54 protein-coding genes and 1 tRNA gene (1 of these 55 only partly in view) are annotated in these 55,845 nt (G+C 64.1%); 28 read left to right on the plus strand and 27 right to left on the minus strand.

Annotated features, from left to right (window positions below):
- Window positions 1–509: 509 nt before the first annotated feature.
- Entirely contained in the window at window positions 510–689 is a 180-nt protein-coding gene (locus HYH07_RS36840; RefSeq protein ID WP_409363911.1) for a hypothetical protein, read from the minus strand.
- A gap of 301 nt (window positions 690–990) precedes the next feature.
- Between HYH07_RS36840 and HYH07_RS24610 the strand changes: the two genes are divergently transcribed.
- The 4 genes from HYH07_RS24610 to HYH07_RS24625 all read left to right on the plus strand — a co-directional run bounded on the left by HYH07_RS24610 (window position 991) and on the right by HYH07_RS24625 (window position 3,465).
- The gene (locus HYH07_RS24610) at window positions 991–1,701 is read left to right on the plus strand and encodes a Crp/Fnr family transcriptional regulator (protein ID WP_220004931.1); all 711 of its coding nucleotides are present in this window, start codon (window positions 991–993) and stop codon (window positions 1,699–1,701) included.
- Between the two features lie 194 nt (window positions 1,702–1,895).
- A complete protein-coding gene (locus HYH07_RS24615; protein ID WP_220005037.1) occupies window positions 1,896–2,591 on the plus strand; it encodes a Crp/Fnr family transcriptional regulator in 696 nt (231 codons plus the stop codon).
- Window positions 2,592–2,724: 133 nt separating this feature from the next.
- Window positions 2,725–3,120 (plus strand): Hpt domain-containing protein, encoded by a 396-nt coding sequence (locus HYH07_RS24620; protein WP_220004932.1) that lies wholly within the window; start codon window positions 2,725–2,727, stop codon window positions 3,118–3,120.
- A 96-nt stretch (window positions 3,121–3,216) separates the two neighbouring features.
- Window positions 3,217–3,465: a hypothetical protein gene (locus HYH07_RS24625; RefSeq protein WP_057740838.1), complete on the plus strand. Its 249-nt coding sequence runs from the start codon at window positions 3,217–3,219 to the stop codon at window positions 3,463–3,465.
- Window positions 3,466–3,506: 41 nt separating this feature from the next.
- Here HYH07_RS24625 and HYH07_RS24630 read toward each other — a convergent pair whose 3' ends face one another.
- Window positions 3,507–4,115: a helix-turn-helix transcriptional regulator gene (locus HYH07_RS24630; RefSeq protein WP_220004933.1), complete on the minus strand. Its 609-nt coding sequence runs from the start codon at window positions 4,113–4,115 to the stop codon at window positions 3,507–3,509.
- A 336-nt stretch (window positions 4,116–4,451) separates the two neighbouring features.
- Here HYH07_RS24630 and HYH07_RS24635 point away from each other — a divergent pair, with 336 nt between their 5' ends.
- Window positions 4,452–5,615 carry a hypothetical protein gene (locus tag HYH07_RS24635; RefSeq protein WP_220004934.1) on the plus strand — a complete coding sequence of 388 codons (1,164 nt, stop codon included), beginning with the start codon at window positions 4,452–4,454 and terminating at the stop codon, window positions 5,613–5,615.
- 12 nt (window positions 5,616–5,627) lie between these two features.
- Here the strand turns inward: HYH07_RS24635 and HYH07_RS24640 are convergent, their stop codons facing one another.
- A complete protein-coding gene (locus HYH07_RS24640) occupies window positions 5,628–5,873 on the minus strand; it encodes a hypothetical protein (protein WP_220004935.1) in 246 nt (81 codons plus the stop codon).
- Window positions 5,874–5,953: 80 nt separating this feature from the next.
- On the opposite strand from HYH07_RS24640, the gene HYH07_RS24645 reads away from it, so the two are divergent.
- Window positions 5,954–6,373 carry a hypothetical protein gene (locus HYH07_RS24645; RefSeq protein WP_220004936.1) on the plus strand — a complete coding sequence of 140 codons (420 nt, stop codon included), beginning with the start codon at window positions 5,954–5,956 and terminating at the stop codon, window positions 6,371–6,373.
- A 287-nt stretch (window positions 6,374–6,660) separates the two neighbouring features.
- Window positions 6,661–7,875 carry an EAL domain-containing protein gene (locus HYH07_RS24650; protein WP_220004937.1) on the plus strand — a complete coding sequence of 405 codons (1,215 nt, stop codon included), beginning with the start codon at window positions 6,661–6,663 and terminating at the stop codon, window positions 7,873–7,875.
- Between the two features lie 11 nt (window positions 7,876–7,886).
- On the opposite strand, the gene HYH07_RS24655 is transcribed toward HYH07_RS24650, so the two are convergent.
- Window positions 7,887–8,747, minus strand: a complete 861-nt coding sequence (locus HYH07_RS24655) for a DMT family transporter (RefSeq protein WP_220005038.1) — start codon at window positions 8,745–8,747, stop codon at window positions 7,887–7,889.
- A 162-nt stretch (window positions 8,748–8,909) separates the two neighbouring features.
- Here HYH07_RS24655 and HYH07_RS24660 point away from each other — a divergent pair, with 162 nt between their 5' ends.
- The gene (locus HYH07_RS24660; RefSeq protein ID WP_409363912.1) at window positions 8,910–10,274 is read left to right on the plus strand and encodes a PLP-dependent aminotransferase family protein; all 1,365 of its coding nucleotides are present in this window, start codon (window positions 8,910–8,912) and stop codon (window positions 10,272–10,274) included.
- Here HYH07_RS24660 and HYH07_RS24665 read toward each other — a convergent pair.
- From HYH07_RS24665 to HYH07_RS24690, 6 genes are all read right to left on the minus strand, one after another.
- Window positions 10,271–10,864 carry a GDYXXLXY domain-containing protein gene (locus HYH07_RS24665; RefSeq protein ID WP_220004939.1) on the minus strand — a complete coding sequence of 198 codons (594 nt, stop codon included), beginning with the start codon at window positions 10,862–10,864 and terminating at the stop codon, window positions 10,271–10,273. The two genes, HYH07_RS24660 and HYH07_RS24665, sit on opposite strands and share 4 nt — an antisense overlap.
- Complete coding sequence (locus HYH07_RS24670) at window positions 10,861–12,132, minus strand: DUF2157 domain-containing protein (protein WP_220004940.1); 1,272 nt, start codon at window positions 12,130–12,132, stop codon at window positions 10,861–10,863. The genes HYH07_RS24665 and HYH07_RS24670 overlap by 4 nt, the downstream gene beginning before the upstream one ends.
- A gap of 599 nt (window positions 12,133–12,731) precedes the next feature.
- On the minus strand, window positions 12,732–13,871 hold the full coding sequence (locus HYH07_RS24675) for an FAD-dependent oxidoreductase (RefSeq protein ID WP_220004941.1): 1,140 nt from the start codon (window positions 13,869–13,871) through the stop codon (window positions 12,732–12,734).
- Window positions 13,872–14,230: 359 nt separating this feature from the next.
- Window positions 14,231–14,890: a hypothetical protein gene (locus HYH07_RS24680; protein WP_220004942.1), complete on the minus strand. Its 660-nt coding sequence runs from the start codon at window positions 14,888–14,890 to the stop codon at window positions 14,231–14,233.
- Between the two features lie 92 nt (window positions 14,891–14,982).
- Entirely contained in the window at window positions 14,983–15,432 is a 450-nt protein-coding gene (locus HYH07_RS24685) for a hypothetical protein (RefSeq protein WP_220004943.1), read from the minus strand.
- Window positions 15,433–15,520: 88 nt separating this feature from the next.
- Window positions 15,521–15,610, minus strand: a tRNA-Ser gene (locus HYH07_RS24690).
- Between the two features lie 276 nt (window positions 15,611–15,886).
- Here HYH07_RS24690 and HYH07_RS24695 point away from each other — a divergent pair.
- Window positions 15,887–16,750 carry an alpha/beta fold hydrolase gene (locus tag HYH07_RS24695; protein WP_220004944.1) on the plus strand — a complete coding sequence of 288 codons (864 nt, stop codon included), beginning with the start codon at window positions 15,887–15,889 and terminating at the stop codon, window positions 16,748–16,750.
- 473 nt (window positions 16,751–17,223) lie between these two features.
- Here the strand turns inward: HYH07_RS24695 and HYH07_RS24700 are convergent, their stop codons facing one another.
- Complete coding sequence (locus tag HYH07_RS24700; RefSeq protein ID WP_220004945.1) at window positions 17,224–18,387, minus strand: ROK family protein; 1,164 nt, start codon at window positions 18,385–18,387, stop codon at window positions 17,224–17,226.
- Window positions 18,388–18,739: 352 nt separating this feature from the next.
- Here HYH07_RS24700 and rplU point away from each other — a divergent pair, with 352 nt between their 5' ends.
- From rplU to HYH07_RS24715, 3 genes are all read left to right on the plus strand, one after another.
- Complete coding sequence (rplU, locus tag HYH07_RS24705; protein ID WP_057740817.1) at window positions 18,740–19,126, plus strand: 50S ribosomal protein L21; 387 nt, start codon at window positions 18,740–18,742, stop codon at window positions 19,124–19,126.
- Window positions 19,127–19,229: 103 nt separating this feature from the next.
- Window positions 19,230–19,499, plus strand: a complete 270-nt coding sequence (gene rpmA, locus HYH07_RS24710) for a 50S ribosomal protein L27 (protein WP_057740814.1) — start codon at window positions 19,230–19,232, stop codon at window positions 19,497–19,499.
- A gap of 154 nt (window positions 19,500–19,653) precedes the next feature.
- The gene (locus HYH07_RS24715) at window positions 19,654–20,247 is read left to right on the plus strand and encodes a GNAT family N-acetyltransferase (RefSeq protein WP_220004946.1); all 594 of its coding nucleotides are present in this window, start codon (window positions 19,654–19,656) and stop codon (window positions 20,245–20,247) included.
- 71 nt (window positions 20,248–20,318) lie between these two features.
- Here the strand turns inward: HYH07_RS24715 and HYH07_RS24720 are convergent, their stop codons facing one another.
- A complete protein-coding gene (locus HYH07_RS24720) occupies window positions 20,319–21,233 on the minus strand; it encodes a DMT family transporter (RefSeq protein WP_220004947.1) in 915 nt (304 codons plus the stop codon).
- Window positions 21,234–21,494: 261 nt separating this feature from the next.
- Here HYH07_RS24720 and HYH07_RS24725 point away from each other — a divergent pair, with 261 nt between their 5' ends.
- The 3 genes from HYH07_RS24725 (at window position 21,495) to HYH07_RS24735 (ending at window position 24,877) form a co-directional block, all read left to right on the plus strand.
- On the plus strand, window positions 21,495–21,977 hold the full coding sequence (locus HYH07_RS24725) for a MaoC family dehydratase (RefSeq protein WP_220004948.1): 483 nt from the start codon (window positions 21,495–21,497) through the stop codon (window positions 21,975–21,977).
- A gap of 85 nt (window positions 21,978–22,062) precedes the next feature.
- Window positions 22,063–23,103: a GTPase ObgE gene (gene obgE / locus HYH07_RS24730; RefSeq protein WP_220004949.1), complete on the plus strand. Its 1,041-nt coding sequence runs from the start codon at window positions 22,063–22,065 to the stop codon at window positions 23,101–23,103.
- A gap of 136 nt (window positions 23,104–23,239) precedes the next feature.
- Entirely contained in the window at window positions 23,240–24,877 is a 1,638-nt protein-coding gene (locus HYH07_RS24735; RefSeq protein ID WP_220004950.1) for an alkaline phosphatase family protein, read from the plus strand.
- Between the two features lie 292 nt (window positions 24,878–25,169).
- Here HYH07_RS24735 and HYH07_RS24740 read toward each other — a convergent pair whose 3' ends face one another.
- Window positions 25,170–26,138: a Bug family tripartite tricarboxylate transporter substrate binding protein gene (locus HYH07_RS24740; RefSeq protein WP_220004951.1), complete on the minus strand. Its 969-nt coding sequence runs from the start codon at window positions 26,136–26,138 to the stop codon at window positions 25,170–25,172.
- A 168-nt stretch (window positions 26,139–26,306) separates the two neighbouring features.
- Here HYH07_RS24740 and proB point away from each other — a divergent pair, with 168 nt between their 5' ends.
- On the plus strand, window positions 26,307–27,428 hold the full coding sequence (gene proB, locus HYH07_RS24745; protein ID WP_220004952.1) for a glutamate 5-kinase: 1,122 nt from the start codon (window positions 26,307–26,309) through the stop codon (window positions 27,426–27,428).
- An 18-nt stretch (window positions 27,429–27,446) separates the two neighbouring features.
- On the opposite strand, the gene HYH07_RS24750 is transcribed toward proB, so the two are convergent.
- Both HYH07_RS24750 and HYH07_RS24755 read right to left on the minus strand, forming a co-directional pair.
- Window positions 27,447–27,743, minus strand: a complete 297-nt coding sequence (locus HYH07_RS24750; RefSeq protein ID WP_220004953.1) for a type II toxin-antitoxin system RelE/ParE family toxin — start codon at window positions 27,741–27,743, stop codon at window positions 27,447–27,449.
- Window positions 27,724–28,002, minus strand: coding sequence for a type II toxin-antitoxin system ParD family antitoxin (locus HYH07_RS24755; RefSeq protein WP_057740794.1), 279 nt, complete (start codon window positions 28,000–28,002; stop codon window positions 27,724–27,726). Before HYH07_RS24755 ends, HYH07_RS24750 begins: the two co-directional genes overlap by 20 nt.
- Before the next feature lie 193 nt (window positions 28,003–28,195).
- Between HYH07_RS24755 and HYH07_RS24760 the strand changes: the two genes are divergently transcribed.
- The 9 genes from HYH07_RS24760 (at window position 28,196) to HYH07_RS24800 (ending at window position 36,696) form a co-directional block, all read left to right on the plus strand.
- Window positions 28,196–29,491 carry a glutamate-5-semialdehyde dehydrogenase gene (locus HYH07_RS24760; protein ID WP_220004954.1) on the plus strand — a complete coding sequence of 432 codons (1,296 nt, stop codon included), beginning with the start codon at window positions 28,196–28,198 and terminating at the stop codon, window positions 29,489–29,491.
- A gap of 23 nt (window positions 29,492–29,514) precedes the next feature.
- Window positions 29,515–30,159: a nicotinate-nucleotide adenylyltransferase gene (locus tag HYH07_RS24765; RefSeq protein WP_220004955.1), complete on the plus strand. Its 645-nt coding sequence runs from the start codon at window positions 29,515–29,517 to the stop codon at window positions 30,157–30,159.
- Window positions 30,160–30,358: 199 nt separating this feature from the next.
- Window positions 30,359–30,715 carry a ribosome silencing factor gene (gene rsfS, locus HYH07_RS24770; protein ID WP_057740788.1) on the plus strand — a complete coding sequence of 119 codons (357 nt, stop codon included), beginning with the start codon at window positions 30,359–30,361 and terminating at the stop codon, window positions 30,713–30,715.
- 104 nt (window positions 30,716–30,819) lie between these two features.
- A complete protein-coding gene (rlmH, locus tag HYH07_RS24775; RefSeq protein WP_220004956.1) occupies window positions 30,820–31,302 on the plus strand; it encodes a 23S rRNA (pseudouridine(1915)-N(3))-methyltransferase RlmH in 483 nt (160 codons plus the stop codon).
- Window positions 31,303–31,333: 31 nt separating this feature from the next.
- Window positions 31,334–32,722, plus strand: a complete 1,389-nt coding sequence (locus tag HYH07_RS24780) for a murein hydrolase activator EnvC (protein WP_220004957.1) — start codon at window positions 31,334–31,336, stop codon at window positions 32,720–32,722.
- A complete protein-coding gene (locus HYH07_RS24785) occupies window positions 32,719–34,080 on the plus strand; it encodes a S41 family peptidase (protein ID WP_057740782.1) in 1,362 nt (453 codons plus the stop codon). The genes HYH07_RS24780 and HYH07_RS24785 overlap by 4 nt, the downstream gene beginning before the upstream one ends.
- Window positions 34,081–34,235: 155 nt before the next feature.
- Complete coding sequence (locus HYH07_RS24790; RefSeq protein ID WP_220004958.1) at window positions 34,236–35,453, plus strand: divergent polysaccharide deacetylase family protein; 1,218 nt, start codon at window positions 34,236–34,238, stop codon at window positions 35,451–35,453.
- 66 nt (window positions 35,454–35,519) lie between these two features.
- Entirely contained in the window at window positions 35,520–36,026 is a 507-nt protein-coding gene (locus tag HYH07_RS24795; RefSeq protein WP_220004959.1) for an RNA pyrophosphohydrolase, read from the plus strand.
- Between the two features lie 169 nt (window positions 36,027–36,195).
- A complete protein-coding gene (locus tag HYH07_RS24800; RefSeq protein ID WP_220004960.1) occupies window positions 36,196–36,696 on the plus strand; it encodes an RNA pyrophosphohydrolase in 501 nt (166 codons plus the stop codon).
- Window positions 36,697–36,706: 10 nt separating this feature from the next.
- Here HYH07_RS24800 and HYH07_RS24805 read toward each other — a convergent pair whose 3' ends face one another.
- The 6 genes from HYH07_RS24805 to HYH07_RS24830 form a co-directional block, all read right to left on the minus strand.
- On the minus strand, window positions 36,707–38,377 hold the full coding sequence (locus tag HYH07_RS24805) for an adenylate/guanylate cyclase domain-containing protein (protein WP_220004961.1): 1,671 nt from the start codon (window positions 38,375–38,377) through the stop codon (window positions 36,707–36,709).
- Between the two features lie 206 nt (window positions 38,378–38,583).
- Window positions 38,584–38,991 carry a F0F1 ATP synthase subunit epsilon gene (locus HYH07_RS24810; protein ID WP_220004962.1) on the minus strand — a complete coding sequence of 136 codons (408 nt, stop codon included), beginning with the start codon at window positions 38,989–38,991 and terminating at the stop codon, window positions 38,584–38,586.
- 140 nt (window positions 38,992–39,131) lie between these two features.
- Complete coding sequence (gene atpD / locus HYH07_RS24815) at window positions 39,132–40,574, minus strand: F0F1 ATP synthase subunit beta (RefSeq protein ID WP_220004963.1); 1,443 nt, start codon at window positions 40,572–40,574, stop codon at window positions 39,132–39,134.
- Between the two features lie 33 nt (window positions 40,575–40,607).
- Complete coding sequence (locus tag HYH07_RS24820; RefSeq protein WP_220004964.1) at window positions 40,608–41,480, minus strand: F0F1 ATP synthase subunit gamma; 873 nt, start codon at window positions 41,478–41,480, stop codon at window positions 40,608–40,610.
- Between the two features lie 174 nt (window positions 41,481–41,654).
- On the minus strand, window positions 41,655–43,184 hold the full coding sequence (gene atpA / locus HYH07_RS24825) for a F0F1 ATP synthase subunit alpha (RefSeq protein WP_220004965.1): 1,530 nt from the start codon (window positions 43,182–43,184) through the stop codon (window positions 41,655–41,657).
- On the minus strand, window positions 43,184–43,744 hold the full coding sequence (locus HYH07_RS24830) for a F0F1 ATP synthase subunit delta (protein WP_220004966.1): 561 nt from the start codon (window positions 43,742–43,744) through the stop codon (window positions 43,184–43,186). Before HYH07_RS24830 ends, atpA begins: the two co-directional genes overlap by 1 nt.
- Window positions 43,745–44,391: 647 nt before the next feature.
- On the opposite strand from HYH07_RS24830, the gene HYH07_RS24835 reads away from it, so the two are divergent.
- Window positions 44,392–44,898 (plus strand): septal ring lytic transglycosylase RlpA family protein, encoded by a 507-nt coding sequence (locus HYH07_RS24835; RefSeq protein WP_220004967.1) that lies wholly within the window; start codon window positions 44,392–44,394, stop codon window positions 44,896–44,898.
- Between the two features lie 232 nt (window positions 44,899–45,130).
- Here the strand turns inward: HYH07_RS24835 and HYH07_RS24840 are convergent, their stop codons facing one another.
- Window positions 45,131–47,341, minus strand: a complete 2,211-nt coding sequence (locus HYH07_RS24840; RefSeq protein WP_220004968.1) for a primosomal protein N' — start codon at window positions 47,339–47,341, stop codon at window positions 45,131–45,133.
- Window positions 47,342–47,464: 123 nt separating this feature from the next.
- On the opposite strand from HYH07_RS24840, the gene HYH07_RS24845 reads away from it, so the two are divergent.
- Both HYH07_RS24845 and HYH07_RS24850 read left to right on the plus strand, forming a co-directional pair.
- Entirely contained in the window at window positions 47,465–48,430 is a 966-nt protein-coding gene (locus HYH07_RS24845; RefSeq protein WP_220004969.1) for a tyrosine recombinase XerC, read from the plus strand.
- Window positions 48,431–48,522: 92 nt separating this feature from the next.
- Window positions 48,523–49,116, plus strand: coding sequence for a DUF4337 domain-containing protein (locus HYH07_RS24850; RefSeq protein ID WP_057740758.1), 594 nt, complete (start codon window positions 48,523–48,525; stop codon window positions 49,114–49,116).
- Between the two features lie 143 nt (window positions 49,117–49,259).
- On the opposite strand, the gene HYH07_RS24855 is transcribed toward HYH07_RS24850, so the two are convergent.
- The 5 genes from HYH07_RS24855 to HYH07_RS24875 form a co-directional block, all read right to left on the minus strand.
- Window positions 49,260–49,790 carry a hypothetical protein gene (locus HYH07_RS24855; protein ID WP_220004970.1) on the minus strand — a complete coding sequence of 177 codons (531 nt, stop codon included), beginning with the start codon at window positions 49,788–49,790 and terminating at the stop codon, window positions 49,260–49,262.
- A gap of 34 nt (window positions 49,791–49,824) precedes the next feature.
- Window positions 49,825–51,225, minus strand: coding sequence for a dihydrolipoyl dehydrogenase (gene lpdA, locus HYH07_RS24860; protein ID WP_220004971.1), 1,401 nt, complete (start codon window positions 51,223–51,225; stop codon window positions 49,825–49,827).
- Window positions 51,226–51,282: 57 nt separating this feature from the next.
- Complete coding sequence (locus tag HYH07_RS24865; protein ID WP_220005039.1) at window positions 51,283–52,044, minus strand: SDR family oxidoreductase; 762 nt, start codon at window positions 52,042–52,044, stop codon at window positions 51,283–51,285.
- Between the two features lie 55 nt (window positions 52,045–52,099).
- On the minus strand, window positions 52,100–53,347 hold the full coding sequence (gene odhB / locus HYH07_RS24870) for a 2-oxoglutarate dehydrogenase complex dihydrolipoyllysine-residue succinyltransferase (protein WP_220004972.1): 1,248 nt from the start codon (window positions 53,345–53,347) through the stop codon (window positions 52,100–52,102).
- A 179-nt stretch (window positions 53,348–53,526) separates the two neighbouring features.
- Window positions 53,527–55,845 carry the 3' portion of a 2-oxoglutarate dehydrogenase E1 component gene (locus HYH07_RS24875; RefSeq protein WP_057740750.1) on the minus strand. The gene runs 639 nt beyond the window's last position, so only the last 2,319 of its 2,958 coding nucleotides appear in the window; its start codon lies beyond the right edge, outside the window — the gene reads right to left on this strand; its stop codon occupies window positions 53,527–53,529.

Raw genomic sequence — 55,845 nt, forward strand, 5'->3', positions numbered from 1 at the left:
GTGTCCAGGCTCTCGCTGGTCTCCGTCAGAAACTCCCGCAACAGATCATCCATGAGCTACGCCTTACTGAGCTGGACCCCAACGTCCGCGCCGCCTGCAATTGGCAGAAATCCGCTCCTAGATCGTTAGACAACCCATTTCACGGTCCCGTTAATTTAATCCTCCGTGCTAATACGGATATTGAAGAGAAGTTTTCGATTCGACGGACGCGCGACCGCGGCCTTCGGCAAGTTCGGGACGGAGCTTCGGCCCCGGAACGCGATAGGTAAATGCGAGGATAACAGCGTCACGACGGGCGCGAATAAATTCCGCCAATGTCGGCGGATAGATAAGGGCCGCACAAATTGAATCAAATCACCGGCGATTGGCATTGCATCCGCGGCGTTTGGTCGATGTGCCGATGACATCAGCAAGACGCGCACTCGCGGTAAACGGATTCTGATCCGCCCGGCGTCGCGAACAATAACGCGTTAACCGGGCCGCGCAGCGGCGGCATGATGCTCCGCGAACTAGTCCCTGATCGCGGCCAGCAGCGCATCCGGCGTGAACGGCTGGCGCAGGCAGCGCGCCGCGCCGCGTGCGAGCGCCGTCCTCAGAAAGTCCGGCGCCGCCGCATTCAGTCTGCGAAGGCTTCCTATCAACGTTTGAATTTCCCGCTTCGGCGATTCAACAACTGCACCGTGGCGCACGCCGTTCTCCTCTCGGTTGCATTGAAATCGTGATGACCGCGCGTGCGGCCGGCCTGGCGCAACATGCGAACGGGATGAAGACCATATGTTCGGCCAGGCCGCGCAATGGCGCGAAGCAATGTCTTACGGCCCCCTCCACACTTTCCCCGGTCGCGACGCAGGACAGGCTCACCGCCGCAAATGCGGCAGGCCGTCTGCCCTCCAACAGGTATATGGACAGCAACACAACCGTCGCCATATGATTTCGCCGCCGCGCAACTGGGTGCGACACGTCTCATGGCATGCGTGGGATTGCGCCTATATGACCGCAAGCGGCCGACCGCCCAACCAGCTGCTGCAAATGCTCGACGCAGCAGATTTTGAGCTGTTGCGCCCTCACCTCGTCACGATTGAATTGGTCAAAGCAACTGTCTTGAGTGAAGCTGATGTGGCGCTGCGACATGTCTACTTTCCACATGACGGGGCCGTATCGATCACCGTAGACCCTTCCGAAGGGCAGACCATCGGGGTGGCGATGATCGGACGCGATAGCATCGTCGCCGGCGGCGCAGCCCTCGCCGACGGAATCGCGCTGTCAGATGCCGTCGCGCTCTTTCCCGGGACCGCATCCGCCGTTGAAATCTCGGCGTTTCGCAACGCTGCTGCGGCGAGTGCCCGGTTCCGCAGCCTGGTTGTCAGGCATGAGCAAGCCCTGTTCGCGCGCGCACAGCAATCCCTGCTCTGCAATACGCTTCATCCTGTCGAGGCGCGGCTGGCATGCTGGCTGCTGCGCGCCCATGATCTGTCCAACAAGACAGCCTTCCCGCTGACCCAGGAAACCCTGGCCCAGATGATGGGCGTGCGACGTAACGCCGTCTCACTGGTCGCGCATGAACTGCAACGCGCCGGAATCATCCGGTACAGCCGGGGCCGGATCGAAATCACCGATCTGTGCGCCCTGGAGGCGACATCCTGCGACTGTTGTTCCGCCGCAAGGGCTCATCACGCGCGGCTGCTGCGACTCCCGCCTTGACGCCGTTGACAGCTCAACCCGTTGTATTCCGGAGTGCACACAAGCCGCCAAAGAAACAAAACATCGCGCGGTCCGTAAGGTCTGTGATTGCCAACTTATCCTGCGGGGAACAAGATGGAACTTGTTATTGAGCGAGGAATCGATTTCGAACCAAGATTGTTTGATTGACGAGACGGGAGGCAGCTTTGGAAACGATGGTGCGCCCCTCCAACGGGCTCCTGTCGGCGCTGTCGACAGACGATTATGAACTGATCCGCCCATATCTGCGCACGGTCGATCTGCCGCATGACGCCGTGCTGGTCGAGACCGGAGAAACGCTCAAGCGCGCCTACTTCCCGCACCGCGGCGTGATCTCGCTGGTCGTGAAGCTCGCCAAGGGCGAGCATGTGCAAGTCGCCATGATCGGCCGCGACAGCCTGCTTGGCGCGCTCTCGACCATGGGCGATGCATGCGCGCTGAACACCGCCATCGTGCTCATTCCCGGCGTCGCATCGGTGATCGAGCTCGACCGACTGCGCATGGCGGCTGAGCAAAGCTCCAGCCTGCGAACGCTACTGCTTCGTCACGGCCTCGCAGTCTACGCCCAGGTCCAGCAAACCGCCGGCTGCAACGCGGCGCATCCGGTGGAGTCGCGGCTCTCCCGCTGTCTGCTGCACACCCATGATCTGTCGGGCGACTATCGGCTGCTGCTGACGCAGGAGGCCATGGCGCAAATGATCGGAGCGCGGCGCAACAGCGTGTCGCTGGTCGCCAATACTTTGCAGCAGGCCAATTTCATCCATTACAGCCGCGGACACATCCAGATCCTCAATCTCGACGGGCTGCGCCAGACGGCCTGCGAATGCTATGCCACGGTCAAAGCCCAGTACGATCGACTGCTCGGGCCCTGACGGCGCGCACGGAGCGGCAGATGGTAAAGCAAGTGCTTAACTCAGCCGTCAAACACCGCGCTTCTCGTGACCAGAACTGCAATCGGAATGACTTAAATCTCCCGGACGCCGCCAAACGGGGACCGGGACAACCATGTTCGACACCACATTCGCGCCTGCGCCTGGCGCGCACCATACCGCGTCCCAGCGCGAGCTCGAACCGCTGCGCGAGGCCGGCGCGTTCGACGCGCTGGTGCGCGAAATCGGCGAGGACGGCGCCAGCGAGGTGCGGACGGTGTTCTGGAGCGAGACTATCGCGCGGCTCAAACTGTTTCGCACGCTGGCGCTCGACCAGCACCGGGCCAGGATCGGGCGCGAGGCACATTCACTGAAAAGCACCGCCCGGACGTTTGGCTATGTCAGGCTCGCGTCGCTGGCCTCGCTGCTGGAAAGCACGGCCGATGCACTCGGCGCCGCTGAATTTGATGATCTTCTGCAGCAATTGGATGCGGCCTTTGCCGGCGCAAAGGCGCAGGAATCGCGGGATTGACGGCCCCGGATATCCCCGCCGTACTTATACGGTTTGCAATTTTCACAGATGGCTAATCATAGGTGGCGATAGTCCCCGGAAACCAGGAGGGTTTCCATGTTCACCTATGAGACTGCGGATCAGAAAGAAGTCCGTCGCTTCCGCATCGCCCAGTTCAACGGGCGGATGGCTACGGTGAAGGCGGGCGAGTCCACGGTGACGGGGTTTGTCCGCTCCGTGCTGGAGCAGGAATCGACCATCCCGCCACGCTGGACCATCACCATCATCCCGAATACGCCGAAGGAAGAACCGAAGATGCTGCGGCCGACTTCGCGTGTGCGCCCCTTCGCCGAAGATTATTTCTAGGCGCAATGGCACCGCCGCAGAGGCGGCGCCAGACGACAAGCTCAATCGATCGAATGCAGTAGCGCAGCGCGGACGAGGTCTGCGGTGTTTCGTGCGCCGAGCTTGCGCATCGCTTCGGCCCGATGGCTCTCGAAAGTGCGTGGGCTGATCTGCATCCGCAGCGCACCCTGCTTGTTCGAAAAACCCTCGCTGATCAGCCTCAGCACTTCGCGCTCGCGCTTGGTCAGCCGCTTGCCCGAGAGGCTCGAGAGCTCGGAGCCTGCTTCGCGCGGTACCTGCAACGCGTGGCCGGCCTGCAGCTCGGGAACCTCGGTGATGGAGCCGGCCTTGTGCGAGCCGGCGAGCTGCTTGACCAGGCCGCAGACGCGCTCGGTCTGGGTCAGCGCATTCGCGACCACCTGCTGCAAATAGGCGCGTTCGTTCGAAGCGGGCGCAAGCTGGTCGCTGTGATGCTTGATTTCGCCCATATAGAGCAGCAGCGCGGTCAGGGGGCCGTTGAGCTCGCGCGCAATGGCCGCGGCCCTCTCGTCGGCTGCCTTGGCACGGGCGGCATTGAGACGGACGAAATCGAGCTCTTCAGGTGCAGAAGCGCTGCTTTCGAACCTTTCCGACGGCCGCGAATCAGCAACCGTATCGTTCTGTGACCCCATGTGATTCGTTTAGCGGAACCCGAGGCCTTGTGTGGTTAACTTTTTGCTCCGTAAGACTACGGTGATTTTGTCGGTTTTGTGCCGAAATGCTGGCACAGGCACAATTTATGCTTGTGTCCGGACGTTCAAGCCCTCGCGAAAGTTGCTGAGCCTGCCCGATTCGTAGGCAACCTCCAAAGACATCCCTAACGAGATCAGTACCGGCCGGCCCGGCGTCCCCCATTTTACGGATAAATTAACGGCGGCTTGCTTCTCTTGTCACAATTGAGAGCGCGCGAATGCCTCCATGCATCGGGCCGACAGGCCTGCTGGAAACGTTGCAAGAGACTGCGTGCAATGGACGAGATCGACCAGCTTTCGGAGTTCCTGCAGAAGCTGACGCCGTTGTCGCGCAGCTGTCTGCTGAGCGAACTCGAGCGGCTTGAAGCCTGCGGCATCGACATGCCGGGCTCGGCGGAGATCCAGGCCAAGCTGCGCGCCGAATTCCGCAAGGATGGATCGAACCAGGCGCGCGCCACCAATCCGTCGCGCTACTTCTTCGCACCGCTCGAGCTGCTGCTGATTGACGGTGCGCCCGAGCATGCCAATGCGGGACGGATCTCACGCAACACGCTCACCCCGATCTGGGAATGGATCTGCCGCGACCTGCTGCCGACCATGGCGCGCGACTACGTCAGGGCGATCAACGACCAGGTCACCGCCAACAATCCCAAGGAAGTGCTGAAGATCGCAACGAACTTCCAGGGCAAGGTCGTCAAGGTGCTCGAGAACACGCTCGCCTCGCCGGAGAGCACAGAGTTCGCGCGCGCCAAGCTCGCGCAATACACGGCCTCGCGCACCGCCTTCGACGACGTGAAGAAGATGCTGCAGGTGCTGCGCGCCGGCGACGCGCTGCCGAAATTCAACGCGAAGCTGCCCGACACCATCACGAAATTCGACGACGGCCAGGTCGCGCAGATCACCGCGCAACTCGACGCCTTCAAGAAAGCCTATCCCGATGCGCTGCCGTTTGCGCTCGCATTGGTAGCGAGGCGCCTGAAGACGTTCTGGCGGCTCATATATCTCGCAACCAAAGGGGCCGCGACCAAGAGCGCGGACGAGGTTGCAGCGGCGCCCTATGCCTGCGTCGTTCCCATGGTGCTCGACCGGCTCGACGACAAGCGTTTGGCCTTAAGGATCGCGCTCCGCCATAATCGGTTCCTGGTCGCGCGCGACCTGCTCACCGAAATCTACGACGCCGAACATTCGCTCAAGGTCCGCATCGACGGCATCGAGCGATGCGAATGGGGCGTCCGGCTTCAGCAATTGATGGACGCGATCGCGGCGCTGGTGGCGGCCGAGGTCAGCCGCTTCCCCACCAATGTCGGTCACATTCTCGGCTCGCGGCGGCTGCGCAGCCAGGACACGCTGGGCGGCAAGCTGAGTTATCTGGCCTGGAAGGGCCGCGACGCCGTGCAGGATGGCGCAGCGGCGTTTCGCAAATTGATCGGGGTGACCTGACTCCTCGAGATTTTACTCGGGCGTGTGCGGCAGCGTCAGGAAGCGATCGAGAAATCGCCCCGACATCACGAATCTGAACCACCAGTAGATCATCCGCCGCATCGACATAGCTGCAATCCCTGATAGCCCACCACCGGCCGCGCGCAGCAATAGCGCATGGGCGGCATCAGGCGTGTGAGGTGCTTCACACGCGTCTGCCGTCGGACCGGGCGGATTTGCCGCATAACCGTCACGCGCGGCGACGGAACTTGCGCGCATCGCGCGAAAATGAGTTCGTGGACTGGGCGTATCGCTTCTATCCTCCTGTCCATCGCATGCCTCATGGAAGGACATTGGCAATGAAATCGCTCCGCCTGACATTGACCGTGATGACGTGGCTCCTGGGCGCGTTCGCGTCAGCGGCGATGGCGCAGACGGCGCCGCCTCCGGGCACTTCCGCGCCGACCACCGACAATGCCGTCCTGCTCACAATCTTCTTCAGGCACGACCAGTCGCGTCCACTCAGTGAGCTCAACGCTCAGCTGGACAAGCAGGGCTTTCGCAAAGCCTTTCCGCCCGCGGGTGTGGAGGTCGCGAGCTGGTACGTGATGATGGGCATCGGCCAGGTGGTCACGCTGCGCCTGCCGGCCTCGCGCCTACGCGAAGTCAACCGCATCATCGAGGATACAGCGTGGGGTCCGTACCGCACGGAATTCTATCCGACCTATGACTACAAGGCGGTCGGCATGGCCGAACACGACAAAGCCACAGCCAATTGAGGCCGGCGTTATTCAATTGGGCGAAGTGCGCGCCGGCTTCGTCCAACTGCGGGACACCGGCTGCGCGCATCGGCGATGCGCTCCTCGCAAACTCTCACCGGATTTAGCGCATAGCTGCACGCAGCGCGCAGGCGGATCTGAAAACTTCTCGAAGAGAATTCGAACAATTTTACAAATGTTGCGAGCTTTAACGTTATCAGGATAATTCAAGATTCGTGTGAAGCTCTCCATACTATAACGCCCCACATTCCGTTAACTCGACTGTAACGGAATGGGAGCGGTCTGCGATGAACGATGGGATTGGTGAGCTCGCCGGGGGGCGGCTGAGGACCTTCGGACGACGGAAAATAATGCCGCGCGCATGCGTAGCCGACAGCAAGCGCCATCTGCGTGCCTTCATGAGCGAGGTGCTCGAGGATATTGGCTTCGTCACCAGCGAATGCAGCGGTGCGAGCGAGCTGCAGGCGACGCTGGCCACCGATCTGCCGGACCTGATCCTGCTCGGCATCGCCGCCGACGGCATCGAGCCCGGCCAATTCCTGGAGGTTCTGGTGCGCGAACGCTTCGACGGCAAGGTGCTCGCTGTCGGCGCGCGCGACTCGATCATCGTGAAAGCCGTGCAGCAGGTCGGCGAGGAGTACGGGCTCACGATGCTGCCGCCGCTCACCACGCCCTTTGCCGCCGACACGCTGCGTGACCGTGTTGCGATGCTGCTGCCGGAGGAGCCGGCCCCGAGCCCGGCCGTGCATGTCGGCGAGGCCCTGCATGCGGGCTGGCTCGAGCTTTGGTACCAGCCGAAAATCGACGCGCGCTCGCTGGTTCGCCGCGGCGCCGAGGCGCTGGTGCGAATGCGCCACCCAACCTGGGGTGTGGTGCCACCGGCCTATTTCATCCCGGAGGAGCACGATCCGCATTTCCGCGACTTGTCTGAATTCGTGATCGAGCGCGCCGTGCAGGACTGGCACTATCTCCTGGAACAGCAGAGCGCGGTCGATCTATCGATCAACTTGCCCGCGCCTTATCTCAAGGAGCCGCAGGCCGTGCGCGATCTCTGCCGCCGCATGCCGATGCATCCCGCCTTTGGCGGGCTGACGATCGAGATCGCCAGCAATGAAGCGATCCACGACCTCGCTTTCCTGACCGATATCGCGCGCGAGATGAGCTTCCATAATATCGGCCTGTCGGTCGACAATCTCGGCGCCAATTGGCCGGAGCTGATGGGACGGGACAAAATTCCCTTCATCAAGCTGAAGGCGGACCGGCAATTCGTCACGGGCTGCGGCAATGACCGCCTGAAGCGCACGGTGTGCCGTCACATCGTCGAGCTCGCACGCGGCTACGGCGCCCGCGCCGTCGCGGAAGGTGTCGAGAGCCGGGCCGACCTGATGGCCGTGAACGAGCTCGGCTTCGACCTCGTGCAAGGCTATCTGTTCGGCAAGCCGATGCCGCTGAAGAAGTTTGCCAGAAGCGCGCAGACTCGGCCGGTGATGGCCCAGGGGTGAGACGAGAGCCCTCAGGCGTATCTTCGCGCGAAGAAGACGCAGACGACCACGAGCGCGGTCGCGGCGATCATGCTCCATGCGACCGGCTCGTGCAGCAGGAAGCCAGCCAGCGCGAGCCCGAAGAACGGCTGGAGCTGTTGCAACTGGCCGACGCGCGCGATGCCGCCGATCGCAAGGCCGCGATACCAGAAGATGAAGCCGACGAACATGCTGAAGATCGAGACATAGCCGAGACCGATCCAGGCAGGCAGACCGACGCCGTTCCATGCCTGAGGCCAGGCCCAGATCATGACGGGCAGCATCAGCGGCAACGCCAGCAGCAGCGCCCAGGAGATCACCTGCCAGCCGCCAATCCGGCGCGACAGCGCGGCACCTTCGGCGTAGCCGAGCCCGCACAGCACGATCGCCGCGACCATCAGCAAATCGCCGGTGAGCGAGGCCGAGCCGTCATTCGACAGCGCAAAGCCCGCGACCGTGGCGCTGCCGAGGGTGGCGAACAGCCAGAACAGCGGCCGCGGCCGCTCGCCGCCGCGCAGCACGGCGAAGATCGCGGTCGACAGCGGCAAAAGGCCGATGAAGACGATCGAATGCGCCGAGGTGATGTGCTGAAGCGCCAGTGCGGTCAGCAGGGGGAAGCCGAGCACGACGCCCACGGAGACGATGGCGAGCGAGGCGAGATCCTTCCGCTCGGGCCAAGCCTGGCGCAGCAGGCCGAGCACGGCCGCACCGATCAGCGCGGCGATGATCGCGCGCGACGAGGTCAGGAACAGCGCGGAGAAGCCGCCGACTGCCACACGCGTCGCCGGCAGTGAGCCGCTGAAGACGATGACGCCGAGAAGCCCGTTGCCCCAGCCGCTGCCCGCAGATCGCATGTCCATCTTACCTTTTTGGGCGACGATCCTCGGTCCGGGCCGATGGCAAAGCCAGTCACAATCCCATACAATCCGGCCAAGCTGTATGGGCATGGAAGGTCATACACCTTGGATGGCGAGGCGCAGACAAAGGGGCGTGGCGGCACGCGGACCGTCGACGTGATGAGCGCGATCCGCGCCAAGGTGGCCGGCCGCGCGCTCAGTGCCGGCGACCGGTTGCCATCGATCCGGAGCCTCGCCGCGGCGATGGGTGTTTCGCCATCCACGGTGGTCGAAGCCTATGATCGCCTCGCCGCCGAAGGGCTGATCCGCGCCCGCCGCGGCTCTGGCTTCTATGTCTCGCCGACTGTCACGCCGCCGCTCGCCTTGACCGAAGCCGGGCCGCGCCGCGACCGGGCCGTCGATCCGTTCTGGGTCTCCCGGCAATCGCTCGATGCGGATGCGGGCGTGCCGAAGCCGGGCTGCGGCTGGCTGCCGCCGGAGTGGATGCCGGACGCGGCGCTGCGGCGTGCCACCCGCGCGCTTGCCCGCAGCGACGCCAGCGTGCTGACGAACTACGGCTCGACCTCCGGCTCGCTCGCGCTGCGCCGGCTGCTGCTCACGCGCCTCGCGGAAGACGAGATCGAGGCCCCGATCAACCAGCTGATGCTGACGGGCTCCGGCACGCAGGCCGCCGATTTGATTTGCCGCTTCCTGCTGCGTCCCGGCGACGCCGTGCTGGTCGACGACCCCTGCTATTTCAATTTCCGTGCGTTGCTGCGCGCGCATCAGGCGAAGATCGTGAGCGTGCCCTATACACCGTCGGGCCCCGATGTCATCAGCTTCGAGAAGATCCTCGCCGCCGAACGGCCGCGGCTCTACATCACCAATTCAGCACTGCACAATCCGACCGGCGCGACGCTCTCGCTTCAGACCGCGCACCGGCTTCTGACCCTGGCTGCCGCACACGATCTCACCATCATCGAGGACGACATCTTTGGCGATTTCGAGCCGGAGCGATCGCCGCGCCTGGCTGCGCTCGATGGATTGAACCGTGTGATCCGCATCGGCAGCTTCTCCAAGACACTCTCCGCCTCGGTCCGCTGCGGCTACATCGCCGCACGGGCCGATTGGGTCGAGCATCTCGTCGATCTCCAGGTCGCAACCAGCTTTGGCGGCCCGAGCCCGGTCGCGACCGAGATGATCGTAAAAGTCCTGGTCGGCGGCAGCTATCGCAAGCACATGGACGAGCTCCGGCAAAAGCTCACGCGGGCTCGTCGCGATGTGGCGCGAAAACTCGGGGCGCTCGGCATCGAGCCCTGGCTGATGCCGCGCGGCGGCTTCTTCCTGTGGTGCCGCCTCGCCGACGGACAGGATGCCACGGCGGTTGCGCGCGCTGCGCTTGAAGAGGATGTGGTGCTGGCACCGGGCAATGTGTTCAGCGTGTCGCAGACCGCGCAAAACTTCCTGCGCTTCAACGTCGCGCATATGAATGATCTGCGGATGTGGGATGTGCTGCGGCGAGCGTTGAAGGCGCAAGCCAGCTAATACCACGGCTCCTCATAAACAGGCTCGCCGTCGAGCAGCAGCCGCTTGATCGCGGCACGGCCCGAGGGGAGCACGGCGGCGACGATTCGCAGCTTCTGCTGGTTGCGGGCTTGCTCGAGCTTCCTGCCCTCGCCTTCCGGCACGAAATAGCTTTCCAGGCCGTATCTGATCGTCAGCCTGTCGCAGAAGATGCGGCCTGACGAGCCGCAGGAATAGCTGACGCGGCCGCGGATCAGCACCTCGGGCGCCGTGACCGCGACAGGGACTGATTGCACCGAGACGGCCCGATAGAGGCCATCGGCATCAGGCGCCAACTTGACGAACACGACCGGATTGCGCTCGGCGGACGGCTGTCCGGCGAGCGCGCCTGCCGGCAGTTGCGTGATGTCATAGCCGAGCGTGACGTAGTCGCCGCGCAGGAGGTCGCGGGGATCGACCGGCCGGGTCTGCAAGGTCACTTCGCGCCCCTCGCGCAGGATCTGCGTGCGATCGGTGACCATCAGGATCAACAGCGCGCATTGCAGCAGGATCGCGACGCCGAACAGCACGGCTTTCGGAATGCGCTGCCAGAGTGCGGAGAGCTTCATCATCGCCCGGCCCTCTTCAGCATGCGATTGAGCGCTGACGCGAACACGACGGCGATGACACCGGCCGCGGCCAGGAAGGCCGAGCGGCGCAGCAGCGAGCCCTTCACGGCCCAGGTGATGCCCGCGATGACGCCGGCGATGCCGAGCCAGCCGGCGACGATGCGCGGGCGCACGTCATCGAGCACGCCTGACACGACGAGGCACAGCATGGCAGCGAGCAGTACGGCATAGGCGAACCAGGGCTCGCCGGCCGCGGAGGCCGGCCAGATCGGCGCGGCGACCAGCACCAGGCCGATCGCACAGGCCGCGAGGATCTCACCGGCGCGCCTTGTCACGCCGGCGGAGGCGAGCGCAAGAACCACGCCGGCAATTCCGCACAGGATCGCCCATGGCGGCTGCGATGGCGCCGCACCGGTTCGGAAGCGGAAGATGTCGTCGATCGTCATCACCTCCAGGGAGGCAACGAGTCCAAGCGCAAACGCGCCGTAGATCGACAGCACGCTGCCGAGCCGCTGCGCCCTCGGCGAGGGATGAGCTGCGATCGCGAGGCCGGCGCCGAACAGCAGCGCCGCACCATCAGCCAGCACGAATGCCGGCTGCATCCCATCGAGATCGAAGCGCAACGCTGTCGCGATCCACCACGGCAGCAGCGCGATCGCAACGAGATGGGCCGCGACCCGGGAATTCCAGGCGAACGCAAGCGCGGCGGCGCTCAGCCAGAGCAGCAGGAACGGAAGATGCAGGACATCAGGCGCGTCATAGACGCGCATGCAGGTCCAGATGGAGGCGGCGACGAGGGCGACCGCAAGCGCGCCGCGCGAGCCGGTCAAAACGGCGGCAGCGAATGCGCCGATCGCCCACAGCAGCATGCCGCCGGCAAAATCGTCGCCGAGATGATACATCTGGCCGACCAGCGCGATGCCCGCACCGAAGATGATGGCACCGATGCTGGCGCAGAGATCGGCGAGAATAGTGCGGCCAGTCGCGGCGAACCACGCGCCGAGACCGCCTGCGACGATCATGCCGGCGAGCAGGATCGCAAACCGCAACAGGCGCGCGATCTCGGTCCAGTGCGCCGCGACGAAGGCGAGGAACGCGGCCGAGATCAAGAGGCCGCCGACGATGGCGACGACGACGGCGATGTTGATGCCTGATGAGAGCGGCGGCAACGCATTGCGAATGGCGCCAGCCGCCGCCGGCGCAATCACGCCATCGGCCTCCCATTGCGCAAGGTCAGCCTCGAGGCGCTGCCGGTAAGCTTTGTCGAACATCGTCGTGGGATCACATGGTCGTGGATCAGCCGGCCGACTGCCGGCCGTGGGCTATTGGTCGGAACGCGGCGGCGGCGGGTTCAAACCATCACCGCGCTTGCGGGCTTCGGTCGCCGGGCAGCGCTGAATGCGAAAACAACCCCATGCACAGTAGCCAAGCTGCGTCAGAACAAGGTCTTTTGCACGACAATTGCGGAATTTCAGAAATTGCGCTTGTTTCGTCGGGCAAAACAGGTGCATGATGGCATCATGGCGGGAGGTTCGACAGGCAGGATTCTGGCCTGGGTCTCTAGAGCGTAATGGGTTTAGGTCGAATCGAGTTCGGCCGATGCCGTGCTCTCTCCGTTCCCTCCCCCTTGTGGGGGAGGGGCAGGGAGGGGGGTGCCACACGGGGACTCCTTCCATCGCGCCCTCTACGTCATTCATCAACAACCGATACCTTTTCCTTGGCTACCCCCCTCCCTAGCCCTCCCACACAAGGGGGAGGGAACGCACCTCCCTCGGCGGACTAGACGAGCCTCATCCCATCACGCTCCCGAAAGCGTTTGCCGCCGGACGGTGCGCGTTTGTGCACTGTCACCGCAACATCCAGCATCCGCTCAGGCGAACTGAGAATATCGGGACAGCTGAAAGAAGGGTTCTGCCCGGTAGGACGGATCGGTGGCGAGGCGAGCGAGCCTTTGCCCGATGGCGGGCGCGAACTTCGCACCGTGGCCTGAACACGCGGAGCAGATGATCAGGCGCGACTCCGGCCAGCGATCGATGATGAATTCCTCGCCCGCGTCCAGCCTGATGTCGGCGGGCGCGGTGTTGGTGTAGAGGCAGACGTCGCGATCGATGATGGGCCCGGCCGCATCAGGGACGAGGGCGGCCAACGCTTCGCCGATGGGGTGGAGTTCGGCATCGCTGGCCTGCGGACCCCAATCGTCGGGGCCGACCACGGGCCCGTGGTTGTGAGGCGCAGCTTTAACGCCGCGCTGTTCGAAGTCCGGAAAGCCGTAGACCATGTCATCAGGACCTCGATCCAGAATGAAGATCGGGAAACGACCTGAAACCACAGTGTCGGGGCGGACAGGCTTGAACCAGCCGACCGCCTGTCGGGTCACATTGAGCAGCGCGGCGAGTTGCGGGAGTGCACGACCCATCCATGGGCCCAGCGCCAGGATCACGCGCTCGGCGAAGAACTCTTCGCTATCAGTGCGGATCGACACGCCGTCGTGCTGCGGCGTGAAGCTCGCGCGTTCGCCAATCACGCGATTCCCGGCGCGTGAGCGCATCAGTTTCATGACTGTAGCGGTGTGCAGGATCGCGCCACCGTCCTGGACGACGACATCCCAGTCATCAGGCAGGTTGAAAGCCGGAAATTCCTTGTTCGCGACAGACGCGGTCATCTTCGGATCCGGACGCCCTTTCGCGATCGCGGCCGCGCGCGAGGACGCCACCATGGCGGAGCCGGGGCGGCCGGCCTCCAAGATAGGTGTGTCCGTCAGAACCGTTTGACCGCTTTCGGCCTGCAGCCGGATCCAGCCGGCATGAGCCTCGTCGCTCAGGCCAGTGTAGTTGGGGTTTTCGAAATTGAAGCGACGGAAAATGCGACATGACCCATGCGACGAGCCGCGATCCGAACCTGCTGCGACCGGATCGAAGCCGAGCGCATCGACGCCGGCATCCAGCAACGCGCCCAGCGCCGCTCCGCCCATGAGCCCCAGACCCAGCACGGCAACTTCGCATTTTCGCATGAAGACCTCGCAAGCGATGCTACGACGCGCCGATCATCCTGATGATTACGCGGGTTGACAAGGTCTAGGGGGCGATTGCGGCAGGCATCGACAACGCCGTATCAGATCAATGGGGCGGCATCAGTGCCATCGGGTCCGTCCCTGTCATCGACGGCCTGCTCGCGGCAACGACGCTGACGCACGATGGTCGGAGAGCATAACGCCGTAGCCAAATAGAGAGGGCGCGCCGATAACCCAAGTCATCTCGAATTCCGCGAAGGCCGCCCGATCAGTTCCCTTGAAATCGTGCAGGGGCGGACGGCGCTTTAGGAAGTTGTTGCGCGAGCATGGTATCAAAGTTTGCGCATGCAAACGCGATATCATCGAAATCCCTCGCAGAAATTTTCAGCGAATCGCCCAGACGAAAAATCAAATCGCGCGGCTCCATCCGCATTTGGATTATTGTGTCGCTTCTCCGCGAAGAAGTTCTTATAGACCTCAACCTCAACTCCGCCTTGCTCGACGAACACTTTTGCTCTCGGCATGCTTATCTTAAGAACACCCGCTGCATCGACGTCGCGCCACCCGACGATCCCATCGCGATGCTCCAAACAATTTCTCGCGGACTGCAATGAGCCATAGGCCTCCGCAAACGGCACTGGATTTTCGAGGCCACGATTCACATGCTCCATAAGATTTTGGTTAGCCGCAGCCGTCGATTCTTTAACTAGTGCCGGCACGTCTATGTGCTGCTTAGCTTTGATGAGGTCTGCAAGGTATTCGAGGAGAAAGCGATTTGTTAGCGTGTCGTGCCAAACGCAATTGTAAACGCTAAGGGTGTACAAGGCGACGACCTCTGACAAATGCCAGCTCACCACATCGAGCAAAAAGACTGAAACCGTCAGCATCGTCCGCGTGTGCTCATCGCGCTCAGCGAATGCTGCGATGGCGAAAATGAAAAAAACTGATTGTCGAAAAATGCCGAGGGCCAATGACCTATGGGTTGGCAATGGTGTCATGGTGTCCAGCTGCCGCAACAATCCTGGTACGCCAACTCAATTTCTATATTCGCAAAAATCTGAAAATCTTCGCTCGTTTTGTGTACAGAATAGAGCTCCGTAAGTTGGTGCGGTTAGCCCTGTTTTTTGACGCAAGCTTCAACTGCGAACGCACACTGCTCACCGCCAGTTAGAAGCCCACCAGTCGGACCGGAATAGTTGACCTGACTAACAACTCCGTCTTGAATGACTATGTTGACTGTGCAGAACCGGGCGGTGCTAACGCCGGTTGCGGAGCCAAATGTGCTGACCGTACCGGAAACGTTGTTGCCAGAACGAGTTGCGTTGAAATTGCCATCGGTGCCCGCGACCACCGTCGTAGATCGGTAACCGTTGCCCGATGGATAGGACCAAATCTCCGTTGCTCCTTCCGTAGCTTTTGATGCGGCCGGCCCCATGCAAGTAAACACTTGCTCCTTGGTCATGCCGACGATCGAGGCTTTTGCTTCCTGAGCGACTTGCGAACGCTGAATTGCACAGCCAGCCAATGCGACGCCAAGCGCGCAGATTCCAAGAACACGCATAAAAATTAGTCCTCAGCCCTAAAGGGACTCTGCCTGAATTCATGCAATTGGCAATTGCAATCCCCCAGAATACCAATTTTTTGTCAAATGGCGGAGAGGGAGGGATTCGAACCCCCGATAGGCTTGCACCTATGCCGCATTTCGAGTGCGGTGCATTCAACCACTCTGCCACCTCTCCTGAAGGCGCCATATAGAGGCAGGGCCCCTGTGGTTGGGGGCGTTCATAAGCGAGGATGGCGGGCCAGACAAGGCGCGAAAGGGGAAAATCCGGTGGTTGTTTTGCCGGGTTTGGGCTGTTCTCGCAGCGTCGGAGACAATCGGCACCTTTTTCTGGGCTACCCCCCTCCCTAACCCTCCCCCACAAGGGGGGAGGGAACGCACCTCCCTTGTCGCGGCGAATGAAATCCCAATCTCATCATGCTCCACGAGAGCATTGCCAGCCAGAGGAACTGCCATGGAGCACCTCACCATCTCCGCCAATGGCGCCAAATTCCATGTCGTCCGCGCCGGCACGAGGAAACCGCTGCTTTTGCTGCATGGTTGGCCGGAGTTTTGGCTGACCTGGGAGCCGGTGATCTCAAGGCTTTCGGACTGTTTCAGCCTGATCGCGCCCGATTTGCGCGGCTTTGGCGACAGCGACAAGCCTGATGGCGCTTACGGGCCTGACGGCCACGCGGCCGACATGCTGGCGCTGATGGATGGGCTCGGCATCGAGCGATTCGCGGTGGTTGGCCATGACGTCGGCGGCGCGGTGATGCAGCCGCTGGCGCGCAAGGCGCCGGAGCGGCTGGCGGGGCTGTTCTTGTTCGATTTCGTCTATCCCGGGATTGGGCCGCGGATGGCGGCGCCTGATCGGCTCAACCACATCTGGTACCAGTCGTTCCAGCAGATGGAGATGGCCCCTCGGCTCGTTGGCGCGAGCCGCGAGAGCTGCCGGCTTTATATCGCGCACTTCCTTAAAGGCTGGGCGCATCGCAAGGACGCCTTCGACGACGTGCTCGATCTGTTCGGCGACACCTATTTCAGGGACGGCAATCTCGCCGGCGGCTTTGCGCATTATCGCGCCTCGCATGCCGGGCGGATCGCGATGATGAAGGGCGAAGCGCCTGATCTGCCGCCGATCAGGGTGCCGACCTGCGTGCGCTGGGCCGAGCACGATCCGCTGTTTCCCTATGAATGGACTGATCGGCTGGGGGAGACGTTCAGCGATCTTGATCTCGCGATGTTTCCCGGCGTTGGGCACTTCCCGCATCGGGAGGATCCGGATCGGGCGGCCGCGGAGATTGCGGGGTTCTTTCGGCGGATCGGGTGGTGTTGAGGGGCGAGGCAACTGGCGAGACGAGTCGAATCGCGTTCGTCTCACACGAGCGCTGTCTCCGTTCCCTCCCCCCTTGTGGGGGAGGGTCAGGGAGGGGGGTGCCACACGGGGATTCTCTCCGTGGCCCACCCTCGCATCGTCAACAACCGGCACCGTTTCCTGGGCCACCCCCTTCCCTAGCCCTCCCCCACAAGGGGGGAGGGAACGCACCTGTTTCCGGGCGCGAGCCGGCCTCATTTGATCATGCGTTGGAAAACGGGGTGGGACCGCCAGACGCGGTAAACACTGGCGGTCCCGTGCCGCTTCAATCGAGTTGCTGGCCAGGAAGGGCGGCTTCGCAGGCCTGCGTGAGGCGACGGTTCCACCCTAGCGTGCGTTTCGGGAACTGCAACGCAAAGTTGTCCTTAACCTAACCAGTCAAGGTTACCCTGGTTGACGCGTTTTCTTGACGCGAACCGGTGTCCAAACGCGAGTTAATCCGCCTTGGCAGAGTCCTTATTGTTTTCCTTGTTGTTTTCCTTGGCCTTTTTCTTACCCTCCGCAGCATCCCGGTCCTTGCCGTTGCCATTGCCGCTGTCGCGGTGGCGGTTGGTGAAACGCGCATTGCCAAGGCCGGTGCCGATGGTGAGCACGCCCCAGCGATCGACGTCCTGCATGAACGGCACCTCGGAAAGGCCCTGAACCACGCCGTCATTGTGCATCACGATCGCAGTGTCGTGCTCGCCGATGGCAGGGATGCCCTCGATCAAACTCGCCGGCAGGTTGAACTTGCTGCTCTCCCAATTGCCCGGCAGGTTCTGCGCGCCTTTTTCGATGGACCCATCCGCGTTGATCACGCCGGGACAGGCGATGCCGATGAAGGGCGCGAGCTTGAAGCCATCGGTGTCGGCTGCGACGATCAGCCCCTTCAGCATCTTGGTGAGCCGCTTCACCGCGCCCTCGCGCGTCGGCTCGTCGTCGGCATGCCGCCACAGCTCCGATTTCACCACCTTGGCTTTCGAGAGGTCCTTGGCCTTCTTCCAGCCCGTCTCCACCAGACCGCAGCGAATGTTGGTGCCGCCGATATCCACCGCGAGGATGCTGTCATAGGCCTCGAAAATCCACGAGGGCGCCAGATGCAGCGCGCCGATCAGGCCGGCCTCGTCGGGGTGATGCCGGATCGGCACCATGTCGATCTTGAAGTCCTCGGATTTCAGGATGATCTCGGCGCGCGCGATCGCGAGCTCCCCGAGGCGCGAATCGCGAAAGCCGCCGCCGACCACGATGCGCTCGGTCTTGGCCCAGGCTTTCGTCTTCAGGAACCGGCGCGTGACATAAGCGAGCTCCTGGGCGAACTCCTCGATGGCGCTGTGCACCACGGCGGAGGCTTCGACGTCGTCGCTGATCAGGATGGAATCCAGCGTCTTCTTGCTGATGTTCTCCGACGGCTCCTTGCCGAACGGGTCCTCGCCGGTCTTGCGCAGCGGCTTGCGCCAGCGCTCGAGGATCTCACGGAACGCGCCCTTGCTGGCGCGGTCGCCGAGAAAACCGTCGTCGTCCTTCAGCTCGATATTGAAGCTGTCGATATCGACCGATGGCAGCCGCTCGCCGCCGTGATTGGCGATGCCCGTGGTCTTGACCAGTTCGTCCGTTGCCATGAAATGCCCTTGCCCGCGTTTTCGGATTTGGAAAGACAACGGCGGGGGAACCGGTTGGTTGCTCGGCTGCGGCAATTCGGGCGCGCCTAATTCAGGTGTCCTAATTCAGGTGTCCTGGGGCCAAATCCTTCAAATCCGGGCCTTTTTCGCCCGCTTTTCCTTGACTCTTGGCGACTTGCGGCTATAAGTCCGCACAACCGGCGCGGGGCGTTTCTCGCGCCGCATGTTTTTGCGTGGGTTTTCAAGGGGATACCTCCCGCCCGCACAAAACGCATTAACCCATAGCGACTGACAAAAAGCCGGCCCCTGACTGATGTCATGAGGCCGGGATTGAACACGAAGGAAAAAAACGATGTTCGCAGTCATCAAAACCGGCGGCAAGCAATACCGCGTCGTGCCGGATGATGTCCTGGAAGTTGGCAAGATCGAAGGCGAAGTCGGCTCGATCGTGCAGTTGAATGAAGTTCTGGTGCTCGGCGGCGACACGCCGGTGCTGGGCGCTCCGACGGTGGCCGGTGCCTCCGTTGCGGTCGAGGTGCTCGATCACAAGCGCGGCCCCAAGGTCATCGCGTTCAAGAAGCGCCGCCGCAAGAATTCGCGCCGCAAGCGCGGCTATCGCGACGAGATCACGGTGCTGCGCATCTCCGAGATCCTGGCCGACGGCGCCAAGCCCACCAAGGGCCCGCGTCCGAAGAAGGAGAAGGTTGCCAAGGCGCCTGCAGCGGAAGCTGCCGAGTAACTGGCACGATCACGCCAATTCACGAATTGAGGCGTGCGACGTTTTGAAATGATTCCGTCAAGGAATTGACCTAAGAAGATACGCAGGATTTCGGAGACGAGCCATGGCTCACAAAAAAGCAGGCGGTTCATCGCGCAACGGTCGCGATTCAAAGGGTAAGCGCCTTGGCATCAAGGTGTTCGGCGGGGAGCATGTGATTCCCGGCAACATCATTGCGCGTCAGCGCGGCACCACCTGGCATCCCGGCCTCAACGTCGGCATGGGCACGGACCACACTCTGTTCGCCAAGATCGAGGGTCGTGTTGAATTCCAGGCCAAAGCCAACGGACGCACCTTCGTAGCGGTGCTCCCGCTCGCAGAGGCGGCTGAATAGACGGTGGATCATATGGAGTCCGCCGGGTCCTTGAACGAACCGGCGGAGTCCAGAAGATCGCAAGATCGAAGGCTCCAGGGGAGGCAGGGAAACCGGCTTCCCCTTTCGTTTGACCAAATCACTTTTGACTTAGTGACTTCTAGCGGAGCCGGACATGTTGCAGGACTTTTCGAGCGTGACCTTGGCCGAGGCGAGACCCAGCGTCGTCGCCACCGAACGGCTGACCTTGCGACGGCCGACCCTTGCCGACGCCCACACCATCGCCCGCCTCGCCAACGACCGCCGTGTCGCTGAAAATACCCGCCGCCTGCCCCATCCCTATTCGCAGGACGATGCCGTCGCATTCATCAGGCACATTGCCGCGCTCCGAGCTGAGACCGTGTTCCTGATCGAGCACGACAGCGGGTCGATCGGCATGGTCGGCATCGACCGCTCCACGCCCGACAATGCCGAGCTCGGCTATTGGCTCGGCGTCGAGCATTGGGGCCGGGGCTTTGCCACCGAGGCCGCGCGCGGCGCCATCGACTTCTTCTTCGAGGAGTTCGAGGACGACCATCTCTATGCCGGTGCGCGCGTCACCAATCCGGCCTCGCGCAACGTGCTGGAGAAGTGCGGCTTCCAGTGGAGCGGCGTGCAGCTGCATCGCTTCCTGGCGCTGGGCTCCTCGACCCCGGTCGACTGCTTCCGCCTCTCCCGCGGCGTGTGGTCGTCGCTGAAGAGCTGGAGCAGCGCGAGACGGGTGAGGTAGGGCCAACTCTCACCACGAGTCGTCCCGGCCTAGTTGCGCAATTGCGCACGGGGGCCGGGACGACGGTGAAGCTACACCGGTGGATTCACCTCTTCACTTGCGCGACCCAAATCGCGCTCGCGCAAGTAAATATAGAACCCGGCGCCGATGATGATCGCGGCGCCGATGATGGTGGCGATTTCAGGCACGTCGCCGAACACGACGAAGCCGAAGATCACCGCCCAGACGATCATCGAATATTGATAGGGCACCACGACGCTCGCCGGCGCGAGCTTCAGCGAGCGGTTGACGCAGAACAGCGCCGTCACCGAGATGCATCCGGCCAGCACGAAGAACACCAGGCTGCCTGGCGTCGGCGGCACCCAGTGGAAGGCCGACAGCACGGCACCCAGCGAGAACGTGCCGATAAATTGCGAGGACGCCATCACGATGTCGGGCGTCTTGCGCAGGCTGCGGGTGATCAGCATCAAGGTTGCGAAGGAAAGACTGCCGCCGAGCGCGATCAGCGCCGGCAGGCTCACCGTTTGTGCCGACGGCCGCAGCGCGATCACGACGCCGCAGAAGCCGACCAGGATCGCGGTCCAGCGCCGCCAGCCGACCTTCTCGCCGAGAAAAATGGCCGACATCGCGGTGACGAAAATCGGGCCGGCGAGATAATAGGTGATGACGTCAGCGAGCGGCAGATAGACGGTCGCCAGGAAGAAGGCGGCGACCTCCAGCGTCGACAGCACGACGCGAAACAGCTGCAGGCCCGGCCGCTCCAGATGCAGGAACTGGTGACGCTGCCGCCAGATCATCGGCGACAGCAGCAGCAGCGCCGCGCAGGCACGCAGGAACAAGAGCTGCCCCACCGAATATGTCCCGACCAGGAATTTGCCGATGGCATCGCCGAACGAGAACATCGAGATCGACAGCACCATGAGAGCGATGCCGGCGAGGCGCGCCGAGCGGTCGTCATAGGCGGAGAGTTTCTTGAAGAAGGGCATTGAACGGGCTGCGAAAGGCCGTCATTGCGAGCGAAGCGAAGCAATCCAGAATCCTTCCGCGGAAACAGTCTGGATTGCTTCGTCGCTTCGCTTCTCGCAATGACGGGGAGAGAGCATCAGGATTCGGCGAATAGCGTTGCTTGAGGTCGTTTTAATGTCGTGAGCCGCCCCGACAAGCCCGCACAAGCCGAATTGAGCGGATTGTCGCACCCTTCGCATCGCGGTAGCGATAAGCACCTCACCGAGACAAGAGCTTGCGTCATGACCGATTTCGACCCGGCCCAGCACCGCATGATGCCAGCGCAACGCTGGTTTGAGGATTTCGTGGTCGGCGAGCGCTTTGTGCTGCCGAGCCGGACCCAGACCAGCGCGGTGTTCGCGGCCTTCCAGACCGCGAGCGGCGACACCCACCCGGTGCACTATGATGTGGAATATTGCCGCGCCCGCGGCATGCCGCATCTGCTCGCCCACGGCTTCCAGACGCTGATCCATACCGCGCCAGGCGCCGGGCTGTTTCCATTCATGGTCGAGGACTCCCTGGTCGGCTTCCTCGAGCAGTCGAGCCGGTTCCTCAAGCCCGTCTTCGCCGACGACACGATCTATCCCGCGCTCGAGGTCACCGAGCTCGTGCCCGGCCGCACGACCGGCACGGTGACGCTTCGCAGCACGGTGTTCAACCAGCGCAAGGAGCTGGTGCTGGAAGGCACGCAGAAATTCCTGATCCGGCGCCGGCCGGCTGGTTAAGCGAGGGCCTAAATCGCTCAAATTTCGGCCGATTTGCGGGCAAACCCGGGTTGCCGCGGGTGTCCGGCTGGCCTACCTATGGCCCATGAAATTCCTCGACGAAGCAAAGGTCTATATCCGCTCCGGTGACGGCGGCAACGGCTGCGTGGCGTTCCGCCGCGAGAAGTTCATTGAGTTCGGCGGTCCCTCCGGCGGCAATGGCGGCCGCGGCGGCAATGTCATCATCGAGGTCGCCGATGGCCTCAACACGCTGATCGACTACCGCTACCAGCAGCACTTCAAGGCCCAGAAGGGCGAGAACGGCATGGGCTCGGACCGCCACGGCGCCAACGGCAAGAACATCGTGCTGAAGGTCCCCCTGGGCACGCAGATCTTCGACGAGGATCGCGAGACGCTGATCCACGACTTCACCAAGGTCGGCGAGAAGTTCGTGCTGGCCGAAGGCGGCAATGGCGGCTTCGGCAACGCGCATTTCAAATCCTCGACCAACCGCGCGCCGCGCAACGCCAATCCCGGCCAGCCGGGCGAAGAGCGCTGGATCTGGCTGCGGCTGAAGCTGATCGCCGACGCCGGCCTCGTCGGCATGCCCAATGCCGGCAAGTCGACCTTCCTGTCCAAGGTCAGCGCGGCGCGGCCGAAGATCGCGGACTATCCCTTCACCACGCTGCACCCGCAGCTCGGCGTGGTGAATGCCGACGGCCGCGAATTCGTGCTCGCCGACATTCCCGGCCTGATCGAAGGCGCGCATGAAGGCACCGGCCTCGGCGACCGCTTTCTCGGCCATGTCGAGCGCTGCCGCGTGCTGCTGCATCTGGTCGATGCGACCGGCGAACATGCAGGCAAGGCCTACAAGACCGTGCGCAAGGAACTCGACGCCTATGGCGGGCTGCTCACCGACAAGATCGAAATCGTCGCGCTGAACAAGATCGACGCGGTCGAGCCGGACGAGCTGAAGAAGCAGAAGGACCGGCTGAAGCGCGCTGCAAAGAAGACGCCGCTGCTGCTCTCGGGCGCGACGGGCCAGGGCGTGAAGGAAGCGCTGCGCGCGCTGGTCGATGTGATCGGCGAGGCCCCGGTGTCAGCCAAGGCGAAGAGTGCGGCCGAAGCGGAGCCGTGGTCGGCCTGAGCTCTCTCTCCACGGTCGTCCCGGCGAGGGCCGGGACGACATTGGAATGCGTGGCCGAGAGCACGCGCACCACTGGCTTGTCTTCGCGCCCTCGATAGCGCAGCATCCGACAATCAAGAAATTTCAGGGATGACGCATGGCGCGCGCGAAGAACGTTCTCTGGATCATGTGCGACCAGCTTCGCTACGATTATCTCGGCTGCACCGGCCATCCCCGGCTTAAGACGCCGAACATCGACGCCATGGCCAGGCGTGGCGTGCTCTTCACCAGGGCTTACGTGCAATCGCCGATCTGCGGGCCCTCGCGGATGTCGTTCTATACCGGCCGCTACATGCGCTCGCACGGCTCGCACTGGAACGGCTGGCCGCTGCGCGTCGGTGAGCCCACGCTCGGCGATCACCTGAAGAAGATCGGCGTGCGCAACGTGCTGGTCGGCAAGACCCACATGGCGCCTGATCTCGAAGGCATGAAGGCGCTCGGCATCCCGCCGGAATCCGTCATTGGCGTGCATGTCGCCGAATGCGGCTTTGAACCTTACGAGCGCGACGACGGATTGCATCCGAGCGGCCGGCCACGCCCGAGATACGACGAATATCTGCGAAAGCAAGGTTTCGAGGCCCCCAATCCGTGGGAGCATTGGGCCAATTCAGGCGCAGCCGAAGATGGCTCGTTGCAGAACGGCTGGCTGCTGGTGCATGCCGACAAGGCCGCGCGCGTGCCGGACGAGCATTCCGAGACGCCCTACATGACGCGGCGCGCGATGGATTTCATCCGCGAGGCCGAGACCGATGGCCGGCCATGGTGCCTGCATCTGTCCTACATCAAGCCGCACTGGCCCTACATCGCGCCCGAGCCCTATGCCAGCATGTATTCGACCGAGGACATGATCCCGGTGGTCCGCGCGATGCGCGAGCGGCAAAATCCGCATCCGGTGTTCGGCGCCTACATGGACATGCGCTACTCCCGCAACATGGCGCGCGACGAGGCGAGAGAGAAGGTGATCCCGACCTATATGGGCCTGATCACCCAGATCGACGACCAGATGGGCGTGCTGATGAAGTTTCTGGAGGCGCGCGGCCTCCTGGAAACCACCATGATCGTGTTCACCTCCGACCACGGCGACTATCTCGGCGATCACTGGATGGGCGAGAAGGACCTGTTCCACGAGCAATCCGCAAAGATCCCGCTGATCATCATCGATCCCTCGAAAGAGGCTGACGCCACACGCGGCACACGCAGCGATGCGCTGGTGGAAGGCATCGATCTCGCGCCGACCTTCGTCGATTATTTGGGCGGCAAGGTGCCGGGGCACATCCTCGAAGGACGCTCGCTGCTGCCGCTGCTGCGCGGCGAGAGGCCAGCCGATTGGCGCAAGGTGGCGTTCTCCGAATACGATTACGCCATGCAGGACGTCCGGCTGAAGCTGAACCAGCCGATCGAGCGCTGCCGCCTGTTCATGGTGTTCGACGGCCGCTGGAAATACATCCACGCCACCGGCTTCCGCCCGATGCTGTACGACCTCGAAAAAACCGATCCCGACGAATATGTCGATCGCGGCGACGATCCGGAATGCGCTGCGATCATCGCGCGGCTTCAGGCCGAGCTGTTCGACTGGGCGCTGCATCCGAACGACCACATCACCACGCCGCGCGAGAGGATCGCGAACTACGCCGACAACCAGCTGCAGGTGAAGGGCGGGATCCTGATCGGCATCTGGGACGAAGCGGAGCTTGCCGCGATCAAGGACGGCATCGCCCAGCGCGCGAAGATGTGACCAGCTCTTCGCCTCTGCCCGCGTGCGGGGAGAGGCCGGATCGCATCGGCAGATGCGATCCGGGTGAGGGGGACTCTCGGCGAGTCAGATGCTTGTGGGAGCCCCGATCTTTCAGCACGTCATTGCGAGCGCAGCGAAGCAATCCAGAATCCTTCCGCGGAAAGACACTGGATTGCTTCGCTGCGCTCGCAATGACGATGGGGCAACATCGAAGAATTCGATTCTCACCGTCCCCGCGGAGACTCCCCCTCACCCCAACCCTCTCCCCGCAAGCGGGGAGAGGGAGAAGGGTTCAATTCTCGATCTTATATCCCGTCGCCTTCACGATCGGTTGCCATAGTGCGATGTTGGCGGCGAGCTCCTTGGTCAGGCCATCCGCGCTGCTGCCGACCGGAATCAGCCCGATCGCCGTGAGCTTCTCCTTCACCTCGGGCTTGGCAAGCACCGCGCTCGCAGCGGCGCCGAGCTTGCTGGCGAATTCCGGCGGGCTGCCGGCGGGAAGCCACATGCCGTACCAAGCATCGGCAACGAGATCGATGCCGCTCTCCTTCAGCGTCGGCACCTCGGGCGCAAACGGCGATCGTTCGGCGCTACTGGTCGCGATGATCTTGACGCCCTTGGCGCGATGCTGCGGCAGCGCATCCGCCAATGTGGTAATGCCGAATGAGATATGACCGCCGATGATGTCATTGAGGATCGGCGCGCTGCCGCGATAGGGCACGCGCGTCAGGGCAATGCCGAGATCCTTCTCCAGCTTCGAGCCGGCGAAGTGCGGAATGGTGCCGTTGCTCGGCACGCCGAACGAGGTCTTGTCGGGATGCGCCTTCAGCCACGCGACGAATCCCTTGAAGTCAGCGACATCCATGGCCGGGCCAACCACCAGCGCAAACTCGAACCGCGCCAGCAGCGACACCGGCATGAAATCCTTGGCCGTATCGAAGCTTGGCGTCGTCTCCACCATCGGCAGCAGGTACATGGTCGGCCCCGTGGTCACCAGCACCATGCTGCCGTCGGGGCTCGCGCCCTTCACCGCCTTGATGCCGATCAGGCCGTCGCCGCCGGTGCGGTTCTCGACCACGACGGTCCGCTGCAGCATCGGGGCGATTTCCTGCGCGATCAGCCGGCACAGCGTGTCGCCGCCCGCCCCCGCCGCGAACGGAAAGATGATTTTGGTGAGGCCAGCCTGCGCGTGCGCCTCGCCCGCCTGCTGCGCCAGCAGCGGCAGACCGAGACATCCGGCCATGAATTTACGGCGATCCATTCGTTTCCCGTCCAGCCCGCGATTGGTTGGCGGCATTAGAACCGGGCTGGCCGGCAAGACAAGGCCGACCTTCGCCGTTTACCGTTCTGCCCGCCTTGCGCCGGCCATCGTCCTGCTGCAAAAGCGGGCCTCACCCGAACAATTTCCGTAGCGCCAAAACATACGCACATGGCCAGCCCCGAACTCAGTCAATTCCGCCGCATCGTCGTCAAGGTCGGCTCCGCGCTGCTGGTCGATTCCGACAGGGGCGAGGTGCGTGCCTCCTGGCTCGCCGCGCTCGCCGACGACATGGCCAGGCTGCACAGGGAGGGCCGCGACGTCCTCGTGGTGTCCTCGGGCTCGATCGCGCTCGGCCGCAGCCGGCTCAAGCTGCCGCGCGGGCCGCTGAAGCTGGAGGAGAGCCAGGCTGCCGCCGCCGTCGGCCAGATCGCGCTGGCGCGGATCTGGTCGGAGGTGCTCGGCGCCCACGGCATCGGCGCCGGACAGATCCTGGTGACGCTCCAGGATACCGAGGAGCGCCGTCGCTATCTCAATGCCCGCTCCACCATCGGCAAGCTCCTGGAGTGGCGCGCCATCCCCGTCATCAACGAGAACGATACGGTCGCCACCACCGAGATCCGCTACGGCGACAATGACCGCCTCGCCGCGCGCGTCGCCACCATGGCGAGCGCCGATTTGCTGGTGCTGCTCTCCGACATCGACGGCCTCTACGACGCGCCGCCAAAGAACAATCCGAAGGCAAAACTGATCCCGGTGGTCGAGAGCATCTCCTCGGAGATCGAGGCGGTGGCTGGCGACGCCGAGTCCGAGCTGTCGCGCGGCGGCATGCGCACCAAGGTCGAGGCGGCGAAGATCGCGACGACCGGCGGCACGCATATGCTGATTGCATCGGGCAAGATCGAGCATCCGCTGCAGGCGATCGCCAATGGCGGCCGCTGCACCTGGTTCCTGACCCCTGCCAATCCCATCACGTCGCGAAAGCGCTGGATCGCGGGCACGCTGGAGCCGAAGGGCACGCTGACCATCGATGCGGGCGCGGTGACCGCACTGCGCGCCGGCGCCAGCCTGCTGCCGGCCGGCGTGATCAAGGTCGAGGGCCAGTTCGCGCGCGGCGACGCCGTCATCGTCCGCGGCCCCGACACCAGCGAGATTGGCCGCGGCCTGATCGCCTATGACGCCGAGGTCGCCGAGAAGATCAAGGGCCGCTCCTCGCCTGACGTGATGACCATTTTGGGCATCAGCGGGCGCTCGGAGATGATCCACCGGGATGATCTGGTGGTGGGCGGGTAAGGGCGAACTGGCCGCCAACTATTGCATGTCGTCGGCGCCGATATCCTGCCGGCCGTGCATCACTCGGACAACTTCAACACCGTCAGCTGTGGGTATGTAGAAGATCAAATAGTTGCCGACCGGAAAACTACGCAGCTCGGCGCGCAATTCGCTGCGATCGCGGCCGGCAAATGGTGTGCCTGCCAACATATTGAATGTTGCGTCGATGCGATCAAGCAGCGCGTCGGCCGCTCGCGGATTATCTGCGGCGATATAATCCCAGATCGCCGTAAGGTCGATTTCTGTCTGCGGACTCTTAAGCGGTCTTTTTGCCATTCTTGGCCGCCAGACGTTTCCGACCTTCTGACTTGATCCGCTCGAACATGTCACCGACCTCTTCCATCGGGCCGCTGTCAAACCCCTTCTGGATTTCCTCCCGCAGCGCTTCCAGCTTGATCTTGCGCCGCTCTTCGCGCTCCTCGACCAGGCGAAGGCCTTCGCGCATCACCTCGCTCGCAGTGGCGTAGCGGCCGCTCTCGACCAGATTGTCGATCAGATCCTCGAAGTGCTTGCCGATGCTGTAGCTGCTCGCCATGGGACCGCTCCGTTATCAAATAATGATATTTATTGATATTTAGTCGCTTGGCAAGCACTCGTCCAGCTTCGGGCCTAACCAGGCCATTGGCCGACCCGGCGGCGCCAGCCGGGCCCCAGCCATACCGGTCCCGCCCTTCGCAAAAGCGGGATTTCCGTGCTAGGACACCGCCTTAGCAGAAGGTTGAACGCCCATGGCCGCCCCCCTCAAAGCCGTTGACGGCAATGCCGATCTTCAGGCGCTGATGTCCGATCTCGCTAGACGTGCCCGCGCCGCTGCGCGCGTGCTGGCGCTGGCGCCGCCGGAGCAGAAGAACCGGGCGCTGGAAGCCATGGAACGGGCGATCCGCGCCAACGCAGCTGCGATCCTCGCCGCCAATGCCGAGGATGTTGCAGAAGCCCGTGCCTCGGGCGATGCGACCTCCGCTTTCATCGATCGCCTGACGCTGACGCCGGCGCGAGTCGAGGGCATGGCCGAGGGCATCGCAATCGTGCGCGGCATCGCCGATCCCGTCGGCGTCGTCACCGAGAGCTGGCAGCGGCCCAACGGCATGACCATCGAGCGCGTGCGCGTGCCACTCGGCGTCATCGGCGTGATCTTCGAGAGCCGGCCGAACGTCGCGGCAGACGCCGGCGTGCTCTGCTTGAAGTCGGGCAATGCCGTGATCCTGCGCGGCGGCTCCGACAGTTTCCGCTCCTGCCGCGCGATCCACGAATGTCTCGTCCAGGGCCTGCGCGAAGCCGGCCTGCCTGAAGCTGCGATCACGCTGGTGCCGACGCGCGACCGCGCAGCCGTCGGCATGATGCTGTCCGGACTGAACGGCTCGATCGACGTGATCGTGCCGCGCGGGGGAAAAAGCCTGGTCGCGCGCGTCGAGCAGGAAGCGCGCGTGCCCGTGTTCGCGCATCTCGAAGGCGTCAACCACGTCTATGTCGATGCCAGCGCCGACCTCGCCATGGCGAAGGAGATCGTGCTCAACGCAAAAATGCGCCGCACCGGCGTCTGTGGCGCCGCTGAAACGCTGCTGGTCGATCGTGCCGCTGCCGGCAAGGCTCTGAAGCCGCTGGTCGAGATGCTGCTCGAGGCCGGCTGCGAAGTGCGCGGTGACGATGCCGTGCAGAAAACCGACGCACGCGTAAAACCTGCCAGCGAAGACGATTGGGACACTGAATATCTCGACGCGATCATCGCCGCAAAGGTGGTCGACGGCGTCGACGGCGCGATCGCGCATATCCAGGACCACGGCTCGCACCACACCGATGCGATTGTGAGTTCGGATGAGGCTGCCGCGAAGAAATTCCTCAGCGAAGTCGATTCCGCGATTGTGCTGCACAACGCCTCGACGCAGTTCGCCGACGGCGGCGAGTTCGGCTTTGGCGCCGAGATCGGCATCGCCACCGGCCGCTTCCACGCCCGTGGTCCTGTTGGCGCCGAGCAATTGACGAGCTTCAAATATCGCGTTCACGGCACCGGACAGACGCGGCCGTAAGCGATGTCGCGAGGCGCGGGGCATTGAGTCAAAATTTCGTCGTGCCGCGCTTCGTGGCGCAAGCGGTCCCGCCCCATACCGAGGGCATGCGCATCGGCCTGCTCGGCGGCTCGTTCAATCCGCCGCATCAGGCGCATCGCGCGATCAGCCGCTTCGCACTTACGCGATTGCAGCTCGATCGCGTCTGGTGGCTGGTGACCCCAGGCAATCCGCTCAAGGAGAACGGCAATCTGCACGAGCTCGGCGAGCGCATGCAGGCGGCGCGCGACGTCGCTGATGACCCGCGGATCGAGGTGAGCTGTCTCGAATCCGTCATTCGCACCCGCTATACTATCGACACGATCAACACCTTGCGCCGCCGCTTCCCGGGCTTGCGCTTTGTCTGGATTATGGGCGCCGACAACCTCGCTCAATTCCATCGTTGGCAGGACTGGCGGCGCATCGCCGCCCAGGTCCCGATGGCAGTGATCGACCGTCCGCCGCAGAGTTTCCGCGCCCTCGCCTCCCCCGCCGCCCAGGCGCTCGCGCGCTATCGCCTGCCGGAGAATGAAGCCGCCTTGCTTGCGGATCGGCCGGCGCCGGCCTGGGTCTTTCTCACCGGATTGAAGCTCAACCTCTCCTCGACGGGCTTGAGGAACCCGGACGGAAGCTGGAAAGGTACGAAGTGAGACGCAATGTTGGGGATTTACGGGCTCTCTGGCATATTGAAACCCTTAACCCCACATGATGTAGTGTAGCCAGTGGACGCTGGATTCGGCGTCCGCGATACAGTGAAAGGAATGGTCCCTGACCACGTCTGTATTGTCCAAGTCTGTTTTACCCAAGGTTGCCAAGCCTACGCGTAAAACATCGACCCAAGCTGCGGCCTTGAAGGCGCAACCCGACGCCGACAAGACGCTGAGCCTGATCCTCTCCCGCCTCGAGGATATGAAGGCGGAAGAGACGGTCACCATCGACCTTCGCGGCAAATCGGCATACTCCGACTACATGATCGTCACCACGGGCCGGGTGAACCGGCACGTTGGCGCGATCGCGGAGAACGTGACGAAGAGCCTCAAGGAAAGCGGCATCAAGAACATCCATGTCGAGGGCTTGCCCAATTGCGACTGGGTGCTGATCGATTCCGGCGATGTGATCGTGCACGTGTTCAGACCCGAGGTCCGTGAGTTCTACAACCTGGAGCGGTTGTACACGCAGGGCCCAGGGGCGGCGAAGGCGATCTAAGAGGCCCTTGAAGGGTGCTGGCCGATTTCGAATCGGCTGACGCGCATGCTAGCGTCGTGCGCGCGCGGGATGCGCGCGATCTGAAAACGCGACGCTAGAACCTCATGCGTGTTGCAATCATTGCGGTAGGCCGGCTGAAGCAGGGCCCCGAACGGGAGCTTGCCGACCGCTATTTCGAGCGGTTCGACGAGGTTGGCCGCAAGCTCGGATTCCGCGAGCTGACCATCCACGAAATCCCCGAGAGCCGCGCGCGCGACACCGCAACGCGCATGGCCGAGGAAGCCGCGGCGATAGCAGCGCACATTCCCGAAAAATCGATTCTGGTGGCGATGGACGAGCGCGGCCAAAACCTCGATTCCACCGTATTCGCACGGAATCTCGGACGCTGGCGCGACGAGGGCGTCGGTCATACTATCTTCGTGATCGGAGGGGCGGACGGACTTTCGCCCGAATTGCGCCGTAAGGCCAAGCTCGCGATCGCGTTCGGCTCTGCGACCTGGCCGCATCAAATGGTCCGCGTCATGCTTCTGGAACAGCTATATCGGGCCGCCACCATTCTGGCCGGCCACCCCTATCACCGCGCGTGATTCGCGCCACAACGAGCACCTTGCGCAACAGATGCGAGCGCCGCCCCTGAATTTGCTGCTGATGGTGAGCTGCGCTTCCGCAAGCCTCTTCGCTGAAGCAAGCCTCGCACAAGCTCAGACGCCAGGTCAGGCAATTGCACCGGCGCCGCAGACCGCGGCGATCTCACCCGACGCGATCAAGCAGCGCGAGCAGGAGCTGGAAGCCGCGCGCGCGCGGCAGAAGAGCGCGGAGGAGGCGCAGGCCAAGCTGAAGGCCGAGATCGCCTCGCTGGGCCAGGACCGCACCCAGCTCAATCAGCAATTGATCGACACCGCCGCCAATGTCCGCACCGTCGAGACCAAGATCGACGAGGCCGAGGCGCGGCTGAAGACGCTGAACGGCCGCGAGCAGCAGGCGCGCGCTTCGCTCGATTCGCGCCGCGCCGACATCGTCGAGGTGCTGGCGGCCCTGCAGCGAGCCGGACGGCGTACGCCGCCGGCGCTGCTGGTGCGGCCCGAAGATGCGCTGCAATCGCTGCGCACCGCGATGCTGCTCGGCGCCGTCGTGCCGGAATTGCGCAGCCGCGCGGAAAAGATCGCAGGCGAGCTCGGCGAGCTTGTGGCCTTGCGCAAGACCATCGCGAGCGAACGCGACCAGCTCGCCTCCGACCGCGACAGGATCCGCAGCGACCAGACCCGGCTCACCGCCCTGGTCGAGGAGCGGCAGCGCCAGCAGGCCTCGCGCGAAAAGGACCTCGACGCCGAGAATTCGCGCGCCATCACGCTGTCAAAGCAGGTCGGCGATCTCCAGGGGCTGATCGCCAAGATGGAGCAGGACCTGCAAAGCGCCGCCAAGGCGGCCGAGCAGGCCGCCGAGGCCGCCAGACAGGCCGAGGCCAAGGAGGCCAACGAGGCGAAAGCTGCGGCTGCAAACGCTGCGGCCAATGCCAAACCGGGCCCGGCCATCTTCAAGGACCGCTCCCGGACCAGCCCAGCGATCCTGTTTGCCTCGGCCAAGGGGCTCCTGCCGCTGCCGGTTAACGGTAACAAGATCAGGGACTTTGGCGGTTCCGACGGGGTCGGCGGGGTCCAGAAGGGCATCTCGCTGGCCACCAAGCCCGGCTCCCAGGTCACGACCCCGTGCGACGGCTGGGTGGTCTATGCCGGCCCGTTCCGCAGCTATGGACAACTCTTGATCCTCAATGCCGGGGGCGGGTATCATGTCCTGATCGCCGGGATGGAGCGCATTTCGGTAAACATCGGACAGTTTGTGCTCACGGGGGAGCCGGTCGCGACCATGGGGTCGACATCTCAAGTCGCCTCCATTCTCGCCACCAACGCGAGTCAACCTGTGCTGTATGTCGAGTTCCGCAAAGACGGCACTCCAATCGATCCAGGCCCATGGTGGGCCGCAAATGAAGGCGAGAAGGTTCGCGGATGATGCGCAAGACTTCAGTTATCCTCCTCAGCGCGGCCACCGGTGCGGCGCTGACGCTGTTCGTGACCCAGCCGCGCGCGGTGTTCATGGGCTCCAGCGCGCGAGCCGCGACAGCGGACACCTATCGCCAGCTCAACCTGTTCGGCGACGTCTTCGAACGCGTGCGCTCCGACTATGTCGAGAAGCCCGACGACACCAAGCTGATCGAATCCGCGATCAGCGGCATGCTCTCGGGCCTCGATCCGCATTCGAGCTACATGGACGCCAAGAGCTTCCGCGACATGCAGGTGCAGACCCGCGGCGAGTTCGGCGGTCTCGGCATCGAGGTCACGATGGAAGACGGCCTGATCAAGGTGGTCTCGCCGATCGACGATACGCCGGCCTCGCGCGCCGGCGTCATGGCCAACGACATCATCACCAATCTCGACGATGAGGCGGTGCAGGGCCTGACCCTGAACCAGGCGGTCGAGAAGATGCGCGGCCCCGTCAACACCAAGATCAAGCTCAAGATCATCCGCAAGGGCCAGGACAATCCGATCGACGTCACCCTGGTGCGCGACAACATCCGCGTCCGCTCGGTGCGCGCGCGCGTCGAGGCCGACGACATCGCCTATATCCGCATCACCACCTTCAACGAACAGACCACCGAAGGCCTGAAGAAGGAGGTCGCCAACCTCTCGAGCCAGATCGGCGACAAGCTGAAGGGCTACATCATCGACCTGCGTAACAATCCGGGCGGCCTGCTCGAGGAAGCCGTCACCGTGTCCGATTCGTTCCTGGAGAAGGGCGAGATCGTGTCGACCCGCGGCCGCAATGCCGAGGAGACCCAGCGCCGCACCGCGCATGCGGGTGACCTCACCAAGGGCAAGCCTGTCATCGTGCTCGTCAACGGCGGTTCGGCCTCGGCTTCGGAGATCGTCGCCGGCGCGCTGCAGGACCACAAGCGCGCGACCATCGTCGGCACGCGCTCGTTCGGCAAGGGCTCGGTGCAGACCATCATCCCGCTCGGAAGCGGCAACGGCGCACTGCGTCTCACCACGGCGCGCTACTACACGCCATCGGGCAAGTCGATCCAGGCCAAGGGCATCGTGCCTGATATCGAAGTGCTGCAGGACGTGCCTGATGAGCTGAAGGCGCGCACCGATACCAAGGGCGAAGCTTCGCTGCGCGGTCACCTCAAGAACGACGGCGACGAGAAGACCGGTTCGCAATCCTACGTCCCGCCCGACGCCAAGGACGACAAGGCGCTCAAGATGGCCGACGATTTGCTCCACGGCATCAAGAACAGCGCCTCCGCGGCGCCGACGCCGGGCAGCGACAACAAGGCCGCGCCCGCGGACAAGCCCAAGGCTGCTAACTAAGGCGGCGAACTAGCGCGCCTATCCGATCTGACGAAAGGGCGGCTTCAGCAAGCCGCCCTTTTTGCTTGGGAACTCCCGGTCTCTCCGGCCTATCCCGGCCTGCCGCCGCTTGACCTTGGCGTGGTATCGTCGGGTCGAGTGATTCGGGATCTCGCATGACTGAAACGGCCGATGATCTGAGCGCGCCGCTCGGACAGGACAAGCCGCGCCGGAAACGGCGGCTGCGGCTGCCGTTCACCGCCATGCAACTGATCGCCGTCATGCTCGGCCTGTTCCTGGTCACCTTTGCCGGCTTTGCCATCTTCAACAAGGACCCGCTCGGCGGCGAGCCGATGACGCGGATCGCGATCCGCGATCCCAAGGCCACCGACGAGAAGCCTGTCGCCTCCGGTCATGGCCAGGAGATCAAGCAGGAAGGCAAGCAGGAGACCAGGGAGGCGCCGAAGCAGGCGAGCGAGCAGAAGACCGTCACCATGATCGACGGCTCCACCGGCGCGCGCCATGACGTGGTCATCGGCGCGGGCGAGGCTGCCGACAAAAGCGAGGCGGCTTCCGCAGCCCCGCCCGTCGTGAACGGGGGCGATCCAAGGCTGCTGGAGAAGTCCCGCTACGGCATGATCCCCGCGATCTCGGGCGACCTCAAGCCGTTCAACGCCTATGCCGCCGAGGCCGACCGCGGCAAGGCCGCGAAAATGCCCGTGGTGGCGATCGTGATCGGCGGCCTCGGCGTCGGCGCCGCCAAGACCACCGACGCCATCATGAAGCTGCCGGGCGCGGTGACGCTGGCCTTCACGCCTTATGGGTCCGATCCCGGCAAGCTCGCCGAGCGCGCCCGCGCCCAGCGCCACGAGATCTTCCTGCAGATCCCGATGGAGCCCTACGACTTTCCCGACAACGATCCCGGCCCGCAGACGCTGCTGACCTCGCTGACGGCAGACCAGAACACCGACCGCCTGTACTGGCATCTCAGCCGGATGCAGGGCTATGCCGGCCTCACCAATTTCATGGGCGCCCGCTTCATTGCGACCGACGCTGCGATGCAGCCGATCATCCGCGAGGCCAGCAGGCGCGGCCTCGGCTTCTTCGATGACGGCTCCTCGCCCCGCAGCATCGCCTCACAGGCGGCCGGGAGCCTCGCGGTGCCGTTCGGCAAGGGCGACATCGCGCTCGACGCGGTGCCGACCCCGACCGAGATCGACCGCGCCCTCAACAAGCTGGAATCGACGGCGCGCGAGCGCGGCGTCGCCATCGGCACGGCCTCGGCCCTGCCGGTCTCGATCGAGCGGATCGGGGCCTGGATCAAGACATTGAACGACCGGGGTATTCTATTGGTGCCATTGACAACCGCGATGCTGAAATCAAAATCCAGCTAAATCAAAGAATTGGTACGGCAGGGCTTCCCGATGGCCCGGCCGGCAGCACGCGAGAGGTTTGGCGGAATGGCGCGTTATGAGGATCTGCCCTACCGAACCTGCGTCGGGGTGATGCTGCTCAACAAGGAAGGCCTGGTGTTCATCGGTCGCAGAGCCGGCGGCATCGAGCATGTCGACGACCACCATGTCTGGCAGATGCCGCAGGGCGGGGTCGATCCCGGCGAGGACAATTGGGAAGCCGCCAAGCGCGAGCTCTATGAAGAGACCAGCGTGCGCTCGATCGAGCGGCTCGGCGAGGTGCCGGACTGGCTGATCTACGACATCCCGCGCACGGTCGCGGGGCGCGCCTGGAAGGGCCGCTACCGCGGCCAGCGCCAAAAGTGGTTCGCAGTGCGCTTCACCGGAAAGGACAGCGAGATCAATGTCGCCAATCCCGGCGGCGGCGGCCACAAGGCCGAATTCGTCAGCTGGCGTTGGGAGCCGATGAAGAACCTCCCCTCACTGATCATCCCGTTCAAGCGCCCGGTCTATGAGCGCGTGGTGAAGGAATTTTCCGCGCTGGCGGATGGATAGTCGCCCACCCTCGATGTCATCCCCGCCTAGTGCGCAATTGCGCACGGGGGCGGGGATCCATACCCCAGGGAGAAGTGAAGCGGCACATGGCAACCACGGCCTTTCAACCAATCGCCGCATGTGGTTATGGATTCCGGGCTCGCGCCTCGCCCGCCCCGGAATGACAGAGATGACCAACGAAAAACCCTACCGCCCCAATGTCGGGATCGCGCTGTTCAATGCCGATGGCCGCGTGCTGATCGGGCACCGCTTCAAGGGCGACGGCCCCGAGATCATCCTGCCCGGGCTCGACTGGCAGATGCCGCAGGGCGGTGTCGACGAGGGCGAGAACCTGCGCGATGCGGCCATGCGCGAGCTGTGGGAGGAGACCAATGTTGTCAGCGCCAACTATCTCGGCGAGACCGAATGGTTCAGTTACGAATTCCCGCCCTATGACGGACCGCAGACGCATCGGCTGGCAAAGTTTCGCGGCCAGCGCCAGAAGTGGTTCGCACTGCGCTTCACCGGCAGGGACGACGAGATCGACCCGCTGACGCCGCGCAATGACCAGCCCGCGGAGTTTGACGCGTGGCGGTGGGAGCAGCTCGACCGCGTCGCCGACCTCGTGGTGCCGTTCCGCCGCGAGGTCTACCGGGCGGTGGCCGAGCAGTTCGCACCCTTCGCCAAATAGCCCCGCTGTATCAATTCATCGGCCCGACCGCGAACGGGCCGATCGCGATGACGTGGCAGTCGCTGTCGTGCCTGGCGCAGTCGGCGAGCGCGGTGTTGACCGCGGTCTGCTCGTCGGCGGCTTTCAGGCCGAGGCCGGGGCGGCCGGCGGTGCCGACGGAGACCGCATTCCAGCCCGTGGCGTCTCCAAGCTTGCGCACGACCTCGTCGCGCGCATCGGCCACGATCGAGGGGTTGGTCGCGGCGTGGAACAAGCCCGTGACCCTGAGCAGCGTCGGGATCGGCACGACGAAGACGTCGTCGACCGCCACGATCATGCAGGCCGAGCCCGCGATCGCGCCGCAGGACTCCAGCGAGCGCCGCGCCGAATCGTCGACCGACGTTCCGCCAAGCCCCATGAAATATTGTCCGCCAGGGCCGAGCGCTACGGTGCGCGATTTCGCCGCCGTCATGTAGATGTTTTCGAGCCGGGTCTTGAACTGATCACGCAGCATCGGAAAATCTTTCGGCACGAACGCGCGCTCGGCGATGGCTTCGTGCCGATACCAGGGCTTCGGCGGCATCGGCGGCTCCCCACGGCCATAGACCACCTTGTTGCCGACAGCATAGAGCTCGCAGCGCCGCTGCGATTGGGCCGCGTCCGCGCGCTTCTGGCATTGGTCGAGCGCGGCGTTGCGCGCCTCCTCCTCGCTCGGCTTGTCGAGCGCGGAGCCGAAGAAGCCGCCGATGTTCAGGGCATAAGCCTTGTAATCCCCGGCGGCCGCATATTCGTTGCTGAGAAATGAACGCTGGCGCTCGCCGATGAACGGCACCGCGTCCACGGCGATCTTGCCGGTGGATGCAGCTGATGGTGACGGTGAAGGCGTCGGTGCCGCGGCAGCTACTTGGGTCGGCGTCGATGTCGGCGCCGGCGAAGGCGGCTTCGCCGCCGCCGTGGGCGTCGGGCCGGGTGACGGCGCAGTGAGCGAACCCGGCGCGGGTGCCGCGGCAGTGGACGCCGCGGGACTGGACGCGACCCGACTGGTCTCGAGCTTGGTGAAATAGAGGAAGCCGCCGACGCCGATGGCGACGACAGAGACCACGCCGACCACCAGCGGCCACATCCAGTTCGGCGCAGGCGCAGCCTTGACCGCCTTCTTCAGCTGCGGCGTCGCGTAAGTCCCGTCCTCGCGCCGCATCGCGACCATGTAGGCGTGCACCGGCGTCGGGATGTTCTTCACTTCCTGTGCGCCGATATCGGCGAACTGCACCGACAGCTTGTTGGCGACCTGCTCATGCACGGCGCGCGAGATGCAGATGCCGCCGACCTCCGCGAGCCCCTCGAGCCTGGCCGCGATGTTGACGCCGTCGCCGAGCAGATCGCCGTCGCGCTCGACGACGTCGCCGATGGTGATGCCGATGCGGAACGACATCTGCCGGCTCGGCGGATAGGCCATGTTGCGGGTTCGCAAGCTCTCCTGGATGTCGATCGCGCAGCGCACCGCGTCGACCGCGCTCGGGAATTCCGCGAGCACGGCATCGCCTGCGGTGTTGAAGATGCGGCCGTTCGCCTTTGCGATGAAATCGTCGATGACTTCGCGATAGGACGCCAGACGCCGCAGGGTCTCTTCCTCGTCTTCCGCAACGAGCCTCGAGTAGCCGGCAATATCGGCCGCGAAAATCGCCGCGATCTTGCGCTTCATCTGCGACCTGCCCTGGAACCTCTTCGCCGCGGCAGAATGCCGCTATCGCCAGCGCGGTGCAACAAAGTTTCAGCGCCCGCCACGGTCTGTGACGAGCGCTGATTTTGCTGCGGAAACTTGAAAGGCCGGCGCCGCGGGGCGTGACCGCGAACGCGGCGCGCGGGATCGCTAGTGCGACCCGGGGGATCGCAAGTGCGACGCCGGCGTTAGTGCATCGCGGTCGTGTTGAGCTCCTGCTGGATGCTCTTGTAGTGGTCGAGCCGCGCAATCGCGAGATCGAGCTCGGAGCCTTCGTGCTCCGACAGCTTCTCCTGCATTTCCGCGATCTTGTCGGCGAACTGCGCCCGATCGAGCTCGTCCAGCGAGGTTGCGACGTCAGCGAGCACGGTGAGACGATCGTCGGAAACTTCCGCAAGGCCGCCTGTAACGATGACCTTCTGCTTCTGGCCACCGGCGATGATGGTCAGGATACCCGGCCGCACCGCAGCCACGAAGGGAGCATGCCCGGCGAGCACGCCGAAATCGCCTTCCCAGCCGGGGACGTCGACCTGGTCGACCTCACCCGTGAAGGCGAGCTTTTCCGGAGAGACGAGATCGAAGTGGAAGGTGGCCATGGTGTTTCCGCTTGCTTTGCTGGTCACCCGCGGGCTCGACCCGCGGGTCCATCGATCAAAATTCTCTTTAGATGGATCGCCGGGACTTCAGTTTGAAGACGCCCTTCGCGCTTTAGCCCGGCGATGACGAGGTGAAGAGCTTAGGCGGCTTCCGCCGCCAGCTTCTTGCCCTTCTCGACCGCCTCTTCGATGGTCCCGACCATGTAGAAGGCGGCTTCCGGCAGGTGGTCGTACTTGCCATCCACCAGGCCCTTGAAGCCCTTGATGGTGTCGGCGAGATCGACGAACTTGCCCGGCGAGCCGGTGAAGACTTCAGCGACGTGGAACGGCTGCGACAGGAAGCGCTCGATCTTGCGGGCGCGGGCCACGGTCAGCTTGTCCTCTTCCGAAAGCTCGTCCATGCCGAGAATGGCGATGATGTCCTGCAGCGACTTGTAGCGCTGCAGCACCTGCTGGACCTGACGGGCGACGGCGTAGTGCTCCTCGCCGACGACCAGCGGGGAGAGCATGCGCGAGGTCGAGTCGAGCGGGTCCACCGCCGGATAGATGCCCTTTTCCGAGATCGCGCGCGACAGCACCGTGGTGGCGTCAAGGTGCGCGAACGAGGTCGCGGGCGCCGGATCGGTCAAGTCGTCGGCCGGAACGTAGATGGCCTGCACCGAGGTGATCGAGCCCTTCTGCGTGGTGGTGATGCGCTCCTGCAGCGCGCCCATGTCGGTCGCGAGCGTCGGCTGATAACCCACCGCGGAAGGGATACGGCCCAAGAGCGCCGACACTTCCGAGCCGGCCTGGGTGAAGCGGAAGATGTTGTCGACGAAGAACAGCACGTCCTGGCCCTGGTCGCGGAAGTGCTCGGCGACCGTGAGACCCGTGAGGCCGACGCGGGCGCGGGCGCCGGGCGGCTCGTTCATCTGGCCGAACACCAGCGCGCATTTCGACTTCACGCTCGGATCCGGGTTCTTCGGATCGGCGTTGACCTTGGACTCGATGAACTCGTGATAGAGGTCGTTGCCCTCGCGGGTGCGCTCGCCGACGCCGGCGAACACGGAGTAGCCGCCATGCGCCTTCGCGACGTTGTTGATCAGCTCCTGAATCAGCACGGTCTTGCCGACGCCGGCGCCGCCGAACAGGCCGATCTTGCCACCCTTCGCATACGGAGCAAGAAGGTCGACGACCTTGATGCCGGTGACCAGAATTTCAGCCTCAGTGGACTGGTCGGTATAGGTCGGCGCTTCCTGGTGGATGGCGCGGCTGCCTTCCGACTTGATCGGGCCGGCCTCGTCGATCGGCTCGCCGATGACGTTCATGATGCGGCCCAGCGTACCGTCACCCACGGGCACCGAGATCGGCTGGCCGGTGTCGGTCACTTCCTGGCCGCGCACCAGACCTTCGGTGGCGTCCATTGCGATGGTGCGGACGGTCGACTCGCCGAGATGCTGCGCGACTTCCAGCACCAGGCGGTTGTTGCCGTTCTTGGTCTCCAGCGAGTTGAGAATGGCCGGCAGGTGGCCTTCGAACTGCACGTCGACGACGGCGCCCATGACCTGGGTAACGCGACCGATCTGTGTGGCTGCTGTAGCCATTTACTGTCTCCTTCGATCCGAATTTCGTGCCGGTCAGACTGCTTCTGCGCCGGAGATGATTTCGATGAGTTCCTTGGTGATCTGCGCCTGACGCGTGCGGTTGTAGACCAGCGTCTGCTTGCGGATCATTTCGCCGGCGTTGCGGGTGGCGTTGTCCATCGCCGACATCTGCGCGCCATAGAACGAAGCGTTGTTCTCGAGCAGGGCGCGGAAGATCTGCACCGCGAGATTGCGCGGCAGCAGGCGCGTCAGGATCTCGTCCTCCTCCGGCTCATATTCGTAAGATGTCGTACTGGCGGGAGCGTCTTCCTCGACGACCAGCGGAATAATCTGCTGCGCGGTCGGGACCTGCGCGATCACCGACTTGAATTGCGAATAGAACAGCGTGCAGACATCGAACTCGCCGGCGTCGAAACGCGCCAGAACCTTCTTGGCGATGTCCTCGGCGTTGACGAAGCCGAGCTGGCGCACGCTGCGCAGGTCGAGATGCTCGACGATCTGCCTGTCGAACTGGCGGCGAAGCTGCTCGTAACCCTTGCGGCCGACGCAGAAGAATTTCACTTCCTTGCCTTCGTTCATCAGGGCCAGCGCGCGCTCGCGGGCGAGGCGCACGATCGACGAGTTGAAGGCGCCCGACAGGCCGCGCTCGCCGGTGCAGACCAGCAGCAAATGAACCTGGTCGCGGCCGGTGCCGGCCAGCAGCGCAGGGGCGCCGGGCGAGCCCGCGGCAGCGCTGGCGATGTTGGCGATCACCGCGCTCATCTTGTCGGCATAGGGACGTGCAGCTTCCGCGGCGGTCTGCGCGCGGCGCAGCTTCGAGGCCGCGACCATCTGCATGGCCTTGGTGATCTTTTGCGTCGCCTTGGTGGAGGCGATGCGGACGCGCATGTCTTTAAGTGACGCCATTCTTCGTTCACCCCGGCGGTTCGACCCTTGTGGTCGAGCCGTTGCCTGTCCCAGTCGTCATGCCCGGGCTCGTCCCGGGCATCCACGTTCTTTTCTTGCAAGCCGAAACGCGTGGATGGCCGGGACCTCAATTGCGAAGACGCGCTTCGCGCTTTAGCCCGGCCATGAACGCGTTTAGGCGAAGCTCTTCGCGAAATCCTCGACCACCGACTTCAGCTTGCCAGCGGTGTCGTCGGAGAGGTCGCGGCTGTCGCGGATCGCATTGAGAATGTCGACATGCTTGCCGCGCAGCAGCGAGAGCAGACCGTCCTCGAACGCCTTCACCTTATTGAGCGGGAGCGGATCGAGATAGCCGTTGGTGCCGGCCCAGATCACGCAGACCTGCTCTTCCATCTTCAGCGGCGAGAACTGCGGCTGCTTCAAGAGCTCGGTCAGGCGCGAGCCGCGGTTGAGGAGGCGCTGAGTCGAAGCGTCGAGATCGGAGCCGAACTGCGCGAACGCGGCCATTTCGCGGTACTGCGCGAGCTCGCCCTTGATCTTGCCGGCGACCTTCTTGGTGGCCTTGGTCTGCGCCGACGAGCCGACGCGCGACACCGACAGACCGACGTTCACCGCGGGACGGATGCCCTGGAAGAACAGGTCGGTTTCCAGGAAGATCTGGCCGTCGGTGATCGAGATGACGTTGGTCGGGATGTAGGCCGACACGTCGTTGGCCTGGGTTTCGATGACCGGCAGCGCCGTCAGCGAGCCCGAGCCCTGGTCCTTGTTCAGCTTCGCCGCACGCTCGAGCAGGCGGGAGTGCAGGTAGAACACGTCGCCGGGATAGGCTTCGCGGCCCGGCGGGCGGCGCAGCAGCAGCGACATCTGGCGATAGGCGACGGCCTGCTTGGACAGATCGTCATAGATGATGACCGCGTGCATGCCGTTGTCGCGGAAGTACTCGCCCATGGTGCAGCCGGTGAAGGGCGCGATGTACTGCATCGGCGCCGGATCCGACGCGGTGGCGGCGACGACGATCGAATATTCGAGCGCGCCCTGCTCTTCCAGCACCTTCACGAACTGCGCGACGGTCGAACGCTTCTGGCCGACCGCGACGTAGACGCAGTACAGCTTGATGTTCTCGTCGGGCTGCGCGTTGAGGGGCTTCTGGTTCAGGATGGTGTCGAGCGCGATCGCGGTCTTGCCGGTCTGGCGGTCGCCGATGATCAGCTCGCGCTGGCCGCGGCCGATCGGGATCAGGGCGTCGATCGCCTTGAGGCCGGTCGCCATCGGCTCGCTCACCGACTTGCGCGGAATGATGCCGGGCGCCTTGACGTCGACGCGCATGCGCTTCTCGGCCTGGATCGGGCCCTTGCCGTCGATCGGGTTGCCGAGCGCGTCGACGACGCGGCCGAGCAGGCCCTTGCCGACCGGCGCGTCCACGATGGCGCGGGTACGCTTGACGGTCTGGCCTTCCTTGATTTCACGGTCGGCACCGAAAATAACGACGCCGACGTTGTCGGTTTCGAGGTTCAGCGCCATGCCGCGGGTGCCGTTCTCGAACTCGACCATTTCACCGGCCTGGACGTTGTCCAGACCGTAGACGCGGGCGATACCGTCGCCGACGGACAGCACCTGTCCGACTTCGGAGACTTCAGCTTCCTGGCCGAAATTCTTGATCTGGTCCTTGAGGATCGCGGAAATTTCCGCGGCGCGGATGTCCATCAGCCTGCCTCTTTCATCGCGTGCTTGATCGAATTGAGTTTGGTGCGAAGCGAGCTATCGATCATGCGGCTGCCAAGCTTCACGACGAGGCCACCGATGATCGAGGGATCGATCTTCACGTTGAGCGCGACGTCCTTGCCGGTCACCGACTTCAGGGCAACCTTGAGAGCGTCGAGATTCTTGTCCGACAGCGCCTCCGCGACCGTGACGTCAGCGGTCGCCTCGCCCTTGAACTTGGCGACGAGGGCCCGATAGGCGCGGATGACGTCCGCCACCGCGAACAGGCGGCGGTTGGCGGTCAGCACTTTGAGGAAATTGGCGGTGATGCCGGCGATGCCGGCCTTGTCCAGCACGGCCGAGAGGGCCTTGGACTGGGCGTCAGCCGCGAAGACCGGGCTGCGGACGAGGCGCTTCAGATCGACGCTTTCGTTCAGCAGAGCCTCGAACTTCTCGAGGTCGGCCTTGACCTCGTCGACCACTTTCTGGTCGCGGGCCAGTTCAAACAAGGCCGTTGCATAACGGCCCGACACACCTGAAACGGACGTATCTTCTGCAGCCACAGACGCGCTCTTTTAGCTGTCAAATTCGCAAGGGAAAAACCGTCGCCACAAAGCGGCGCCTAGCGATCCAAGCCCTTGGAATTCAAGCGGGACTTCGATTTTCGACCAGCACGGGAAGTGCCGGGCTCGTTAAAATCGCGGCTTTGCTAACATAGCAGGCGCGCACGTGCAACATGACGCCAAATTAAAGGCACGACCTTCTGTCGCCAGTTCGTCCCACGTCGCGGCCATCTCACCGCGATCGTTGCGACGACCTGCCATGCCAGGGAATTGCCGCGAGCTTTTGTCGGCCGCGCGCCCTTTCGTTCCTGCCCTCAGCGCATAGCGGCCATGAACACGGATCGCTGAGCCGTGATTCAGTGCGCGCCGTCCTGCCCGCTGAATACTTACCCAATTCTAAATGCGAAGAGTAACAGACTTGGTTTTACAGTATTCGCAAGTAATCGATCAGTTAATGAACCGTTAAATGGAAAGATTACGAAACTTCGGCTGAATATCGATTCAGATCACAAGATATTTCATGAGGACACGGATCGGATTTACTGCCCAATTCACGCCTCATTGGGAATCGAAACGCCAAATCGCTCACAAACTGATGGGGGCTCCACTTGCCACATATGTGGCATTACTAGCGTAGGGACCAATAGATGCTGTCATTGAAGACGCTGGGAACTGTGACCCGGCCGCGTACGGCGATTGCTTTCGTCGCTGCAACTCTCTTCGTCGGTGGGACTGCCACCGAAGCTTCCGCCAAATCCAGGCATCACCACCGGGGTTCTCACCACCACAGCCACCAGGCCCAGGCTGACACCGTCGCGAACCCCGGTTGGTTCAACGCCAATGCGTCGATGACGCCGTCGCAGGGCACCGGCCACAGCTTCTCCGGCATGGCCTCCTATTACGGCAACGAGTCCGGCAGCCGCACTGCCTCCGGCGCGCGCTTCAACCAGAACGCCATGACCGCGGCGCACCGGACCCTGCCGTTCGGCACCAAGGTTCGTGTGACCCATGGCGGCCAGAGCGTCATCGTCACCATCAATGACCGTGGCCCGTTCGTGCGCGGCCGCGTGCTCGACCTCTCCACGGGTGCTGCCCGCGCCATCGGCCTCACCGGTGCCGGCGTCGGCCGCGTCACCGCGGAAGTCGTCTCCTAACGGCAAGCGCCTCAGCCACACGCGCAGTTTTCATCATCGTCCCGCAAGGACATGAGCAGTTTGATGCGCACGTGAAACCAGCCCGTGGTCTTTGGGGGACCACGGGCTTTTTGTTTGGCTGCTGTCATTCCGGGGCGCGACGAAGTCGCGAGCCCGGAATCCATTCATCCACCAGTTCTGCCGCCCGATGGATTCCGGGCTCGCGCTGCGCGCGCCCCGGAATGACAGAGGGCTATAAAAAGCTTTGCGGATCGACATCCACCTCGAGCTTCTGGTTGCCGGTCGTCTTCGGGCACACGGCGAGCCAGTTGCGCAAATAGTCCGACAGATCGAAGCCGCGGGCCGATTTGACCAGGATGCGGAAGCGGTAGCGGCCCTTGATGACGGCGAGCGGGGCTTCGGCGGGGCCGAGCACGACGACGCGCTCGTCGCGCGGCGCGAGTGCAACGAGCTTGCGGCCGAGGCCCTCGGCGCTCGGACGATCGCCGGCGGAGATGATCAGGCTGGCAAGGCGCCCGAACGGCGGATAGAGCGTCTTCTCGCGCAAATCGATCTCGCTGTCGTAGAAGGCCTCGCGGTCGCAGGCGATCAGCGCCTTCATGACGGGGTGATCGGGCTGGTGGGTCTGCAGATAGCCGACGCCGCGGCCCTGCTCGCGGCCGGCGCGGCCGATCACCTGGTTGAGCAATTGCCAGGTGCGCTCTGCGGCACGCGGATCGCCGTTGGAAAGGCCGAGATCCGCATCGACCACGCCGACCAGATTGAGCCGCGGAAAATTGTGGCCCTTGGCGACGAGCTGCGTGCCGATGATGATATCGACGCGGCCTTCCGCGATCTCGGCAAGCTCGCTGCGCATCGTCTCGATCGAGGTGATGAGATCGCTCGACAGCACCATGGTGCGCACTTCCGGGAACAGCGCCGCCGCCTCCTCCTGCAGGCGTTCGACGCCGGGGCCGACGGCCACCAGCGATTCCTCGGCGGCACAATGCGGACAGGTTGGCGGTCGCGGCATCGAGAAGCCGCAATGATGACAGACCAGGCGCTGGCGAAAGCGATGATCGACCAGCCAGGCATCGCAGATGGTGCAGGCGAAGCGATGGCCGCAGGCACGGCACAGCGTCAGCGGCGCATAGCCGCGGCGATTGAGGAACAGCAGCGCCTGCTCGCGCTTCTCGATGGCTTTTCTGATCTCGCCTGCCAGGCGCGGCGAGATATAGCGGCCGCGCGCGGGCGGCTCGCGCCTGAGGTCGATGGCCTCGATATGCGGCATGTGCTGGCCGCCGAAGCGCGAGGGCAGCGCGATGCGCTGATAGCGGTTCTTGCGCGCATTGACCTCCGACTCGACCGACGGCGTGGCGGAGGCCAGCACGATCGGGATTTTAGCGATATGCGCGCGCACCACCGCCATGTCGCGGGCGTGATAATGCACGCCCTCGTCCTGCTTGTAGGCCTGGTCGTGCTCCTCATCGACCACGATGAGGCCGAGATCGGCGTAAGGGAGAAACAGCGCCGAGCGCGCGCCGACCACGACCGGTGCGGTTCCTTCGGAGATCGCGGCCCAATTGCGCGCGCGGGTGCGCGGCGTCAGCTCGGAGTGCCATTCGATCGGGCGCACGCCGAAACGTTGCGCGAAGCGATCGAGGAACTGGCCGGTCAGCGCGATCTCCGGCATCAGGATCAGCGACTGCTTGCCGCGGCGGATGGTTTCCGCCACGGCCTCGAAATAGACCTCGGTCTTGCCGGAGCCGGTGACGCCGTCGAGCAGCGCGACATGGAAGGTGCCGTTCGCCGCGAGCGCGCGCATCGCATCGACGCCGGCGCGCTGCAGCGGCGAGAAATCCGGCCGGCCGAACTCCGGATCGGGCGCTGGCGGCGGGGGCGGCGGCGGCATCGGCTCGACCGTGAGCGTGCCCTCATCGACGAGGCCATCGATCACGCCGGCGGAGACGCCGGCTTCCTTTGCAGCCTCGGACTTGCCGTGCAGCAGCCGGTCCGACAGCACCTCGATGACGCGCGAGCGCGCCGGCGTCAGCCGCCGCGGGGGATCGCCTGTCAGTCGCACGCCGGCGCGGACCCGTTCGGGGCCGAGGTTCTCGCCCATGCGCAGGCACATCCGCAGCACCATGCCGCGCGGGCTCAGCGTATAATTGGCGACCCAGTCGACGACGGCGCGCAGCTCGCCCTTCAGCGGCGGGAAGTCGAGCTTCTCGCTGACCTCCTTGAGGCGATTGTGCAGGCGCGGATCGGGATTGGCGTTCTCGCCCCAGACCACGGCGAGCACCTCGCGCGGCCCCAGCGGCACACCGACGAGATCGCCGGCCTTCAGCTCCATGCCCACAGGCACCTTGTAGGAATAGGTCTGGTCGAGCGCGACAGGCACCAGCACGTCGACCATGCGGGTCGCGTTGGCGGAGGCGGTCGTGCTGCGCGAGGTGTGATCCATGAACGGAGAATCGGAACCTTTGGGGTCTCTTGGGGCGTTCAGGCTAGCGCTGTGGAGCCGCCTTAGCGAACAGTAAACTGATGGGATGCGATATACTGTGCGGAATCACCACGTCCAGAGCGCATGAGCAAAGCGGCTGTCCCATCACTCGAGCTCGCCAGCGCCGATCCCTCGATCGCGCAGGAGATGGCGCGCTGGCTGTCCCATCTCGGCGCCGAGCGGCGGCTGTCGCCGAAGACGCTGGAAGCCTATGGCCGCGACCTCAGGCAGTGCCTCGATTTCCTGTGTAGCCATTGGGGCGAGCGCGTGACGTTGGAACGGTTCGCCTCGCTTGAAGCCGCCGACGTGCGCGCCTTCATGGCGATGCGCCGCGCCGATGATATTGCCGGCCGTTCACTGATGCGCGCGCTGGCGGGCCTGCGCTCGTTCGGCCGCTTCCTCGAGCGCGAGGGCAAGGGCAAGGTCGGCGCGCTCTCCGCGATCCGCGCGCCGAAGGTCGCAAAGACCTTGCCGAAGCCGCTGCCGATGGCATCGGCAAAGCGTCTGGCTGACGCCGACGAGCGCGCCGGCGAGGAACGTGAGACCTGGATCCTGGTGCGCGACGCCGCGGTGATGGCGCTGCTCTATGGATCGGGCCTGCGCATCTCCGAGGCGCTGGGGCTGAAGCGCCGCGAGGTGCCGAAGGCGGGCGAAGGCGACGTTCTGGTCGTCACAGGCAAAGGCAACAAGACGCGCATGGTGCCGGTGCTGCAGAACGTGCTGGCGCTGATCGACGAATATGTCGCGATGTGCCCGCATGCCTTGCCGCAGGAGGGACCGATCTTCGTCGGCGCGCGCGGCGGTCCCTTGAGCCCGCGCATCATCCAGCTCGCGATGGAGCGGCTGCGCGGCGCGCTGGGCTTGCCCGACAGCGCCACGCCGCACGCGCTGCGGCACTCCTTCGCCACGCATCTGCTCTCGCGCGGCGGCGATTTGCGCGCCATTCAGGAATTGCTCGGCCATTCCTCGCTGTCGACCACGCAGGTGTATACCGGGATCGATTCCGAGCGGCTGCTGGAAGTCTATGCGAGCGCGCATCCGCGCCGATAATTGCTGCTGTCATGGCTCGCTCCTGGCAAGCATGCCTCTTGCGCAGGCCGCGCGGTTCGGTCAATCGTTGCGGAGCCGCGACAGGAGGATTCATGAGCGCACACGAAAGCATGGAGCACGCCGAGCATGCCGAGCACGCATCGGGCGAGAACAAGAAGATCGCCCTGCTGATCGCGGTGCTGGCACTGTTCCTGGCGATCTCGGAAACGCTCGGCAAGGGCGCCCAGACCGAGTCGATCAGCAAGAACGTCGAGGCTTCCAATCTCTGGGCGTTCTTCCAGGCCAAGAGCATCCGCCGCACCGTGGTGCAGACCGCCGCCGAGCAGGGCAAGCTGACGCTGGGTGCTGCCACCGACGACGCCATGAAGGCCGCGGTGCAGAAGCAGATCGACGATTGGACCAAGACCGCGGCGCGCTACCGCTCCGAGCCCGAGACCGGCGAAGGCACCGAGCAGCTCGCCGAAAAGGCCAAGCACGCCGAGCACGAGCGCGACGAGGCGACCGCGAAATATCATCATTTCGAGCTGGCCTCGGCCGCGTTCCAGATCGGCATCGTGCTGGCGTCGGCGACGATCATCACCGGCATGCTGCCGCTGGCCTGGATCGCCGGGCTCTTGACGATCGCTGGCCTCGGCATGACCATGCTCGGCGCCTGGGCGCCGCATCTGCTGCATCTGCACGGGTAGACGGCGCCACGCACACCGCTGTCATGCCCCGGCTTGACCGGGGCATCCAGTACGCCCCAGCACGTCGGTTCTAATCTCGCTGTCTCTGGAATACTGGATTGCCCGCCTTCGCGGGCAATGACACTGAGTGCGTAGCAAGCAGCTCAGCGCGCTTCGTGCACGCTCTTGCGGAAGCGCTGGATCAAACGGAGGGTGCGCGAGGACCAGCCTTCGCCGTTGCCCTTGATCAGCTCGCGGATGCGCCGCTTGATCGGCTCGACGAGTTCGGTCGCCTTGGCACGCAGCCGCAGCACCAGCTCGTAGAGCCGCTCGAACCAGTGCATCTCCAGCAGCTTGTCGCGCGTGACGTCGAATACGAAGGCGGTGACGCCGACGCCCAGCATTTTTGCGAACAGGAACGTGGAGACGCCGGTCAGCCAGTATTGATGCGTGAGCAGCCACAGGCCAATCAGCTTGAGCGGAAACAGCGGGATGATCGGCACCACGAACACGATCAGCGTCATCGCCGGGGACAGTGCATCGACGCGGTCGGCCAGCCACTCCTTCACACGGGCGAGCGGGATCAATGCGACCACCCGCGCGACGACAGGCTCGAGATGGTCCCACAGCCAGGCTTCGATCAAAAAGATGATCGCAAGCAGGACCCAGACCGGTTGAAGAAGGCGGCGTAGCATGTGATGTCCCGCCCGATTCGGCCCTGGGCGTGACCTACATATGGATGGCCCGCTTGCCGACTGCAAGCGCGGCTTCCTTGACGGCCTCCGAGCGGGTCGGATGCGCGTGGCAGGTACGGGCGAGATCCTCCGCACTGCCGCCAAATTCCATGAGAACGCAGGCCTCATGGATCATTTCGCCGGCTTCGATGCCGATGATGTGCACGCCGAGCACGCGGTCGGTCTTCGCATCTGCGAGAATCTTCACGAAGCCGTCAGTGGTCTGATTGACCTTGGAGCGGCCGTTGGCGGTAAAGGGAAACTTCCCGACGGTGTAGGCGACGCCGGCCTGCTTGAGCTCTTCCTCGGTCTTGCCGACGGAGGACACTTCCGGGGTGGTATACACGACCCCCGGGATGACGTCGTAATTCACGTGGCCGGCCTGGCCGGCGATGATCTCCGCGACCGCAACGCCTTCGTCCTCGGCCTTGTGGGCGAGCATGGGACCGACGACGACGTCGCCGATGGCGTAGACGCCCTTCAGGCTGGTGGCGAAATGCGGATCGATCTGGACGCGGCCGCGCGCATCGAGCGCAACGCCGGCTTCCTTCAGCCCGAGGCCCTCGGTGTAGGGCACGCGGCCGATGCAGACCAGCACGACGTCGGCTTCCAGCGCCTCGGCGGCACCGCCGGCGGCGGGCTCGATGGTCGCCTTCAGCGCCTTGCCTGAGGTGTCGACGGCGGTGACCTTGGCGCCAAGCTTGAAGGCAAATCCCTGCTTCTCGAGGATGCGCTGGAATTGCTTTGCGATCTCGCCGTCCATGCCGGGCAGGATGCGATCCAAAAATTCGACCACGACGACTTCGGCGCCTAAGCGCTTCCACACCGAGCCGAGCTCGAGGCCGATCACGCCGGCGCCGACGATCAGGAGCTTGCCGGGCACCTTGTCCAGCGACAGCGCGCCGGTGGACGAGACGATGCGCTTCTCGTCGATCTCGATGCCCTTGAGGCGCGCGATGTCCGAGCCGGTCGCGATCACGATGTTCCTGGTCTCGATCAGCTGCGACTTGCCGTCGGCGGAGACCTCGACCTTGCCGGTGCCGAGGATCTTGCCGGTGCCCTTGAGCACGTCGACCTTGTTCTTCTTCATCAGGAACTCGACGCCCTTGACGTTGCCGTCGATGCCCTGCTGCTTGAAGTTCATCATCGCGGGAAGATCGAGCTTCGGCGACGACACCGAGACGCCCATCTTGGCGAAGGAGTGCCCGGCTTCCTCGAACATCTCGGAGGCATGCAGCAACGCCTTCGAGGGCATGCAGCCGACGTTGAGGCAGGTGCCGCCGAGCGTCGCGTTCTTTTCGACCACGGCGACCTTCATGCCGAGCTGGCTGGCGCGCACCGCGCAGACATAACCGCCAGGTCCGGTGCCGATGACGACGAGATCGTAGGTAGCCATGAGAGAAAGTCCCGTAAGTTTAGCGTGATGAGGATGTGTCAGCGTCCGCGCGGCGCGTCAGCGTCCGCCGGACACATCGAGAATGGCTGAGGTGACGTAGGAGGCATCGTCCGACATCAGCCAGACGATGGCATTGGCGATTTCGTCCGCGGTGCCGACGCGCTTCATTGGCACCAGATGGGCCAGGCGATGATGCCGGTCGGGCTCGCCGCCGGAGGCGTGAATTTCGGTATCGATCAGGCCGGGGCGGATCGCGGCGACGCGAATGCCTTCGGCTGCCACCTCATAGCCGAGACCGATGGTGAAGGAATCCACCGCGCCCTTGGACGCGGCATAATCGACATAGGTGTTGGGCGCGCCGAGCTTGGCGGCGACCGACGACAGATTGACGATGACACCGCCCTTGCCGCCATGTTTGGTCGACATGCGCTTGACGGCCTCGCGCGCGCAGAGGATGGAGCCGGTGACGTTGACCGCCAGCACGCGCTGGATGCGCTCGGCCGACATCTCGTCGACGCGCACCCCGCTTTGGCCGACAATGCCGCCATTGTTGACGAGCGCCCCGAGCGTGCCGAACTTGTCGGCCTGCTTGAACAGGTCGATGATGTCGCGTTCCTCGGCAACGTCGCACTTCACCGCGATCGCCTTGCCGTTGCTGGCCTCGATTTGCGCGACCACCTCGTCGGCAGCCTTCTTGTTGCTGGCATAGCCGACCACGACGCGATAGCCGCGCGCGGCCGCCGCAAGCGCGGTGGCGCGACCAATGCCGCGGCTGCCGCCGGTGATGACAACGACTTTATCGGTCACGTCCGCCTCCATCATTGGACAAACGCCGTCGCCCATGCAGGCGACGGCGTCCTCAAAGCATCGGGGATCAGAGATCGAGCACCAGGCGCGCCGGATCTTCCAGGCTCTCCTTGACGCGAACCAGGAAGGTGACGGCTTCCTTGCCGTCGATGACGCGGTGGTCGTAGGACAGCGCCAGATACATCATCGGGCGGACCTCGACCTTGCCGCCGACGACCATCGGGCGATCCTGGATCTTGTGCATGCCGAGGATGCCGGACTGCGGCGCGTTCAGGATCGGGGTCGACATCAGCGAGCCGTAGATGCCGCCATTGGTGATAGTGAAGGTGCCGCCCTGCATCTCGTCGATCTTGAGCTGGCCGTCACGGGCGCGACGACCGAAATCGGCGATGCTCTTCTCGATGTCGGCGATCGACTTGTGGTCGCAGTCGCGCACCACGGGCACGACGAGACCCTTGTCGGTGCCGACGGCGACGCCGATGTGATAGTAATTCTTGTAGATCAGATCGGTGCCGTCGATCTCGGCGTTGACGGCCGGGATGTCCTTCAGCGCCTGCACGACGGCCTTGGTGAAGAAGCCCATGAAGCCGAGCTTGGAGCCGTGCTTCTTCTCGAACGCATCCTTGTAGTGGGCCCGCAGCGCCATCACGTTGGTCATGTCGACCTCGTTGAAGGTCGTCAGCATGGCCGCGGTGTTCTGCACGTCCTTGAGGCGGCGCGCGATGGTCTGGCGCAGGCGGGTCATCTTGACGCGCTCTTCGCGCGCGGCGTCATCGGCAGGCGACGGCGCGCGGACCTGCACGGCGGCGGCGGGCTGGTTCACCGGGGTCGGCGCGGAGGCCGCACGCTCGATCGCAGCGAGCATGTCGCCCTTGGTGACGCGGCCGTCCTTGCCGGAGCCCGGAACGGTCGAAGCATCGATGCCGCTCTCGGCTGAAATCTTGCGCACGGACGGAGCGAGCGGCGCATCGGCTGGCGGCGCCTTCGGCGCAGCGGCGGCAGCAGCCGGAGCCGCAGCGGCGGGCGCTGCAGCGGCTGCGGCGGGCTTGGCGGGTGCCGCGGCGGACTTGGCAGCACCGGCACCGTCGGTGATCTGGCCGAGCAGCGCACCGACCGCGACGGTCGCGCCATCGGCGGCGATGATCTCGCTCAACGTGCCGGCCGAGGGCGCCGGGACCTCGATGGTGACCTTGTCGGTCTCGAGCTCCACCAAGGGCTCGTCGACGGCGACCGGGTCGCCGGCCTTCTTGAACCAGCGGCCGATGGTGGCCTCGGTGACGGATTCGCCGAGCGTCGGCACACGAATTTCAGTCATGGTCTTTTCCTTAAGGGATCGCAGTCGCGGACAGGAATTCATACGTCATGCCCCGCCTAGTGCGCGATTGCGCACGGGGGGCGGGGCATCCAGTACTCAGCGACGTTCGTGCTGATCACGAAGTTCACGGCGTACTGGATTGCCCGCCTTCGCGGGCAATGACAGTCTTAAAAAACTTCTCAGCTCAATGCTTCGTCCAGGAACGCCTTCAACTGCGCCTGATGCTTGGACATCAGACCAGTGGCGGTCGCGGCGGAAGCGGCGCGGCCGACATAACGCGGACGCCGGCTCGCACCGTTCACCTGGTTCAGCACCCATTCCAGATAGGGCTCGATGAAGTGCCAGGCGCCCATGTTGCGCGGCTCTTCCTGGCACCAGATCACTTCCGCCTTCTTGAAGCGGGACAGCTCGGCCACCAGCGCCTTCAGCGGCACCGGATAGAGCTGCTCGACGCGCATCAGGTAGATGTCGTCGATGCCACGCTTCTCGCGCTCCTCGTAGAGGTCGTAATAGACCTTGCCCGAGCACAGCACGATGCGGCGGATCTTCTCGTCCGGAACGAGCTTGATCGGCTCGTTCGGCAGCATCTGGGCGTCATCGTAGAGAATGCGATGGAAGGTCGTTCCCTTCGCCAGCTCCTCGAGACGCGAGACCGCACGCTTGTGACGCAGCAGCGACTTCGGCGTCATCATGATCAGCGGCTTGCGGATCTCGCGATGCAGCTGACGGCGCAGCACGTGGAAGTAGTTCGCCGGCGTGGTCGGGTAGACCACCTGCATGTTGTCTTCCGCGCACATCTGCAGGTAACGCTCGAGGCGCGCCGACGAGTGCTCCGGTCCCTGGCCCTCATAGCCGTGCGGCAACAGGCAGACGAGGCCGGACATGCGCAGCCATTTGCGCTCGCCCGAGGAGATGAACTGGTCGAACACGACCTGCGCACCGTTGGCGAAGTCGCCGAACTGGGCTTCCCACAGGGTCAGCGTGTTCGGCTCGGCGAGCGAATAGCCGTATTCAAAGCCGAGCACGGCTTCTTCCGACAGCAGCGAGTTGATGACCTCGTAATGGCCCTGCTCGTTGCCGAGATGGTTGAACGGCGTGTAGCGGCTCTCGTCCTCCTGGTCGATCAGGACCGAATGGCGCTGCGAGAAGGTGCCGCGCTCCGAATCCTGTCCGGAGAGGCGGACGTGGTGGTTTTCGGAAAGCAGCGAGCAGAACGCGAGCGCCTCGCCGGTCGCCCAGTCGATGCCGTTACCACTGTCGATCGCCTTGGCGCGATTATCGAGGAAACGCTGGATGGTGCGGTGGACGCGGAAACCGTCAGGCACCTTGGTGATCTTGCGGCCGATGTCCTTCAGCGTCGCGATGTCGACGCCGGTGACGCCGCGCCGCGCATCCTCTTCCTGGTCGGCGATCTTGAAGCCGGCCCATTTGCCATCGAGCCAGTCGGCCTTGTTCGGCTTGTAGGAGGTGCCGGCCTCGAACTCGGCATCGAGGCGCGCGCGCCAGTCGGCCTTCAGCTTGTCGACCTCGCCCTCGGTGACCACGCCCTCGGCGATCAGGCGCTTTGCATAGAGCGACAGCGTCGACGGATGCGCCGCGATCCGCTTGTACATCACCGGCTGGGTGAACGCCGGCTCGTCGCCTTCGTTGTGACCGTAGCGGCGATAGCACCACATGTCGATCACGACCGGCTTGTGGAATTTCTGCCGGAACTCGGTCGCGACCTTGGCCGCGAACACCACCGCCTCCGGATCGTCGCCGTTGACGTGGAAGATCGGCGCGTCGATCATCTTCGCGACGTCCGACGGGTAAGGCGACGAACGAGAATAACGCGGATAGGTGGTGAAGCCGATCTGGTTGTTGACGATGAAGTGCACGGAGCCGCCGGTGCGGTAGCCCTTCAGGTCCGACAGGCCGAAGCATTCCGCCACCACGCCCTGGCCCGCGAACGCCGCGTCGCCATGCATGAGCAGCGGCATCACCGAGATGCGCTGGTCCGGCGGATCGCCGTGCTGGTCCTGCTTGGCACGCACCTTGCCGAGCACGACGGGATCGACGATTTCGAGATGCGAGGGGTTGGCGGTCAGCGACAGATGGATGCGGTTGCCGTCGAACTCGCGGTCCGAGGAGGCGCCGAGATGGTACTTGACGTCGCCGGAGCCTTCGACCGCGTCGGGGTTGGCCGAACCGCCCTTGAACTCGTGGAATAGGGCGCGATGGGCCTTGCCCAACACCTGGGTCAGCACGTTGAGGCGGCCGCGATGCGGCATGCCGAGCACGATTTCCTTCACGCCGAGATTGCCGCCGCGCTTGATGATCTGCTCGAGCGCGGGGATCAGCGCTTCACCGCCGTCGAGGCCGAAGCGCTTGGTACCGGTGAACTTGGTGTCGCAGAACTTTTCGAAGCCTTCGGCTTCGACCAGCTTGGTGAGGATGGCTCTACGGCCTTCGCGCGTGAAGGAGATTTCCTTGTCGGGCCCCTCGATGCGCTCCTGGAT

The organism is Bradyrhizobium sp. BR 10261 (assembly GCF_019455395.1).
Taxonomy (GTDB): domain Bacteria; phylum Pseudomonadota; class Alphaproteobacteria; order Rhizobiales; family Xanthobacteraceae; genus Bradyrhizobium; species Bradyrhizobium manausense.

Bases quoted from the DNA above. Each gene is read 5' to 3' on its own strand.
- HYH07_RS24610 (WP_220004931.1), top strand. From the start codon at position 991: ATGACCGCAAGCGGCCGACCGCCCAACCAGCTGCTGCAAATGCTCGAC.
- HYH07_RS24615 (WP_220005037.1), top strand. From the start codon at position 1,896: ATGGTGCGCCCCTCCAACGGGCTCCTGTCGGCGCTGTCGACAGACGAT.
- HYH07_RS24620 (WP_220004932.1), top strand. From the start codon at position 2,725: ATGTTCGACACCACATTCGCGCCTGCGCCTGGCGCGCACCATACCGCG.
- HYH07_RS24625 (WP_057740838.1), top strand. From the start codon at position 3,217: ATGTTCACCTATGAGACTGCGGATCAGAAAGAAGTCCGTCGCTTCCGC.
- HYH07_RS24630 (WP_220004933.1), bottom strand. From the start codon at position 4,115: ATGGGGTCACAGAACGATACGGTTGCTGATTCGCGGCCGTCGGAAAGG.
- HYH07_RS24635 (WP_220004934.1), top strand. From the start codon at position 4,452: ATGGACGAGATCGACCAGCTTTCGGAGTTCCTGCAGAAGCTGACGCCG.
- HYH07_RS24640 (WP_220004935.1), bottom strand. From the start codon at position 5,873: ATGCGCGCAAGTTCCGTCGCCGCGCGTGACGGTTATGCGGCAAATCCG.
- HYH07_RS24645 (WP_220004936.1), top strand. From the start codon at position 5,954: ATGAAATCGCTCCGCCTGACATTGACCGTGATGACGTGGCTCCTGGGC.
- HYH07_RS24650 (WP_220004937.1), top strand. From the start codon at position 6,661: ATGAACGATGGGATTGGTGAGCTCGCCGGGGGGCGGCTGAGGACCTTC.
- HYH07_RS24655 (WP_220005038.1), bottom strand. From the start codon at position 8,747: ATGCGATCTGCGGGCAGCGGCTGGGGCAACGGGCTTCTCGGCGTCATC.
- HYH07_RS24660 (WP_409363912.1), top strand. From the start codon at position 8,910: ATGAGCGCGATCCGCGCCAAGGTGGCCGGCCGCGCGCTCAGTGCCGGC.
- HYH07_RS24665 (WP_220004939.1), bottom strand. From the start codon at position 10,864: ATGATGAAGCTCTCCGCACTCTGGCAGCGCATTCCGAAAGCCGTGCTG.
- HYH07_RS24670 (WP_220004940.1), bottom strand. From the start codon at position 12,132: ATGTTCGACAAAGCTTACCGGCAGCGCCTCGAGGCTGACCTTGCGCAA.
- HYH07_RS24675 (WP_220004941.1), bottom strand. From the start codon at position 13,871: ATGCGAAAATGCGAAGTTGCCGTGCTGGGTCTGGGGCTCATGGGCGGA.
- HYH07_RS24685 (WP_220004943.1), bottom strand. From the start codon at position 15,432: ATGCGTGTTCTTGGAATCTGCGCGCTTGGCGTCGCATTGGCTGGCTGT.
- HYH07_RS24695 (WP_220004944.1), top strand. From the start codon at position 15,887: ATGGAGCACCTCACCATCTCCGCCAATGGCGCCAAATTCCATGTCGTC.
- HYH07_RS24700 (WP_220004945.1), bottom strand. From the start codon at position 18,387: ATGGCAACGGACGAACTGGTCAAGACCACGGGCATCGCCAATCACGGC.
- rplU (WP_057740817.1), top strand. From the start codon at position 18,740: ATGTTCGCAGTCATCAAAACCGGCGGCAAGCAATACCGCGTCGTGCCG.
- rpmA (WP_057740814.1), top strand. From the start codon at position 19,230: ATGGCTCACAAAAAAGCAGGCGGTTCATCGCGCAACGGTCGCGATTCA.
- HYH07_RS24715 (WP_220004946.1), top strand. From the start codon at position 19,654: ATGTTGCAGGACTTTTCGAGCGTGACCTTGGCCGAGGCGAGACCCAGC.
- HYH07_RS24720 (WP_220004947.1), bottom strand. From the start codon at position 21,233: ATGCCCTTCTTCAAGAAACTCTCCGCCTATGACGACCGCTCGGCGCGC.
- HYH07_RS24725 (WP_220004948.1), top strand. From the start codon at position 21,495: ATGACCGATTTCGACCCGGCCCAGCACCGCATGATGCCAGCGCAACGC.
- obgE (WP_220004949.1), top strand. From the start codon at position 22,063: ATGAAATTCCTCGACGAAGCAAAGGTCTATATCCGCTCCGGTGACGGC.
- HYH07_RS24735 (WP_220004950.1), top strand. From the start codon at position 23,240: ATGGCGCGCGCGAAGAACGTTCTCTGGATCATGTGCGACCAGCTTCGC.
- HYH07_RS24740 (WP_220004951.1), bottom strand. From the start codon at position 26,138: ATGGATCGCCGTAAATTCATGGCCGGATGTCTCGGTCTGCCGCTGCTG.
- proB (WP_220004952.1), top strand. From the start codon at position 26,307: ATGGCCAGCCCCGAACTCAGTCAATTCCGCCGCATCGTCGTCAAGGTC.
- HYH07_RS24750 (WP_220004953.1), bottom strand. From the start codon at position 27,743: ATGGCAAAAAGACCGCTTAAGAGTCCGCAGACAGAAATCGACCTTACG.
- HYH07_RS24755 (WP_057740794.1), bottom strand. From the start codon at position 28,002: ATGGCGAGCAGCTACAGCATCGGCAAGCACTTCGAGGATCTGATCGAC.
- HYH07_RS24760 (WP_220004954.1), top strand. From the start codon at position 28,196: ATGGCCGCCCCCCTCAAAGCCGTTGACGGCAATGCCGATCTTCAGGCG.
- rlmH (WP_220004956.1), top strand. From the start codon at position 30,820: ATGCGTGTTGCAATCATTGCGGTAGGCCGGCTGAAGCAGGGCCCCGAA.
- HYH07_RS24780 (WP_220004957.1), top strand. From the start codon at position 31,334: ATGCGAGCGCCGCCCCTGAATTTGCTGCTGATGGTGAGCTGCGCTTCC.
- HYH07_RS24785 (WP_057740782.1), top strand. From the start codon at position 32,719: ATGATGCGCAAGACTTCAGTTATCCTCCTCAGCGCGGCCACCGGTGCG.
- HYH07_RS24790 (WP_220004958.1), top strand. From the start codon at position 34,236: ATGACTGAAACGGCCGATGATCTGAGCGCGCCGCTCGGACAGGACAAG.
- HYH07_RS24795 (WP_220004959.1), top strand. From the start codon at position 35,520: ATGGCGCGTTATGAGGATCTGCCCTACCGAACCTGCGTCGGGGTGATG.
- HYH07_RS24800 (WP_220004960.1), top strand. From the start codon at position 36,196: ATGACCAACGAAAAACCCTACCGCCCCAATGTCGGGATCGCGCTGTTC.
- HYH07_RS24805 (WP_220004961.1), bottom strand. From the start codon at position 38,377: ATGAAGCGCAAGATCGCGGCGATTTTCGCGGCCGATATTGCCGGCTAC.
- HYH07_RS24810 (WP_220004962.1), bottom strand. From the start codon at position 38,991: ATGGCCACCTTCCACTTCGATCTCGTCTCTCCGGAAAAGCTCGCCTTC.
- atpD (WP_220004963.1), bottom strand. From the start codon at position 40,574: ATGGCTACAGCAGCCACACAGATCGGTCGCGTTACCCAGGTCATGGGC.
- HYH07_RS24820 (WP_220004964.1), bottom strand. From the start codon at position 41,480: ATGGCGTCACTTAAAGACATGCGCGTCCGCATCGCCTCCACCAAGGCG.
- atpA (WP_220004965.1), bottom strand. From the start codon at position 43,184: ATGGACATCCGCGCCGCGGAAATTTCCGCGATCCTCAAGGACCAGATC.
- HYH07_RS24835 (WP_220004967.1), top strand. From the start codon at position 44,392: ATGCTGTCATTGAAGACGCTGGGAACTGTGACCCGGCCGCGTACGGCG.
- HYH07_RS24840 (WP_220004968.1), bottom strand. From the start codon at position 47,341: ATGGATCACACCTCGCGCAGCACGACCGCCTCCGCCAACGCGACCCGC.
- HYH07_RS24845 (WP_220004969.1), top strand. From the start codon at position 47,465: ATGAGCAAAGCGGCTGTCCCATCACTCGAGCTCGCCAGCGCCGATCCC.
- HYH07_RS24850 (WP_057740758.1), top strand. From the start codon at position 48,523: ATGAGCGCACACGAAAGCATGGAGCACGCCGAGCATGCCGAGCACGCA.
- HYH07_RS24855 (WP_220004970.1), bottom strand. From the start codon at position 49,790: ATGCTACGCCGCCTTCTTCAACCGGTCTGGGTCCTGCTTGCGATCATC.
- lpdA (WP_220004971.1), bottom strand. From the start codon at position 51,225: ATGGCTACCTACGATCTCGTCGTCATCGGCACCGGACCTGGCGGTTAT.
- HYH07_RS24865 (WP_220005039.1), bottom strand. From the start codon at position 52,044: ATGGAGGCGGACGTGACCGATAAAGTCGTTGTCATCACCGGCGGCAGC.
- odhB (WP_220004972.1), bottom strand. From the start codon at position 53,347: ATGACTGAAATTCGTGTGCCGACGCTCGGCGAATCCGTCACCGAGGCC.